56 protein-coding genes (2 of these 56 running past the window's edge) are annotated in these 57671 nt (G+C 33.0%); 28 read left to right on the top strand and 28 right to left on the bottom strand.

All coding sequences use genetic code 11. From position 1 onward, the window contains the following. Positions 1–221, bottom strand: partial view of a glyceraldehyde-3-phosphate dehydrogenase gene (locus C1H87_RS03635; protein WP_102754514.1) — the 5' portion only. The gene continues 1228 nt to the left of window position 1, outside the view; only the first 221 of its 1449 coding nucleotides appear in the window; its start codon is at positions 219–221; its stop codon lies beyond the left edge, outside the window. A 140-nt stretch (positions 222–361) separates the two neighbouring features. Next, positions 362–1774, bottom strand: coding sequence for a trypsin-like peptidase domain-containing protein (locus C1H87_RS03630; RefSeq protein ID WP_102754513.1), 1413 nt, complete (start codon positions 1772–1774; stop codon positions 362–364). 157 nt (positions 1775–1931) lie between these two features. On the opposite strand from C1H87_RS03630, the gene dapF reads away from it, so the two are divergent. The 5 genes from dapF to C1H87_RS03605 all read left to right on the top strand — a co-directional run bounded on the left by dapF (position 1932) and on the right by C1H87_RS03605 (position 5952). Continuing rightward, positions 1932–2705, top strand: a complete 774-nt coding sequence (gene dapF / locus C1H87_RS03625; protein WP_102754512.1) for a diaminopimelate epimerase — start codon at positions 1932–1934, stop codon at positions 2703–2705. Continuing rightward, positions 2702–3226 (top strand): GNAT family N-acetyltransferase, encoded by a 525-nt coding sequence (locus C1H87_RS03620; protein ID WP_102754511.1) that lies wholly within the window; start codon positions 2702–2704, stop codon positions 3224–3226. Before dapF ends, C1H87_RS03620 begins: the two co-directional genes overlap by 4 nt. Beyond that, positions 3227–4270: an endolytic transglycosylase MltG gene (mltG, locus tag C1H87_RS03615; protein WP_102754510.1), complete on the top strand. Its 1044-nt coding sequence runs from the start codon at positions 3227–3229 to the stop codon at positions 4268–4270. Beyond that, complete coding sequence (locus C1H87_RS03610) at positions 4270–5181, top strand: DUF2279 domain-containing protein (RefSeq protein ID WP_102754509.1); 912 nt, start codon at positions 4270–4272, stop codon at positions 5179–5181. The genes mltG and C1H87_RS03610 overlap by 1 nt, the downstream gene beginning before the upstream one ends. Positions 5182–5292: 111 nt before the next feature. Continuing rightward, on the top strand, positions 5293–5952 hold the full coding sequence (locus C1H87_RS03605; RefSeq protein ID WP_102758167.1) for a peptidoglycan-binding protein LysM: 660 nt from the start codon (positions 5293–5295) through the stop codon (positions 5950–5952). A 30-nt stretch (positions 5953–5982) separates the two neighbouring features. Here the strand turns inward: C1H87_RS03605 and C1H87_RS03600 are convergent, their stop codons facing one another. From C1H87_RS03600 to dnaA, 3 genes are read right to left on the bottom strand one after another with little or no spacing between them, the layout of a single operon-like run. Continuing rightward, entirely contained in the window at positions 5983–6699 is a 717-nt protein-coding gene (locus C1H87_RS03600; RefSeq protein WP_102754508.1) for an SAM-dependent methyltransferase, read from the bottom strand. Between the two features lie 12 nt (positions 6700–6711). After that, complete coding sequence (locus tag C1H87_RS03595) at positions 6712–7164, bottom strand: low molecular weight protein-tyrosine-phosphatase (protein WP_102754507.1); 453 nt, start codon at positions 7162–7164, stop codon at positions 6712–6714. A 12-nt stretch (positions 7165–7176) separates the two neighbouring features. Continuing rightward, complete coding sequence (gene dnaA, locus C1H87_RS03590) at positions 7177–8604, bottom strand: chromosomal replication initiator protein DnaA (RefSeq protein WP_102754506.1); 1428 nt, start codon at positions 8602–8604, stop codon at positions 7177–7179. A 188-nt stretch (positions 8605–8792) separates the two neighbouring features. Between dnaA and C1H87_RS03585 the strand changes: the two genes are divergently transcribed. Continuing rightward, the gene (locus tag C1H87_RS03585; protein WP_102754505.1) at positions 8793–9191 is read left to right on the top strand and encodes an acyl-CoA thioesterase; all 399 of its coding nucleotides are present in this window, start codon (positions 8793–8795) and stop codon (positions 9189–9191) included. Here C1H87_RS03585 and C1H87_RS03580 read toward each other — a convergent pair. From C1H87_RS03580 to C1H87_RS03565, 4 genes are all read right to left on the bottom strand, one after another. Next, positions 9188–9799 carry an IMPACT family protein gene (locus C1H87_RS03580; RefSeq protein ID WP_102754504.1) on the bottom strand — a complete coding sequence of 204 codons (612 nt, stop codon included), beginning with the start codon at positions 9797–9799 and terminating at the stop codon, positions 9188–9190. The genes C1H87_RS03585 and C1H87_RS03580 overlap by 4 nt on opposite strands. Before the next feature lie 516 nt (positions 9800–10315). Beyond that, a complete protein-coding gene (locus tag C1H87_RS03575; RefSeq protein ID WP_102754503.1) occupies positions 10316–10927 on the bottom strand; it encodes an HAD family hydrolase in 612 nt (203 codons plus the stop codon). Then, positions 10920–11924: a bifunctional diaminohydroxyphosphoribosylaminopyrimidine deaminase/5-amino-6-(5-phosphoribosylamino)uracil reductase RibD gene (gene ribD, locus C1H87_RS03570; protein ID WP_102754502.1), complete on the bottom strand. Its 1005-nt coding sequence runs from the start codon at positions 11922–11924 to the stop codon at positions 10920–10922. The genes C1H87_RS03575 and ribD overlap by 8 nt, the downstream gene beginning before the upstream one ends. Positions 11925–11928: 4 nt before the next feature. Then, on the bottom strand, positions 11929–12420 hold the full coding sequence (locus C1H87_RS03565; protein WP_233783327.1) for an LEA type 2 family protein: 492 nt from the start codon (positions 12418–12420) through the stop codon (positions 11929–11931). A gap of 21 nt (positions 12421–12441) precedes the next feature. On the opposite strand from C1H87_RS03565, the gene C1H87_RS03560 reads away from it, so the two are divergent. Beyond that, entirely contained in the window at positions 12442–12933 is a 492-nt protein-coding gene (locus C1H87_RS03560; RefSeq protein ID WP_102754501.1) for a GNAT family N-acetyltransferase, read from the top strand. Then, entirely contained in the window at positions 12930–13790 is an 861-nt protein-coding gene (prmC, locus tag C1H87_RS03555; protein WP_102754500.1) for a peptide chain release factor N(5)-glutamine methyltransferase, read from the top strand. Before C1H87_RS03560 ends, prmC begins: the two co-directional genes overlap by 4 nt. A 338-nt stretch (positions 13791–14128) precedes the next feature. Here prmC and C1H87_RS03550 read toward each other — a convergent pair whose 3' ends face one another. Beyond that, complete coding sequence (locus tag C1H87_RS03550; protein WP_102754499.1) at positions 14129–16591, bottom strand: beta-mannosidase; 2463 nt, start codon at positions 16589–16591, stop codon at positions 14129–14131. A 289-nt stretch (positions 16592–16880) separates the two neighbouring features. Here C1H87_RS03550 and ligA point away from each other — a divergent pair, with 289 nt between their 5' ends. Then, positions 16881–18878, top strand: coding sequence for an NAD-dependent DNA ligase LigA (ligA, locus tag C1H87_RS03545; RefSeq protein ID WP_102754498.1), 1998 nt, complete (start codon positions 16881–16883; stop codon positions 18876–18878). 108 nt (positions 18879–18986) lie between these two features. After that, on the top strand, positions 18987–19730 hold the full coding sequence (locus C1H87_RS03540; protein WP_102754497.1) for a hypothetical protein: 744 nt from the start codon (positions 18987–18989) through the stop codon (positions 19728–19730). 3 nt (positions 19731–19733) lie between these two features. Here C1H87_RS03540 and C1H87_RS03535 read toward each other — a convergent pair whose 3' ends face one another. Beyond that, entirely contained in the window at positions 19734–20117 is a 384-nt protein-coding gene (locus C1H87_RS03535; protein WP_102754496.1) for a DoxX family protein, read from the bottom strand. A gap of 181 nt (positions 20118–20298) precedes the next feature. Here C1H87_RS03535 and C1H87_RS03530 point away from each other — a divergent pair, with 181 nt between their 5' ends. Next, positions 20299–21054 carry a hypothetical protein gene (locus C1H87_RS03530; protein ID WP_102754495.1) on the top strand — a complete coding sequence of 252 codons (756 nt, stop codon included), beginning with the start codon at positions 20299–20301 and terminating at the stop codon, positions 21052–21054. Here the strand turns inward: C1H87_RS03530 and C1H87_RS03525 are convergent. Next, the gene (locus C1H87_RS03525) at positions 21051–21968 is read right to left on the bottom strand and encodes a bifunctional metallophosphatase/5'-nucleotidase (RefSeq protein WP_102754494.1); all 918 of its coding nucleotides are present in this window, start codon (positions 21966–21968) and stop codon (positions 21051–21053) included. The two genes, C1H87_RS03530 and C1H87_RS03525, sit on opposite strands and share 4 nt — an antisense overlap. 3 nt (positions 21969–21971) lie before the next feature. After that, on the bottom strand, positions 21972–22706 hold the full coding sequence (locus C1H87_RS03520; RefSeq protein WP_233783325.1) for a 5'-nucleotidase C-terminal domain-containing protein: 735 nt from the start codon (positions 22704–22706) through the stop codon (positions 21972–21974). An 82-nt stretch (positions 22707–22788) separates the two neighbouring features. On the opposite strand from C1H87_RS03520, the gene C1H87_RS03515 reads away from it, so the two are divergent. The 13 genes from C1H87_RS03515 to C1H87_RS03455 all read left to right on the top strand — a co-directional run bounded on the left by C1H87_RS03515 (position 22789) and on the right by C1H87_RS03455 (position 35253). Further along, on the top strand, positions 22789–23319 hold the full coding sequence (locus tag C1H87_RS03515) for a DUF6913 domain-containing protein (RefSeq protein WP_102754492.1): 531 nt from the start codon (positions 22789–22791) through the stop codon (positions 23317–23319). After that, the gene (gene dapA / locus C1H87_RS03510; RefSeq protein WP_102754491.1) at positions 23309–24187 is read left to right on the top strand and encodes a 4-hydroxy-tetrahydrodipicolinate synthase; all 879 of its coding nucleotides are present in this window, start codon (positions 23309–23311) and stop codon (positions 24185–24187) included. The genes C1H87_RS03515 and dapA overlap by 11 nt, the downstream gene beginning before the upstream one ends. A 204-nt stretch (positions 24188–24391) precedes the next feature. After that, entirely contained in the window at positions 24392–25237 is an 846-nt protein-coding gene (locus C1H87_RS03505) for an outer membrane protein assembly factor BamD (RefSeq protein ID WP_102754490.1), read from the top strand. 12 nt (positions 25238–25249) lie between these two features. Continuing rightward, entirely contained in the window at positions 25250–25576 is a 327-nt protein-coding gene (locus tag C1H87_RS03500; RefSeq protein WP_102754489.1) for a DNA-directed RNA polymerase subunit omega, read from the top strand. Positions 25577–25584: 8 nt separating this feature from the next. Continuing rightward, the gene (coaBC, locus tag C1H87_RS03495) at positions 25585–26796 is read left to right on the top strand and encodes a bifunctional phosphopantothenoylcysteine decarboxylase/phosphopantothenate--cysteine ligase CoaBC (RefSeq protein WP_102754488.1); all 1212 of its coding nucleotides are present in this window, start codon (positions 25585–25587) and stop codon (positions 26794–26796) included. Further along, a complete protein-coding gene (gene porD / locus C1H87_RS03490; protein ID WP_102754487.1) occupies positions 26789–27676 on the top strand; it encodes a type IX secretion system protein PorD in 888 nt (295 codons plus the stop codon). The genes coaBC and porD overlap by 8 nt, the downstream gene beginning before the upstream one ends. 67 nt (positions 27677–27743) lie before the next feature. Beyond that, positions 27744–29396 carry a DNA repair protein RecN gene (gene recN, locus C1H87_RS03485; protein ID WP_102754486.1) on the top strand — a complete coding sequence of 551 codons (1653 nt, stop codon included), beginning with the start codon at positions 27744–27746 and terminating at the stop codon, positions 29394–29396. Positions 29397–29456: 60 nt separating this feature from the next. Beyond that, positions 29457–30278 (top strand): enoyl-ACP reductase FabI, encoded by an 822-nt coding sequence (locus C1H87_RS03480; protein WP_102754485.1) that lies wholly within the window; start codon positions 29457–29459, stop codon positions 30276–30278. A gap of 64 nt (positions 30279–30342) precedes the next feature. Further along, positions 30343–31350 carry a glycosyltransferase gene (locus C1H87_RS03475; RefSeq protein ID WP_102754484.1) on the top strand — a complete coding sequence of 336 codons (1008 nt, stop codon included), beginning with the start codon at positions 30343–30345 and terminating at the stop codon, positions 31348–31350. A gap of 128 nt (positions 31351–31478) precedes the next feature. Next, positions 31479–32306, top strand: a complete 828-nt coding sequence (locus tag C1H87_RS03470; protein ID WP_233783323.1) for a CdaR family protein — start codon at positions 31479–31481, stop codon at positions 32304–32306. Further along, positions 32303–32887 carry a dephospho-CoA kinase gene (coaE, locus tag C1H87_RS03465; RefSeq protein ID WP_102754483.1) on the top strand — a complete coding sequence of 195 codons (585 nt, stop codon included), beginning with the start codon at positions 32303–32305 and terminating at the stop codon, positions 32885–32887. Before C1H87_RS03470 ends, coaE begins: the two co-directional genes overlap by 4 nt. Positions 32888–33003: 116 nt before the next feature. Beyond that, positions 33004–34545 carry a sensor histidine kinase gene (locus C1H87_RS03460; protein WP_102754482.1) on the top strand — a complete coding sequence of 514 codons (1542 nt, stop codon included), beginning with the start codon at positions 33004–33006 and terminating at the stop codon, positions 34543–34545. 3 nt (positions 34546–34548) lie between these two features. After that, positions 34549–35253 (top strand): response regulator transcription factor, encoded by a 705-nt coding sequence (locus C1H87_RS03455; protein ID WP_102754481.1) that lies wholly within the window; start codon positions 34549–34551, stop codon positions 35251–35253. A gap of 477 nt (positions 35254–35730) precedes the next feature. Here the strand turns inward: C1H87_RS03455 and C1H87_RS03450 are convergent, their stop codons facing one another. From C1H87_RS03450 to C1H87_RS03410, 9 genes are all read right to left on the bottom strand, one after another. After that, positions 35731–36084, bottom strand: a complete 354-nt coding sequence (locus C1H87_RS03450; protein ID WP_199769327.1) for a hypothetical protein — start codon at positions 36082–36084, stop codon at positions 35731–35733. Between the two features lie 27 nt (positions 36085–36111). Continuing rightward, complete coding sequence (locus C1H87_RS03445) at positions 36112–36582, bottom strand: YHS domain-containing (seleno)protein (RefSeq protein ID WP_102754479.1); 471 nt, start codon at positions 36580–36582, stop codon at positions 36112–36114. 76 nt (positions 36583–36658) lie between these two features. After that, on the bottom strand, positions 36659–37717 hold the full coding sequence (locus C1H87_RS03440; protein ID WP_102754478.1) for a helix-turn-helix domain-containing protein: 1059 nt from the start codon (positions 37715–37717) through the stop codon (positions 36659–36661). Positions 37718–37823: 106 nt separating this feature from the next. Continuing rightward, positions 37824–38342 carry a nuclear transport factor 2 family protein gene (locus tag C1H87_RS03435; protein ID WP_102754477.1) on the bottom strand — a complete coding sequence of 173 codons (519 nt, stop codon included), beginning with the start codon at positions 38340–38342 and terminating at the stop codon, positions 37824–37826. Between the two features lie 37 nt (positions 38343–38379). Next, positions 38380–39033, bottom strand: a complete 654-nt coding sequence (locus tag C1H87_RS03430; RefSeq protein ID WP_102754476.1) for an alpha/beta hydrolase — start codon at positions 39031–39033, stop codon at positions 38380–38382. A gap of 100 nt (positions 39034–39133) precedes the next feature. Next, a complete protein-coding gene (locus C1H87_RS03425; protein WP_102754475.1) occupies positions 39134–39466 on the bottom strand; it encodes a hypothetical protein in 333 nt (110 codons plus the stop codon). Continuing rightward, positions 39466–40725 (bottom strand): dihydroorotase, encoded by a 1260-nt coding sequence (locus C1H87_RS03420; RefSeq protein WP_102754474.1) that lies wholly within the window; start codon positions 40723–40725, stop codon positions 39466–39468. Before C1H87_RS03420 ends, C1H87_RS03425 begins: the two co-directional genes overlap by 1 nt. Beyond that, positions 40722–42650 (bottom strand): BatA domain-containing protein, encoded by a 1929-nt coding sequence (locus C1H87_RS03415; RefSeq protein WP_102754473.1) that lies wholly within the window; start codon positions 42648–42650, stop codon positions 40722–40724. The genes C1H87_RS03420 and C1H87_RS03415 overlap by 4 nt, the downstream gene beginning before the upstream one ends. A 193-nt stretch (positions 42651–42843) precedes the next feature. After that, positions 42844–43851 carry a glycosyltransferase family 2 protein gene (locus C1H87_RS03410; protein ID WP_102754472.1) on the bottom strand — a complete coding sequence of 336 codons (1008 nt, stop codon included), beginning with the start codon at positions 43849–43851 and terminating at the stop codon, positions 42844–42846. 98 nt (positions 43852–43949) lie between these two features. On the opposite strand from C1H87_RS03410, the gene C1H87_RS03405 reads away from it, so the two are divergent. Then, positions 43950–45842, top strand: a complete 1893-nt coding sequence (locus C1H87_RS03405; protein WP_102754471.1) for a M61 family metallopeptidase — start codon at positions 43950–43952, stop codon at positions 45840–45842. Positions 45843–46030: 188 nt separating this feature from the next. On the opposite strand, the gene C1H87_RS03400 is transcribed toward C1H87_RS03405, so the two are convergent. Further along, positions 46031–46795 carry a TIGR02757 family protein gene (locus C1H87_RS03400; protein ID WP_102754470.1) on the bottom strand — a complete coding sequence of 255 codons (765 nt, stop codon included), beginning with the start codon at positions 46793–46795 and terminating at the stop codon, positions 46031–46033. Positions 46796–47020: 225 nt separating this feature from the next. On the opposite strand from C1H87_RS03400, the gene C1H87_RS03395 reads away from it, so the two are divergent. Further along, positions 47021–47833 carry a hypothetical protein gene (locus C1H87_RS03395; protein WP_102754469.1) on the top strand — a complete coding sequence of 271 codons (813 nt, stop codon included), beginning with the start codon at positions 47021–47023 and terminating at the stop codon, positions 47831–47833. Between the two features lie 226 nt (positions 47834–48059). On the opposite strand, the gene C1H87_RS03390 is transcribed toward C1H87_RS03395, so the two are convergent. Further along, the gene (locus tag C1H87_RS03390; protein WP_102754468.1) at positions 48060–48722 is read right to left on the bottom strand and encodes an ABC transporter ATP-binding protein; all 663 of its coding nucleotides are present in this window, start codon (positions 48720–48722) and stop codon (positions 48060–48062) included. A gap of 67 nt (positions 48723–48789) precedes the next feature. Beyond that, complete coding sequence (locus tag C1H87_RS03385; RefSeq protein WP_102754467.1) at positions 48790–51294, bottom strand: DUF5916 domain-containing protein; 2505 nt, start codon at positions 51292–51294, stop codon at positions 48790–48792. Between the two features lie 177 nt (positions 51295–51471). Between C1H87_RS03385 and folE the strand changes: the two genes are divergently transcribed. After that, entirely contained in the window at positions 51472–52059 is a 588-nt protein-coding gene (gene folE / locus C1H87_RS03380) for a GTP cyclohydrolase I FolE (protein ID WP_102754466.1), read from the top strand. A 54-nt stretch (positions 52060–52113) separates the two neighbouring features. Then, positions 52114–52398, top strand: a complete 285-nt coding sequence (locus C1H87_RS03375; RefSeq protein WP_102754465.1) for a hypothetical protein — start codon at positions 52114–52116, stop codon at positions 52396–52398. A gap of 41 nt (positions 52399–52439) precedes the next feature. On the opposite strand, the gene C1H87_RS03370 is transcribed toward C1H87_RS03375, so the two are convergent. The 3 genes in view from C1H87_RS03370 to C1H87_RS03360 are tightly spaced (at most 2 nt apart) and all read right to left on the bottom strand, a layout consistent with a single transcriptional unit that may run on beyond the window. Further along, positions 52440–54533 (bottom strand): ATP-binding protein, encoded by a 2094-nt coding sequence (locus tag C1H87_RS03370; RefSeq protein ID WP_102754464.1) that lies wholly within the window; start codon positions 54531–54533, stop codon positions 52440–52442. Continuing rightward, entirely contained in the window at positions 54530–56593 is a 2064-nt protein-coding gene (locus C1H87_RS03365) for an ATP-binding protein (RefSeq protein ID WP_102754463.1), read from the bottom strand. The genes C1H87_RS03370 and C1H87_RS03365 overlap by 4 nt, the downstream gene beginning before the upstream one ends. Positions 56594–56595: 2 nt before the next feature. Continuing rightward, a protein-coding gene (locus tag C1H87_RS03360) for a tetratricopeptide repeat-containing sensor histidine kinase (RefSeq protein WP_158655110.1) crosses the window boundary here: on the bottom strand, positions 56596–57671 show its 3' portion. Its footprint extends 961 nt past the window's final position; the window shows 1076 of its 2037 coding nt (coding positions 962–2037); its start codon lies off the right edge, out of view; the stop codon is at positions 56596–56598.

The raw sequence follows: 57671 nt of genomic DNA, 5'->3' as shown, positions 1-57671 counted from the left end.
GAGTCGAAAATAGAGATGGGCTTTTGTACAAATTTACAAGCATATTCATGAAGGTTTAAAATCTGACTCACATTTCTATCGATGAGTTGATTTCTAAAAATGACTAACTCGATGGATTTGTCGTACCAAAGATCACTTATAATTTTAATAAATTCTACGGTAGCTCTTCGACGGTCTGCTTGAAAAGCTAACTCATTTTCATAAGCTTTGTTAAAAGACATTGTAAATAGTTTAGTTTAAGTTTAGTTTTGGCAAAAGTATCATATTTCAAACGTTTTCGTAGCGTATTTTAACAAAAAAATAACCCCACCAAAAATTTAAATTTTTGATGGGGTTTAATACTGGTTTTTGCAAGAGATGTTTATCTAAAAATAACCTCTTTTCTTTCTTTATGTGTATTGATGTATTCCAGTTTTTTAATGTATTCCTGAATATTATCTCCGTACTTTGCTTTAATCTTGGCTATATCTTCGATACTCTCAATTTTAATATCGTTTATTCCTGTGATAATATAACCTTTTGAAATGCCTAGGTTGGAATACAACCATTTGTTTTCGGTGTTTTTTACCATAACACCATAATCAATGCCATATTCTTCTTTAAAGGAATCTGATAAGTCCTGTAATTCCATTTTTATGAAGTTCACAGAAAAAGCATCAGTTTTTGAAAGTTTTACATTAAAGGTTCTAATTTCATCATCTCTAAGTACTTCAACTTGTACTTCATCGTTTGGACGTTTGGATTTAATATAACCTCTTAAGTCTTCAAATTTTGATATTTCTACATTATCCAACCTTCTAATAATGTCACCTTTTTCCAAGCCTCCTTCTTCTGCACCAGAATTCTTTATCACTTCACTCACATAAACACCTTTTGTATAGTTTACGCCAACTTCTTTGGCTATTTCACTGTTAAAAGTGCCTCCTTTTATACCCAACATACCATTCTGCACATTACCATATTCCATAATATCTTCAATAACCTTACGGGCAATATTACTTGGTACTGCAAACGAATATCCAATGTAAGATCCTGTTTGAGAAGAAATAGCTGTGTTAATGCCAATGAGCTCGCCATTTGTGTTTACAAGGGCTCCACCCGAATTTCCTGGGTTTACAGCTGCATCGGTTTGAATAAATGATTGTAAGCTTTTACCCTCTAAATCTCTGGCTTTAGCACTAATAATACCAGCGGTAACGGTAGAGGTTAAGTTAAAAGGATTGCCAACGGCGAGTACCCATTCGCCAATCTTAGCATCATCGGAGTTTCCGAATGTTACAAAAGGTAAATCTTCTTCTGCATCAATTTTTAAAAGCGCTATGTCTGTTTTCGGGTCTGCACCTATTAAATTGGCTTTATAAGTTGAATTTTTATTTAATGTTACCGATAACTCGTGCGCATTTTTTATTACATGATTGTTGGTTATAATGTATCCATCAGCATTTATTATAACACCAGAACCAGTTCCTAATTGCGCGCGTTGTGGACGTCTTCCCAAAAAGAAGTCTTCAAAAGTTAATTGGCCCGAGCTAAGTGTCACATTTTTTACGTGTACCACTGCATTTACGGTATTTTCGGCAGCCACGGTAAAATCGGGCGCCTCATTCAAGTTGTATAACTTGCTTGCAGTATTGGCTGTTGGTAGAAAAGCAGGAGTCGTTTCTGCAGGTGCAACAACAACTTTATTTTCTTTTTCTAAAAAGAGTTTATAAGCACCAAGGGTTAAAGCACCCCCTAATGCCGAAACTAGTACTAATGATAAAATCTTCTTCATAAATTTCTGTTTAATCTATTATATATCAAATTTGTTAACGATTAAAATTAAATATTTATTGAATCACCAACCTTATTTTAACGATTTTTAACGCCTATTTTAACGCCTGTTTAACAATCGAAAATACGCCATATTATTTATATCTTTGTGCTTTATTATGCAACAGACTTTTTATAAATATCAGGGTACAGGAAACGATTTTGTGATGATTGATAATCGTCAACAAGTTTTCGACAAAAATAATACCAAACTAGTGGCGTCATTGTGCGACAGACGTTTTGGCATAGGGGCAGACGGGCTTATTCTATTGGAAAACCATAATGATTTAGATTTTAAAATGGTTTATTATAATGCTGATGGAAATGAAAGCTCTATGTGTGGCAATGGCGGACGTTGCCTGGTAGCATTCGCTAAACAATTAGGGGTTATTGACAAAAAGGCCGTTTTTGAGGCTATAGATGGCCTGCATCATGCAACTATTGAAGGAAATATTGTTAAACTACAAATGGTAGATGTTGATACTGTTGAAAAGCACGAAAACCATGTTTTTTTAGATACTGGGTCGCCACATCATGTACAGTTTGAAGACAAGATAGAAGCATTTGATATAAAAACCGAAGGAGCTAAAATAAGGTATGGTTCACCATATAATGAAGCAGGTAGTAATGTGAATTTTGTTAAAAAGATAAACGACCAGACTTTTGCAGTTAGAACCTACGAGCGGGGAGTAGAAGATGAAACGTTATCTTGTGGTACAGGTGCTACTGCTGTGGCTTTGGCAATGCATGCTATAAATGAAGTGGGAGATAATCTTATAACACTACAAGTACCAGGAGGAGAATTACAGGTATCTTTTGATGTTGAGGATGGTTTATATAAAAATGTATGGTTAATTGGGCCTGCTAAATTTGTTTTTGAAGGCACGATATGATTACTTTAAAAGGCGAAAATATATACTTACGAGCATTAGAGCCTGAGGATCTGGAGTTTATTCACACGATTGAAAACGATGAAATGGTATGGGAAATTAGTAATACTATGACACCATATTCAAAATACTTGATAAAACAGTATTTAGAACAAGCTCATAAAGATATTTTTGAAGTTAAACAATTACGATTGGTTATTTCGAGTTATAAAGAAGAACCTTTGGGAATGATCGATTTATTCGATTTCGATTTTAAGAATGGCAGAGCAGGTGTTGGTATTTTGGTAAAAGAGACTAATAACAGAGGAAAAGGGTACGGTAAAGAAGCGCTTAAGCTCTTAACGGAGTATAGTTTCGTGCATTTGGGATTACACCAATTGTATTGTAATATTTCTGAAGAAAACGATGCCAGTATTAAGCTTTTTACAAATCAAGGTTTTAAAAGGATTGGACTTAAAAAAGATTGGATCCGAGTTAACGGTTCTTATAAAAATGAATATTTATTTCAGCTTATAAATAATTAAATGTATATAAAAAAGATACTTATAGCTATTGTGGCTATTGGATTAGTAGTTGCTGCTTTTTTTGCAAATTTTGTGTATAAAGCCATGCTTAAGCCAAACACAGCGTTTAACAACGAAACGGCTTATGTTTTTATACCTACTAAGGCAGCATACGAGGATGTAAGAAGTCAGTTAGAACCATTATTAGATGATATTGATTCTTTTGATGATTTAGCCGAACAAAAAAAGTATACTACAAATATTAAAGCAGGCAAGTTTCCTATAAAGAAAGGAATGAGCAATAATGACATTATTAACTCTATTCGTAGCAAGAATATACCGATTAAAGTCTCTTTTAATAATCAGGAGACTCTTGAAAAGCTTGCAGGTCGTATTGCCGGGCAGATTGAAGCAGATAGTATATCCTTGCTTAAGACCATGAAAGATTCTACCTTTTTAACTACGAATGGTTTTAAGGAAGCAACCGTTTTAGGGATGTATTTGCCTAATAGTTATGAGCTTTTTTGGAATACTTCGGCAGAAACGTTTAGGAGCCGAATGCTTAAGGAGTATAATAGGTTTTGGAACGATTCGCGAAAAAGTAAGGCAAAGGCAATAGATTTATCTCAAGATGAGGTTATAGCATTAGCTTCTATTGTTCATGAAGAATCCAAGCAGGCAGCAGAACAACCTAGAATAGCCGGTGTTTACTTAAATAGGTTGAAAATAGGTATGCCATTACAGGCAGATCCTACGCTTAAGTTTGCAGCTTATAAATTGCCAGAATATAAAAACACCATAATTAAACGTGTACTGAATGTTCATATGGAGATTGACTCTCCATACAATACCTATATGTATTCTGGATTACCACCTGGTTTAATTGCTATGCCGGATATATCTGCAATTGATGCCGTTTTGAATTACGAAAAGCACAAATACTTATATTTTGCTGCAGATGCTAAGCGTTTAGGGTTCCATAAGTTTGCCAAAACTTTGGCGCAACATAATGCAAACGCTAGAGCGTATCACCGCTATTTATCATCTCAAGGCATAACTAGGTAGTGGGACATTCTTTTGTAAAATATATTCTCTTTTTTACCTTATTATCATCACTTTCTTATTCGCAATCGGGGTTTGAAGCATTTTTAACGCCCAGTGATACACTTAATAAGCCCAGAAGAAATGCCGTTTTTATAACAGAAGCTTCTTTAGCTGGTTTAACTTTAGTTGGGTTAAATCAACTTTGGTATGCTGATTTCGATAGATCGAAGTTCCATACTGTTAATGATAATAACGATTGGCTTCAAATGGATAAAGCGGGTCATGTGTTTACATCATACCAAATGGGAAAGTTCGGTGCGCAATTATTAAATTGGAGTGGCGTAGATAAAAATGGTCAATTGCTCTATGGAGGAACTTTAGGTTTTGGATTTTTAACCGCTGTAGAAGTATTGGACGGTTATTCAAAAGAATGGGGATTTTCATGGGGAGATATTGCAGCCAATGCAGCAGGAACAGGTCTCTATATTGGGCAAGAATTATTGTGGAATGAGCAGAGAATTGCTTTAAAGTACTCTTTTCATCAAACAAAATATGCCAATCTTAGTCCAGATAAGCTTGGGGAAAACTTTTTGGAGCAAGTTTTAAAGGATTACAACGGACAGACCTATTGGTTAAGTATTAATTTACACTCTTTTTTTAAAGAAAGTAATATTCCTAAATGGTTAAATGTTGCTATTGGTTATGGAGCCGATGGTATGCTTGATGGCGGTAAAGTTATTGACAATCAAGTGTTAACAAATAATCAGAGGGTGCGACAATACTATTTAAGTTTTGATGTAAATTTGAATGCTATTAGGACAAAGTCAAGGTTTTTGAGATCTGTTTTTAGCGTTTTTGATATGGTAAAAATACCATTCCCTACATTAGAAATCAATAAAAATAAGTGTGCATTTCATCTATTCTACAACTAAAAAATGCATATAATCGATTAATTTTGAAATAATTAAAAAAAAGCCTAATTTTGCACGCTGAAATTTGAAGGGGTGTTTTGCTTATAAAACATGCTGAAAAAATTTAAAATTATGGTTAAGAATATTGCAAGTTTTGTTACTCTCACGCTTACAATATGTGTTATAATGTATGTGTCGTTTTCATCCAATGAAGCGGTAGATTTTAGTAAATATTCTACTAAGGGTATGGATTTAAACTACACTGTAAGTAATGATGAAGGTGGAAATGCCGATTTGCTGGCTTCTAATGAGTCCGAAATGTTATTCTCTCCTTACTTAGGTAAGTCGTTTGTTGGATTTAAAGAAGCGTTAGCTTTTAAGGAATCTGGAGGTAATTACTTTTCAGTAAATACATTTGGTTATTTAGGTAAATACCAATTTGGGAAAGAAACCTTAAGAATGATCGGAATTAGAAATGCTACTAAATTTTTAAAGGATCCAAGGCTTCAAGAGCGTGCTTTTGTGGCGAACGCAGAGCGTAATAAATGGATCTTAAGACGGGATATCAAGAATTTTGTTGGAAAACGAATTAATGGTATCATTATTACAGAGTCTGGTATTTTAGCTGCAGCTCACTTAGCAGGTCCAGGTAATGTAAAGAAATACTTAAGAAGTTACGGTTTAGATAATTTTGCAGATGGTTATGGAACTACTGTGCATCATTATATGAAACGTTTTTCGGGATACGATACTTCTTATGTAAAACCAAATAAAGAAGCAAAGGCTATTTAATCGTAACTGGTATTTTACAGTAACGAAAATCTAGCGCTTATGAATAATAAATATTGTAGGTCTCTTATGTAGGTCTACAATATTTTTTTTCCATGCACTTGCAACTTGCGTTTTTATAAATTCTGTGCTTAGCGTAATATCACATGCTACAGATATCTCGGTATTTTTCTCCAAGGTTTGGCACAGATCTTCCAGCATTTTATTGTTTCTATATGGTGTTTCAATAAACAATTGAGACTGATTGCGTTCGAAAGACAGACGCTCCAATCGCTTTATCTCACTTTTTCGTTCTCCTTTATCTATGGGTAAATAGCCATTAAACGCAAAGCTTTGCCCATTCATACCAGAGCTCATTATGGCCATTAAAATGGATGAAGGTCCTACTAAAGGCACTACTTTAATATTTTTTTGATGGGCTAATTTTACAATATCAGCTCCAGGGTCTGCAACACCAGGGCATCCGGCTTCAGACAAAAGCCCGACATCAGTACCATTTAAGCAAGGGGTTAAAAACTCTGGTAATTCACTTGCATCGGTAAACTTGTTTAAATGAAACATGTTTAAGGATGGTTGCGATTTGTTTGGAGTGATCTTTTTTATAAACCGTCTGGCGGTTTTTTCGTTTTCTACAATAAAAGTGTCCGTTTTTTCAATAACCTGTTTAACCGTAATAGGTAAAACTTCGAGCGGATCGTTATCTCCTAATGTTGTTGGGATTAAGTATAACTTTCCTTTAGCTGTATTCATAGCCTGATTTCTTTAAGATAAGGTTTTTGCAATCTGGTCGCAAGCCTCGTCTAGCATTTTATAAACATTTTCGAATCCATCATCGCCACCATAATATGGATCTGGAACATCGTAATTTTGATTTGGATAAATTTCGTTTAAAATAAATTTCACTTTGGCAGCATCTTCATCATTTCTTGCTAATGAAATCACATTGTTAAAGTTGGATTCGTCCATAACATAAATTAAATCGAACGAATCAAAATCTGAAGTTTTGAATTGACGTCCTCTTAAATTAGAAATATTCAATCCATATTTTCTGGCTACAGCTACAGATCGGCTGTCGGGCGAGCTTCCTATGTGGTAACTTGCAGTGCCGGCAGAATCTATTTCAAAAGAATCGTCTGAGAGTTTAGATCTTAAAATACCTTCGGCCAAGGGAGAACGACAAATGTTTCCCAGACATACCATCAGAATTTTAGTCATTTTTAAAGTGTTTTAAACGGAAAGTTTTTTAGTGATGTCCTCAACATATTTTCTAAACTGCTTATCTGTTGAAGATAAATTGTCTACTGTCTTACAAGCATGCAAAACAGTGGCGTGATCTCGTTTTCCTATTTGCGAACCAATACTTGCCAATGAAGCTTTGGTGAATTTTTTTGCAAAAAACATAGCCAGTTGACGTGCCTGAACAATATGACGCTTTCTTGTTTTAGATTGCAACGTATCGATATCCATTTGGAAGTAATCTGATACTACTTTTTGTATGTAATCTATCGAAACTTCACGTTTCGTATTCTTAACAAACTTCTCAACTATAATTCTCGCTAAGTCGATAGTGATTTCTTTTTTGTTGAAAGATGACTGAGCAATTAATGAAATGATAGCACCTTCTAATTCTCTAACATTAGTTTTAATGTTTTTCGCTACGTATTCAACAATCTCCTCTGGCATTTCAACACCATCGCGATACAACTTATTTTTAAGTATAGATACTCTGGTTTCGAAATCTGGTGTTTGTAATTCGGCAGAAAGTCCCCATTTAAAACGAGATAATAAGCGTTGTTCAATATCCTGCATATCAACAGGAGCCTTGTCACTAGTTAAAATAACTTGTTTGCCATTTTGATGCAGGTGGTTAAAGATGTGGAAGAAAACATCCTGAGTTCCTGTTTTTCCAGAGAAAAATTGAACATCATCAATAATTAATACATCTATTATTTGATAGAAATGAATAAAATCATTTCTATTATTTTTCTTAACAGCATCTATATATTGTTGCGTGAACTTTTCAGCAGAAATATATAAAACGGTTTTTTCTGGATATTTATCTTTTATATCAACACCAATAGCATGTGCTAGATGTGTTTTACCCAGACCAACACCTCCAAAAACCAAAAGCGGATTAAAGGATGTTCCACCAGGTTTAGCAGAAACAGCTAATCCGGCGCTACGCGCTAAACGATTTGAGTCGCCTTCCAAAAAGTTTTCGAAACTATAATTAGGATTTAGTTGAGATTCAATCTTAACATTTCTAATACCTGGAATAACAAATGGATTTCTTAATTCAGGGCTTTTATTGTTTAAAGGAATATCAACATCTTGAGATTTTACCGAGGTTCTGTTTGAACTTGGAATTTTTTCGGTAAAAGGCTGCTTGTTACCATACGTGTTTTCCATTTTAATAATGTAAACAAGTTTGGCTTTTTCACCTAATTCTTTTGTGAGAGATACTTTTAGGATTTTTACATAGTGTTCTTCAAGCCATTCGTAAAAGAATTTACTAGGAACTTGAACACTCAATGCGTTATCTGTAAGTTTAACTGCTTTTATAGGCTCAAACCAGGTTTTATATGCTTGCGGCTGAATGTTATCTTTTATGAATTCTAGACAATTATCCCATACCGATTGCGCAGTTATACTCATTAGTTTAGTTTAGTTGTTTTTTGTTAGTTTTAATAAAAGAGAAATTGTGTTTTCCCCGTCCCAATTTACTTACGGCAAATATGTGAACAAAATTCTTAAAAAAAAAATGATTCTCTATTGAATTTCTAGAATTTTTTCCCCATGTTTAAGCTCTCGCCGAAGCTACGAAAAAATATTTAATAATCCCTATGAAAATCGACGAAATACAAATAAGAGTGAGATACGGTGAAACTGACCAAATGGGAGTGGTGTATCATGGTAATTACGCATTATACCTTGAAATGGGAAGGATAGAATGGTTACGTAAACTAGGAATTTCTTATAAGCAAATGGAGGAAAACGGTATTATGTTACCTGTTGTTTCCTTAAATATAAATTATAAAAAACCAACTGGTTATGATGATGTAATTAATGTAAAAACTCAACTGAAAAAAAGTCCTACTGCTAAGATAGAATTTGAGTACGAAATCACTAACAGTCGGGGAGAAATTCTTACAAAAGCCAGTACCACTTTAGTGTTTATAGATATGAAAACAAACCGACCCATACGGGCACCCCAATATTTTTTAGATGCCTTAGAAAATTAAATTTTTTTAATGTCGATTTCGAATAAACGATCAAAAGTTTCGAAAACTAATGCAGCCTCGTTTTTTCTTACAGAAATGGTGATTTTACAATCCATTTCCAATATTTGATTGGTAATATTTAGGTTTTTCTCTTTAATAATACGCATGACCTTGTTCATGTTTATATAATCGCACGAAATAAGGTAATCTATATTTATAGTTTTTTCTAAAATATTGGCTTGCTCTAAAGCCATTTGTGCAGCAGTTTTGTAGGCGTTTATTAAACCTCCTACACCTAATTTTACGCCGCCAAAGTAGCGGACTACAACAATTAAAACATTGGTGACATTAAAAGATTGTATTTGCCCGTAAATTGGCATACCTGCAGAATTACTGGGCTCGCCGTCGTCATTAGCGCGATAAGATATGGTTTCTGTACCTAGCTGGTAGGCGTAGCACCAGTGCCTTGCAGAATGGTGTTTCTTTTTTAATGATTCTATGTGAATTTTTACATCATCTTCGTTTAAAACCGGAAATGCGTAACCATAAAACTTACTATTTCTGTCCTTAAAGAGTATTTCTTCAGAAGCTTTTAGGATGGTTTTATAAGTATCTTTTGTAGAATTCATTTAGACAAAAATAGTAAAGTATTGCTTTTTACAATTATATATCGAAGAAGGTTTTAAACATATAGATAAGTATGATGTTTTCTGTAATTGCAAAGCCTGTCTGTTGGTAGCTATGGTGTACCCACATCTTTTTCATCAAGCCACGAATTACACAGATTTACACGAATAAAACCTCAATATAGTGGATAGCCCTATATACTCTTCACAATCACGAATCAGACTTTCAGTCTGTTTTTACAATCCAAACCCGATTTAATTCTATTATATTCCTGCACTTTAATTTATCAATAAGTAAACATATATTACTTATTTGTAAATAATCTATGTTTAGAACCATCTGTGATAATTCGTGAAATTACTGTCTATCTTTTTAGAATTATTATTTAAGCAACCATATTTGTGGGTAGATCGTAGCTGTTGGTAGGAAGGGAGCATAACCTGTTTAATATTGGTTTTAATTGAAAAGATTATACGTTATTTTGTTTCTAGCAATTATGAAATGCTTTTTAGGTTGTATTAAAACAAGTCTTTTTTTACGGTAAATAAGTTTGTGATGTCGTCCGTTTTAGGGATGATATTCCAAGCATTAATACCTAGTTCTTTTGCGGTGTTAGTATTGTCTGTATTATCGTCAATAAAGAGGCATTCGTTTGCATTTAGTTTATTTTCGTTCAACACAAATTCATAAATATCACGATTTGGTTTTCGTAAATGAATTTCATGAGATAAATAGAATACATCAAAGCAATTTTTAAAAGCTTCATAAAAAGGGACATGTTTTTTTATCCAATCAATATGAAGTTCATTTGTATTGCTTAGCAATATAAGCTTGTATTTTGAATCTGATTTAAGCTGTTTTAAAAAATCTAAACGATTCTCAGGAAAATCTTTTAGCATAAAATTCCAAATGTCTATTATTTCATCATTTGAGAGTTTTGGAAAGTTTTCGGTATAAAACTCAAGAAATTCATTAGTTGAAATGAGTCCTTGTTCATAAAAATCATTAAAAGCAATCATTTCCTCTGGAAACGATTCAATTTTAAAAGCTTTAAGCGCATTTTGTATATGGCCTTCGATGTCTAAATTGATGAATACATTTCCGAAATCGAAAATAATAGTTTTAATCATTTTTATAAAATTTGAGGGTGTCTGTCATGATTTTTTCTTCAGAAACTAATTTGCCTACAAATTTAGGGGCGTTTACGCCTTCATTAAATTTAGCCTGACCGATAAAGATTCTTGCTTCGTCCCAAAGATTTTCATCTATAAATGTTTGTATCGTTTTTTGTCCGCCTTCAATAATTATAGAGTTAATGTCTTCCTTATAAAGAGCATCACATATTTGCTGAGCCACAGGTTTGTGGTAATCGATCGTGTTTTCGCTTATAGTAATTGTTTTGGCTTCCTCGTTGAAAACAGAATATGTTACTGGGAGTTTTAGGTCTTTGTCCAAAACAATTCGAATGGGATGGTTGCCTTTCCAGTCTCTTACAGTTAAACTAGGGTTGTCTTGTAAAACGGTATTGGTTCCTACTAAAATGGCTTGTTCTTCCGAGCGCCATTTATGGACTAATTGCCTTGATGTTGTAGAGGAAATCCAAACTGGTTTTTGTTCATCCTTACTTTTTGGAGCTATAAAGCCATCGCTAGTTTCTGCCCATTTTAAAATAATATAAGGCCGTTTTTTATTATGGAATGTGAAAAATCGTTTATGGTGCGCTTTGCATTCAGTTTCTAAAACGCCAACAGTAACATTGCAACCGGCTTCCTGGAGCTTTTTTATGCCTTTACCGGCTACCATGGCGTTGTCGTCTATACAGCCAATAACAACGTTGGGTATTTTGTGCTTGATGATAAGGTCGCTGCAGGGCGGTGTTTTTCCGTAATGTGAGCAGGGTTCCAGAGTAACATAAATAGTAGCTTCTTTTAGTAAAGCTTTGTTTGTAACGGCATTTATAGCGTTAACTTCTGCATGATTGCCACCATAAGGACTGGTGTAGCCTTCGCTTATAATTTTGTCTTTATATACAATAACACTGCCAACCATAGGATTTGGTCTTGTGGTTCCCAAACCGTTTTTTGCAATTTCGATACAACGTTTTATGTATGTTTCGTGTTTAGTCAACGTGTTATAATTTAATTTTCACGGTTTCGATCTTGTCAATATTATAAGTATATGAAAAGCCTAAAGCCTTATATATAATGTCGCCTTTATATTGCACTTTTATTTTTTGGTTGAGTAGACTCCCAAGTAATCCGCCGAGATTTTTGTTGCTAAAAATTCTATCAGTAGGGATACTTGCCTTAAGCGGAATTGAAAATTCTTTTTTTGCGGGTACTTTAAAGCTTTTGGTCGATACTGTTGCCATTTCGTTATCGTTAACCAATACTTTTATTTCGTCTGTTTTTAATTCGCCGCCAATATCATTTGGATTTTTAAAGAAAGCTTCGGCGGTAAATGTGATGTGTTTTGATGTGGATTCTAGAATCTTAACGTTTTCAATATGCGAAAACTCTGGTTTTTCACTAACTTTGCAGCCCGTGAACGCTAGCAATATTGTTGATAAAATAATAATATTCCTTATTCTGATTTTTTTAGATTTAAGTATCTTCACTAACATAAAAAAACATGCCTTTTTAAAGTGAGTAAAGATACTATAGTTATACGAGAAATTCAGCCTGAAGATAATGAACAATTAGAGCAGGTTATAAGAAATTGTTTTTATGAGTTTAAAATACCTTTGGAGGGTACGGCGTATTCTGATGAGGAGACCCCTAGAATGTTTGAGTCTTATCAAAATAGTAAAGATGTTTATTATGTTGTTGACAGCAATGGAACGATTTTAGGCGGTGGAGGTGTTAAGCCTTTAAAAGATTTTGAAGCCGATGTCTGTGAAATTCAAAAAATGTATTTTTCTCCAGAGGTAAGAGGTAAGGGTTATGGTAAATTATTATTCGAAAAGTGTTTACAATCTGCTAAAACGTTAGGTTATAAACAGTGTTATTTAGAATCTGCCCCGCAACTTAAAGCGGCTATTCATATTTATGAAAGCTATGGGTTTAAGCATATAGAAGGTGCTTTGGGAAATACCGGACATTATTCGTGTGGTGTTTGGATGATTAAAGATTTATGATTTTAAAAGAAATTCAGGGGGTATTCCATAAGGAATTGGATCTTATTTATGGGAAAGAGGAGACAGATAGCTTCTTTTTTCTGTTAATAGAGGCGTATTATGGCTTAACCAGAATGCAATTGGCTTTGCAGCCTGGTTATAAAGCTGGCAAAACGGATACTATTTTAGAAGCTTTGGAATTGTTGAAAGAAGAACAGCCCATTCAATATATTTTAGGGAGTACTGATTTTTATGGTTTGTCCTTTAAGGTTAATAATCATGTATTGATTCCCAGACCGGAAACGGAAGAGCTTGTAGATTGGATTGTTTCCAGGCAAAAAAAAGAAAAACAACAACAGCTAAATATATTGGATATTGGTACGGGAAGCGGGTGCATCGCTATTTCCTTGGCTAAGAGCTTGCCAAATGCAAAGGTATATGCTTTAGATGTTAGCAAAGAAGCACTTAAAGTGGCAAAAACAAATGCAGAATTGAATGATGTTGAGGTTGCTTTTGTTGAATCGGATATTCTAGATAAAGAGCTTGTTGATGCAGGTTTTAAGAACTTGAAATTTGATGTTATTGTATCTAACCCACCTTATATTAGAGAGCGAGAAAAGAAAATGATGAGGCCTAATGTTGTAAACAACGAACCGCATTTGGCATTGTTTGTAAAGGACGAAAACCCTCTGAAGTTTTATGAGGCTATTACGTATTTTGCGTTGGATAATTTAAAGGAAAACGGATTGTTGTTTTTTGAAATCAACGAGTATTTAGGCCGCAATATGATTCGGTTGCTTAAGGACAATGGCTTTAACAATATACAATTAAAGCAAGATATTTTTAAGAAAGATAGAATGATAAAGGCTTTTGTTTGATTAGTGAAACTCTATTTTGAAAACTTGCAGAGCAAAGCATTCTAAGCCACGAATGCACAAATAATATCAAATTGAGCGTCTTCTGTTTTTTTTGTTTACTATACTCGTAATACAAACGAATCTTTTAGTTTGATAAGTCATAGTGCTTGCTTGCAAGAACTCATGAAAAGTAGACACTAATTTCACTAATTTCACGAATTTACACGAATTATACTTTCAGCCTGTACTTAAATTCAGGTCGATTTAATTCTATCATATCTTCGTAAACAACAATCATTCGTGTAAATTCGTGAAATTAGTGTCCAACTTTTTAAATTTCCTGTTAAGCTTATTCTTTTTTATTCAATAAAATGATTTAATGTTTTTATATCAAGGTCATCAATTGATTGCGATTCTGTTTTAAATGTCACCACTTTAGTTTCATGAGGTAGAAGATCAAAAAAGTTATCATTAAAAAACCCTTTTTCGTTAGTAAATAAGAATACATCTTTTTGTAAAACTTTAGAAGATAATTCTATACTGAAACCAGATTCGGTTTTGATTACCTTTTTGTCAATATCACCTTGTAATAGCCTTAAATCCTTAGGTTTCGTTAAATAGTATATGGAAGACGATTCGTTAAAATTGGCAACTAGAGCGGTTTTAGTAATATCTATATCTTTTAACGGAAGATTATAGAATTTTTCACTAGTGTTGGCTTTGGCTGTAATAGTTAAGCTATCAGACCAGACGGTGTTGCCACTAAAATCTATTAGTTTTAGGTCTAATTTGCCTTGAATCTCTTTAAGCTTGTCGTTTATTACAAAAGTTTTAATGGTATCATTTTTTAGTCTTGAAGAAATTAAAACATCTTCGAAAGACTTTTTGGTTCTGTAGTGTAATGCTTTCCAGTTTCCGAAGTTGTCTAAGCTTGACCAGGAAGCAACCGGCCAGCAATCGTTTAGTTGCCAGTACAAGGTTCCCATATTATAAGGCATGGCTCTTCGCTGGGCTTCAAATCCTTTGGTCATTCCGTAAGCTTGCAGCACTTGACTCATGTAAACATAATCCTCGTCGTTTGTAGGTATGGGGAAATCTCGTTCCATGTATTCTTTAATCAGCTTAAAGCCTCTAGGGTGTTTTTGGTGTGTGGCAAAAGCATCAGAACTTATATCTATACTGTCTTTTTGTGTAGCATATTTAATGGCTTCATAGCTAGGAAATGATTGAAAACCAAATTCGCTCATAAATCGAGGCACATTATCTTCGAGATGCTCGAAAGGGTAAGCATTATGCCAAATCCACCAATCGTGGGCATCACCTTCTTTTAAGAATTTAGGATGGCTCCGTCCGTGAAGTGGAGAGCTTGCCCAATATGGCGTTTTATCTGAAAACTGATTGACTGCACTTGGTAGTATATCATCAAAAACTTTTAGGTAATTACTCCAAATTTCTTCTTTTTCAGACTCGGACCTGTCTTCTTGCCAACCCCAATTATGCCAAGCTTCATCATTTTCGTTATTACCGCACCAAAGTGCTATAGATGCATGGTTGCGCAATCGAATAATATTGTCTATGGCTTCTTGCTTTACGTTGTTTAAAAAGTCTTTGTCGCCGGGATACATGGCACAAGCAAACATAAAATCCTGCCAAACCAGAACCCCTTTTTCATCGCATAAATCGTAAAAAATATCATTTTCATAAATGCCGCCTCCCCAAATGCGAAGCATGTTCATATTGGCTTCAGTAACAGAGTTTAGTAACGTATTATAATGTGCGTCCGTTACTTGGTTCTGAAAACTGTTTTGTGGGATGTAATTGGCACCCTTCATAAACACAGGAACATCGTTTAGTTTAAAATAGAACGATTGCCCGATACTGTCTTTTTCTGCAATTAAATCAATAGTTCTCAGTCCTTTTTTTAGCGAGTAAGCATCTAATATCTTCCCCTTGTTTCTTAATACAAATTTTAGATCGTATAAGTAGGGTTCACCCAGGTTGTGTGTCCACCAGCGTTTTGGGTTATTGATTTCGAACGTAAATACCGATGTGTCTTGTGTATTGTAGGTTTTATTTAATTTGTTATTTACATAAATATCAATTAATAGGTTTTCTTCGGCTTCATATTTATACTCGATGTTAGCGGTAAGTGAGGCTATGGAGTCATTTAAATGGTTTTGTTGTACAAATACATCTTTAATTTTTAAGTCATTCCAGGCTTTTAGATATATAGGACGCCATATTCCGGATGTGTTGAAAATGGGCCCCCAGTCCCAGCCATATTGAAATTGTGCCTTTCTTGTAAAAATTCTATTTCCAGCTGGGAGTTCATATGGTAGTTTAGCTTTTTCCTTATTTTCTGATGTTGTGGTGTTTTCAAAAACTATTTTTAAATGGTTTTCTAGTTTTAAAAAAGGTTTAACGTTTACTTCCCACTTTCTAAAAGCGTTATTCGTATTAAGTATTAGGCTGTCGTTTACATAGACTGAAGCGTAGGTGTCTAATCCTTCAAAATGTAAATCCAGATGTTTTTTTTGAAGTGTTTTTTCGTCTAAAGTGAATGTTGTTTTGTATTCCCAATCTTTTTCAGAAATCCATTGTAGTTTAAATTCATTGTCCTTAACAAAAGGATCTTCTATAAGTTTATGGCTAAATAAATCTGAATGAGCATCTCCAGGAACTTTGGCATTTAACCAGGTTGTGTCTGTGGTATTTTTGAAACTCCAATTTTCGTGTAGAGTGATTTTTTTGGGAATATCTTCTTTGGGTTGACAATTAAACATAATAATAGATAATACTATATAAAAATAAGGGTATTTCATTTTAAACGATTTAGTGTAAAAGTTGCATATAAAACTATGTCTTTAAAAAGGGGAGGTATAAAAGTAATTAATCAAAACTTGAAACATTTGTTGCATTTTGCTGTTCAAGTTTTATAATTAAGGTGAAGAGTCTTTATTTTGTTGTCTGTTTAATTTTTAATCTAACTATTTTTAGATTTTAAGGGGCTAATATGCTTGATAAGTAACCAATAAAAACTATCTTAGGCGATGATTTTTTGATATACATTTTGGTATGTTGAAAATATTAAAGTTAGAATGATCTTTATAAATGAACAATAAGGAATTAATTGAGGCTCTAAGAGAGGAGTTACGTGAGCATAATTATAACTACTACGTATTAGACAATGCTACCATCTCTGATTACGAATTCGATATAAAACTTAAAGAGCTTCAGGAACTTGAAGCAAAATACCCAGAATATTTTGATGCTAATTCACCAACACAGCGTGTAGGAGGAACTGTTACCAAGAACTTTGAAACGATACAGCATGAGTATCGTATGTATTCTTTAGACAACTCCTATTCAAAAGAGGATTTGGAGGATTGGGAAACACGAATTAAAAAACTGGTAGATGGCGATATTCAATATATTTGTGAATTAAAGTATGATGGCGCCTCTATTAGTTTAACTTATGAGAATGGTAACTTGGTAAAAGCGGTTACCCGCGGCGATGGGTTTCAGGGAGACAATGTTACGGCAAACATTAAGACCATAAAATCTGTACCGTTGCAGTTAAAAGGTAGTGACTATCCTGCTAAATTTGATATTAGAGGCGAAATTATATTGCCTTTCGATGGTTTTAATAAAATGAATGAGGAACGTATTGAAGTAGGAGAGGAACCTTATAGAAATCCCAGAAATACGGCTTCGGGAAGTTTAAAGCTACAAGATAGTGCTGAAGTTGCCAAACGACCGTTAGAATGTTTTCTATATAATATAACAGGTACAAACTTAAATATTAAGACACAACAAGAGAGTTTAGAAAAAGCAAGGGCATGGGGTTTTAAAGTACCTGATGCAGCAAAACTTGTTAATTCTATTGATGAGGTTTTGGAATTTGTGGATTATTGGAATATGAATCGCCATGATTTACCCTATGAAACAGATGGTGTTGTTATAAAAGTAAACGATTTATTTCAGCAAGAAGAGTTGGGGTATACGGCAAAAGCACCAAGGTGGGCTATGGCTTATAAGTTTAAGGCAGAGCAAGCTTCAACAAGATTAAACAGCATTACATATCAGGTGGGACGTACAGGAGCTATTACACCTGTTGCTAACCTCGAACCTGTTGAATTGGCAGGAACAACCGTAAAACGTGCGTCACTGCATAATGCCGATCAAATAGAGAAGTTGGATGTAAGAGTAGGAGATGAGGTGTATGTGGAAAAGGGAGGAGAGATTATTCCAAAAATTCTTGGGGTTGATTTAAGTAAACGAAATGAATTATCGGAACCAACTCAATACATTACCCATTGTCCGGAGTGCGAAACAGAACTTGTAAGACAAGAAGGGGAAGCTCAGCATTATTGTCCGAATTACAATGGCTGTAAGCCACAAATTATTGGTAGAATCCAGCATTTTATATCTAGAAAAGCCATGGATATTGATGGCCTAGGAGGTGAAACTGTGGCGCTTTTGGTAACGGAGGGCTTAATTTCTAATTATTCAGATTTATATGAATTAACTAAAGAAGAAGTGATTCCTTTAGAACGCATGGCAGAAAAGAGTGCCGATAATTTAATTCAAGGTATAGAGCTGTCTAAGAACATTCCTTTTGAGCGTGTTCTGTTTGCCTTAGGTATCAGGTATGTAGGGGAAACGGTTGCTAAAAAATTGGCAAAGCATTATAAGAGTATTGATGCTATTGCAGATGCAACACAGGAAGACTTGGTAAATGTCGACGAGATTGGAGTTAAAATAGCAGAAAGTGTAAGTATATTTTTTAATTCGGAAATAAATTTGCATATAATTAATAGGTTAAAGAAATTTGGAGTTCAATTAGAGCTGTCTGCCGAACAATTAATCGGTCAAACTAATATATTAGATGGTGATGTGGTTGTAGTGTCTGGCGTTTTTGAAACCGTGTCTAGAAATGAGCTTAAAAAACTCATTGAAGATAATGGCGGAAAAGTTAGCAGTTCTATCTCATCTAAAACAAGTTATATAGTTGCAGGAAGCAATATGGGGCCCAGTAAAAAGGAGAAAGCTGCCAAGCTGGAAATCCCTTTGTTAAGCGAACTTGAATTCCTACAAAAAATACAATAACAAGCACAAATCATCGATAAAACGTAATTTTTTATCGATAAAATGTAAATTTTTAGTGGTTAGTTGTAAAAAATATTTATATTTGTGCATTAACTTAAAGTAGCTGTTATGTACAAGTCGAAAGTCTTGGGTGGTTTTGTCTTATTGGTATATGTGTTGTTCGCCTTTTTCGAATTTAGAGGAGACGATACTTTAGCTCATAGTTTAGATTATGTAATCACACCATTAATAGCTATCACTTATTTAATTTTTGCTCAAAAGAAGAATGTATTTTTTGTTCTGTTTATTTTATGCTATTCTGTTTCAGACTTAATAGGACTAATAATTAGTCATATTCCAGAACCGTACATTAAGCAATATGAGTTATATCAAGTAGATTATTTTGTAGGGAATTTATTATTTATACTCGCTTACTTATTCCTATTTATAAAAATTAGCAAATCGCTTAGCTTTTTTTATGTACTTAGAAATTTTAAGATACACTTAATTGTTTTAACTGTATTAAATATTTATCTGGTATATGTGTTGCAATTAATATTGAGTCCTAATCTGGAAAAGTTTGATGAATATTTTCTTGAAATGACTTATAATATTGTAATGCTTTTATTGCTATCGTCAGCACTGTTAAATTATTTCTATAGAGATAATAAAAAATCTTTGTATTTATTTATTGGTGCTTTATGTATTGTATTTTCCGAAGTCATGCAAGTAGCATACTTCTATATTACGGAAAGAAGCTTGCTTAATTTTATTTCTACAACACTAACACTTACTGCCTTTTACTTTTTTTACCAACAATCGCAATTGTTAAATGAGTTAAGTGAAGAAGAAAAGTATATGGTGATAGAGTAAATTCTATGATACCGTTTTTATAAAAGGAATATCTTTTTTATAAATATATAGGATTGCAGCAGAAAGAACAAACGTAACTATAGCTGTAGCGAATAGCAACCCTTCATCGTTATTTACTTCAATTCCAAGTTGTGTTAAATGCATAAAGATAGCCCCTCCAATGACTCCTAAGGTAAGTGTGGCTCCCATCCATATGGTTTTTGGAATAAGTAAAAAAGTACCAGCAATAAGCTCTAAAACACCAATGCCTATTCTACCGTAAGGCTCTAATCCAACTTGACTAAAAATATGCACGCTATCTGGGTGAGCTGTAAACTTAAATCGCAATGTTTGTATTAAAATAAAGGCAACAATAACTCTTAGGGCAAGTGGAAAATACTTTTTCATTTTGTGTGGGTTTTTGTTAACTAAAAAATTAGACGCATTTTTTGTAAATACTTATCAGTTGCTCATTCAATTTTATAGACAAACGGATAATTTTTAACCGAAAATCGATAAAAAGCATGTTTTTATCGTTGAAATAGAAATATATTTTTATATTTGGAATAACCTACTAACTGTCAAAATCATGAAAAATTGGTTTAACCTAACTTTTAATAAGGTATTCGTTTGTACTTTATTAGTATTAATAGCCCTGAGTTTTTTTGTTGCATTTTCACAAAATACTTTATTATTAAAATCGGCCATGGGATTGTATATTCCCGCATTTTTAACATTCTATTTTTTAAAGTATAGATCCTTGGGAGTCATGTTTATTTCCTTTTTAATATTTTCTTTCCTTGGAGATCTGTCTTTAACATTCTTTTCGGGAGAAACCTTTGTTAAAGTTTCGAGTATACTTTACTTTTTAAGCTATTTGTATTTGATCGCTATTGTAGCGCCAAAGTTCAAACTGTTTGAAGTTAATAAACTAATAGGAGTATATTTATTAGGCGTTTTCTTAATAAATGTATTCTTTTTGTATACGCTATATAGCATATTAAAAGTGGTTATTCCAGACAATACGGAAGTACTTTTGTTTGGTTTAAAAAACCTATCTATAATTGTATTGGCTTTTATCGCTTTTGGTGTTTATTTAAATACAGAGACAAAGCCGTCTATAATATTTTTGATAGCTGTAATGTTAATAGCCTTTTCTTCAATTTTAAACTATGTTAATCTTTACTACTTATATCATTGGAGTTTCGAAATGTTGCATAGAGCACTTTATGTAACTGGACTCTTTTTTGTGTTCAGATATATTATGGCAGAGAATAAATATAGAATACCCCAAAATACAAGGGCAAAAGAAAAAACGTTTTCTTCTAAAAATATTTTGGTTTAAACTATTATCGAAGTGCCTTTGGCTGAAACATTTTTATTGGAATCGAAGTAAAAATCAATTTTACCCAGGTTGATACCATAACAACCCACTTGGTTAACAAGCATGTTTTTACCTACTACATTTTTAACAATGGTAGGTTTAGATAAAAATGTATGTGTATGGCCGCCAATAATTAAATCGATATCCTTTGTGGCTTTTGCCAATTTTAAATCACTAATCTTTTTGCTATTATTTTTGTAGTTGTATCCTAAATGCGATAAGCAAATGATTAAGTCGCAGTGTTCTTCGGTCTTTAAAATTCTGGACATGTCCTGAGAAATCTCAATCGGGTCTAAGTATTTGGTTTCTTTATACATGGAAGGATCAACCAAACCACCTAACTCAATTCCAAGTCCAAAGACTCCTATTTTAAGTCCATCTTTTTTGAATACTTTATATGGCTTTGTATGCGTATCCATAATAGTATTAGAGAAATCGTAATTAGCAGAAACAAATTGGAATGTGGCATGATCCAGCTGTGCAAATAAGCCGTCAATACCATTATCGAAATCATGATTGCCTATAGTAGCAGCATCGTATTTTAATTTGCTCATTAGTTTAAATTCCAATTCGCCTCCATAGTAATTAAAATAAGGGGTGCCCTGAAAAATATCGCCAGCATCCAACAAAAGTGTATTCGGGTTTTCTTTTCTAACAGCTTCAATTAAACTAGCTCGTCTGGCAACGCCGCCTTTGTTCGCATTTCTACCGTCTTCAGGTCCAAAAGCATCAATATGGCTATGCACATCGTTAGTGTGTAGTATCGTAATTCTTTTTGTAGCAGCCGAGGTTGTAAAAGATTGTAAGCCTAAACCACCTAATGTAACAAGCGTAGTTCCTGCAGACGCTTGTTGTATAAAATCTCTACGTTTCATTTTTTATTTTATTTGAATAAACCTGTCGTCAATTACAGGGCTAATAGTATCTGCCTTTTTAAAATTATCAATTAAAGCATTTCTAATTTTGTAGTTTAAAACATAAAGGCTGTCGTTTGTTTTAAAAAAAGTCATACTATCACCACCATTATATAAGTAGTCGTTGGTGGCAACATAATATACTTTATCAGGTTCAATCGCCTTACCTTTTATTTTTGCTTCAACGATGTCGTAATCCTTATTTATGACTAATTTTAGCTTAGATATAGGGTGTGCTCTCCTTTTTCTACTTAAATACTGCGTTAAATTATTTACTTGGTTGCCTTTTAGGGCCACTACAACAATACTGTTTTCAAAAGGCATTAATTCGAAAGCCGTTCTTTTTGTTATATTTCCTTTAGATAGAATAGACCGGATACCACCATGGTTAAGAAGTACCATATCAATGTCTTTACCAGTTCTGCTTTTAAAAATAGGATTGGCTTCATTGTATACAGCATCTGCCATAAAATTGCCAATAGCCGTATTAAAGTCGCCATCAGATTTAGAATAAGTATCTGCAGAATAAGCTAAAACGCTGTCTAGATCTTTTTGAATGTTATCTCTAAATGGCTTAATATAGGCTTCAATTTCTGAGTCAGCGGGTAAAGAATCTGTGATTTGAATTTGCTTTCCTTCAATTTTAGTTAGCTCTAATTTAGACTGTTTGCAACTAAAAAGACTAAAAAAATATAACAAAAAAAATAAATGTGTTAACCTCATATATTAAACGGATATTTTGAGTGTACTTTTGCTACCTTTGTGCAAAGTATAAAGATAAATGATTTTAAAGGGTTTTAAAGAAAAATCTATTGAAAAGCACTTAAACAAATTGTTATCAGAACGACAAGTAAATGTTACTGATAAGCAGATAGAAAGCTTAGGTGTTATTTTGAATATTGATGAGATTGATGATTTTGAACTATTTAGAAAATTCGCCAATTTTTTAAAAATTCGCGATAACAAATTAAAAATCATCGCTTTCTCCAAAAACGATAAAGGGATGCTAACCTCCTGGGATGTTTGTTTTAATCCTAAAGACTTTGGTTGGAATGGTGCTATTAAAAATGCAGAATTACAGTTGTTTTTAGAAACAAAGTACGATGCGTTAATTAGCTACTATGAAGAAGATGTTTTAGAGCTAAAGTTAATTACTGCCATGTCTAAAGCCCAATTTAAAATTGGTATTGTACAGGACGATGAACGTATAAACGACCTTATCATTAAAACGAAACTAAAAGATTTTGACTTATTTAAAGAAGAGACAATAAAATACTTAACCATATTAAATAAAATTAAGAATGAACAGTAGGTTTTTAGGAACTGGAGTTGCTTTGGTCACCCCTTTTAAATCAGATTTAAGTGTAGACCATAATGCTTTGGCAAATATTGTTAATTTCAATATTGACAATGGCATAGAATACCTTGTAATTTGTGGTACAACAGGAGAAAGCGTAACGCTTACTAAGCAAGAAAAAAAGGAGGTAATAAAAACCATTTCCGATACTAATAATGGTCGTTTGCCTATGGTTTTAGGCATAGGAGGTAGCAATACCGCAGCGATTATTGAAGAAATAAAAACAACAGATTTAAGTAACATAGATGCCATTTTATCTGTGTCTCCATATTATAGTAAACCAACCCAAGAAGGGATTTATCAACATTTTAAGGCTATTTCGGAAGCATCGCCGGTAGACGTTATTTTGTATAATGTTCCAGGCAGAACATCAAAAAATATTGAGCCGGAAACTACTATAAGATTAGCGAACGATTTTGAAAATATTATAGCCGTTAAAGAGGCAGGGAACAATGTATCTCAATATTTAGAGTTAATAAAGAACAAACCAGAGGAGTTTTTGATTATTTCGGGTGATGATGATTTAGCTTTAGGAATAACTTTAGCAGGAGGTGCTGGAGTGATTTCTGTTATAGGTCAAGCATTCCCTAAGGATTTTTCAGAAATGATACGTTTAGGTTTGAAAGGAGATGCAAAAGAATCGTATAAGCTGCATTATAAACTAATGGATGTTATTGGTTATATTTTTGAAGAAAACAATCCTGCTGGAATAAAAGCTGTTTACGAAGCGCTAAATTTATGTCAAGATACAGTTAGATTACCTTTAGTACCAGCATCTGGTGAATTAAAGGAAAAGATTGGAGATTTTGTAAATGCGTTTTAGGATTGTTAAATAATACTTAAACCTTACAATTATAAGCTTTAAGCAACTATTTTAGCTTCAAAATAATATTTTTAAAATCCATATTAATAACTTAATTTTGCATTCTGTTTGAAAAAACAAGAAATACGCATATTTAAGATTTCGATATTGTTCGGAATTTTAAATAAATAGTGTACTGTTTTTTAAAACGGAGAAAAACAATAGATGAAGAAGCTTTTTTACATATTAATAATAGTTGCTGTTTTTAGCAGTTGTAGCGAATATCAAAGAACATTAAAATCTGAAAGTATAGCTACAAAGTTTAAAGTAGGAGAAGAACTGTATAACGAAGGTAAGTATACTAAGGCTAACAGGCTTTTTGCACAGATAGTACCTAAGTATAGAGGTAAGCCACAAGCAGAAAAACTAATGTTTTTGTACTCAAATTCATTTTACAAAATGAAAGATTACTATGTTGCGGGTTATCAATTTGAGCGTTTTACATCCAGCTATCCAAAAAGTGAAAAGTTAGAAGAAGCTTCTTTTTTAAGCGCAAAAAGCTATTATATGTTATCTCCTGTTTATAGTAAAGATCAAACGGAGACCAAAGAAGCAATAGAGAAACTTCAATCGTTTATAAATTTATTTCCAGAATCTGAACATCTTCCCGAGGCTAATAAATTAGTTAAGGAATTAGATTTCAAACTGGAAAAGAAAGCATTTAGCATTGCAAAGCAATATGGAGATATAGCTCCAGGATATTCCAAAGATTTTAATGCTGCAATAAAATCGTTTGATAATTTTCTTTTCGAATTCCCTGGGTCTGTATTGCGTGAAGACGCTTTGTTTTACAGACTGGATTCTGCCTATCAATTGGCTATGAATAGTAGGGAATATAAAAAGAATGTTGATGGCGTTATAGAACATTTAAGAAAAAACCGTCTTGAAACGGCGAAAGAATATTATACAGGCTTTAAAAAATCATATACAGACTCTAAGTACAAAGAGGAAGCTCATGCTATGGGTGAAAGCTTAGAAGAGGAACTAAAAAAATACAGCACAAAAAGTTAAATATCAATGACAATGGATTTAAAAAAAACCAATGCTCCAGTTAATACGGTAACGTACGACAGAAATCAAATTGACGAGCCAACAGAGAACATCTACGAGTCAATTTCTATCATTGCCAGACGTGCAGAGCAAATTAACACAGAGATTAAAAAAGAACTTATTGATAAGTTGGAAGAATTCGCAACTTACAACGATAGTCTTGAAGAAATCTTTGAAAACAAAGAGCAAATTGAGGTTTCTAAATTTTATGAAAAATTACCAAAACCTCATGCGTTAGCTGTTCAAGAATGGCTAACAGATAAAATTTACTTTAGAAATACTGACGCAGATCAGGAATAATTTTTAAAATGTCAATATTAAGCGGCAAAAATATACTATTAGGCATCAGTGCTGGTATTGCCGCTTATAAAACTGCTTCATTAGTAAGGTTATTTATAAAAGCAGGCGCCAACGTAAAAGTTGTTATGACGCCTTCTTCCAAAGAATTTATAACACCCTTAACCTTATCAACACTCTCAAAACATCCGGTATATTCATCTTTTACAAATGAAGACGATGATAATGCTGTATGGAATAGCCATGTAGATCTCGGGCTATGGGCAGATATTTTTATAATTGCCCCAGCAACGGCCAATACACTTTCTAAAATGGTAAATGGTGCTAGCGATAATTTGTTGTTAGCAACATATTTATCGGCGAAATGCCCTGTGTATTTTGCTCCTGCCATGGATTTAGATATGTATAAACACCCAAGTACTGCCAAGTCTTTTAATGCTTTAAAAGATTTTGGAAATATCATGATACCAGCCACAAGTGGTGAATTGGCTAGTGGTTTGGTAGGAGAAGGTAGAATGGCAGAACCAGAAGATATTGTTGCTTTTATTGAAAATGATATTTTAGACAAGCTACCTTTAAAAGGAAAAAAAGTACTAATAACAGCAGGGCCAACTTACGAAGCTATAGACCCCGTTCGTTTTATAGGAAACCATTCCAGTGGTAAAATGGGGTTCGAAATAGCCAAAGCAGCAGCAAATCTTGGTGCCGAGGTTGTTTTAGTTACCGGGCCAACACATCAAAAGGTTTCGCATGCTCTAATACAGGTCGTTCCCGTTATTAGTGCACAAGATATGTACGAATCTGTGCATACTTATTTTCAAGATGTAGATATAGCAATACTTTCGGCAGCTGTAGCCGATTTTACACCAAAAGAAGTTGCCTCTCAAAAAATAAAAAAGAAGGAACCAACGTTAACATTAGAGTTAGAAAAAACAAAAGATATTTTAGCATCCTTAGGAGCTATTAAAACAAATCAGTTTTTAGTTGGGTTTGCATTAGAGACGAACGATGAGCTTGAAAATGCAAAAGGAAAATTAAAAAGTAAAAATTTAAATTTAATTGTTTTAAATTCGTTAAATGATAAAGGGGCTGGTTTTAAAAGTGATACTAACAAAGTTACTTTTATTGATGATAAAGAAACCATTACAGCCTTTGAACTGAAATCGAAAACAGCGGTTGCTAAAGATTTGATAAATAAAATTATAGAACAGATACATGCGTAACATTCTAGTTGTTTTAATACTTTGTTTGGGAATTAAAGGGTTTTCTCAAGAGCTAAATTGCGATGTTGTTGTAAACGCACAGCAAACGGGTAACGAAAATTTCCCGATTTTTAAAACTTTGGAAAAGCAGCTAAATGAGTTTGTTAATAATACCAAATGGACAAAAAAGACATTTAAGTCGCAAGAACGTATAGATTGCAGCATGATTATAAATGTTAGCGATTATAGCGGCGAGGCATTTCAAGCAACCCTTCAAGTGCAATCATCACGACCTATTTTTGGCTCATCCTTTAGTACGCCAATCTATAATTTTAACGATAAGGATTTTAATTTTAGATATTTAGAATTCCAGAATTTAATTTTCAATCCTAACCAGTTCGAATCTAATTTAGTATCTATGTTAGCATTCCATATTTATATGGTTTTAGCTTTAGATGCAGATTCATTCTCCAGAAAAGGCGGTGAGGTATATTATAAACAGGCACAGACCATTGCAAATTATTCGCAACAAGGTAGTTTTAAAGGCTGGAAATTAGAGGACGGCTTACAAAGCAGATTTGCGCTTATAGATAATGTGCTGTCTGCAACTTTTAAAGAATATAGAGATGTTTTATATGCTTACCATAGGGAAGGTTTGGATATGATGAGTGAGAATACAAAAACAGGAAAGCAGAATGTTGCAAATTCTTTGCAGCAATTTAAAGCTATGAACAGCCGTAGACCTAACTCTTTTTTACTACGTACTTTTTTTGATGCCAAAGCAGACGAGATTGAACAAATCTTTAGCGAAGGGCCTAATGTAAATATAGCGAGTGTAAAAGAAACACTTCAAAAAGTAGCGCCAATGCATAATAGCAAATGGCAAAAGATTAAGTTTTAAGTTGCTCAATATTTAAAAGGCTTTCACTATATTTATTTCCCGAAATTAAACACTGAATAATAGCACATTGTTAACATCACTCTCAATAAAAAATTACGCTTTAATAGATACGCTTCATGTTAATTTTAATGATGGCTTTTCTATAATTACAGGAGAAACAGGAGCGGGTAAATCTATATTGCTTGGCGGGTTGTCGTTAATTCTTGGAAAACGAGCAGATTTAAGTAGCTTGAAAGATACCACACGTAAATGTATTATAGAAGCAGCATTTGATATTTCAGACTATAAATTAAAATCACTTTTTAAAGCTGAAGATTTCGATTACGAATCACAGACTATTATTCGTAGAGAGATATTGCCTTCTGGAAAATCAAGAGCATTTGTAAACGATTCTCCTGTTAATTTAAGCAGTTTACAGTTGTTGGGTGAGCGTTTAATAGATATTCACTCACAACATCAAACCTTGGAACTTACCAGCAATGAATTTCAGTTTCAAGTCATCGATGCCCTAGCAAATAACGACAAGAACCTACAAGGGTATAAGGAGGAATTAAAGGTATATAAAGGCCTTCAAAAAGAATTAAAGGAGCTTTTAACGTTTCAGGCAGAAGCCATTAAAGAACACGATTATAATTCGTTTTTGTTAAATGAATTGGTTGAAGCTAACCTCATTGATGGCGAGTTAGAAACTTTAGAAGAAGAATACGAAACCCTTAATAATGTAGAGGGGATAAAAGAAAAATTAGACGAAGCCCATCACTTATTAAATGAAGAAGAAGTTGGGGTCTTGTCTACATTAACGACATTAAAAAACACATTTCAGAAACTATCTGGGCTATCCTCTAAATATGAAGACTTATTTAATAGAGTTAATAGTAGTTTGATAGAAATGGACGATGTGTTTAACGAGGTTAACACGCTGAAAGATGGCTTGGAAGTAGATCCTGCCAGATTGGAAACTGTTGATGCGAAACTAAAAATAATTCATAATTTGCTGCAAAAACATGTAGCAAGTAATGTTTCAGAATTAATTAAGATAAAAAACGACTTAGAAGAAAAGGTATCGATAACGGAAAACTTAGATGATACTATCCAGAAAAAACAGTTGGAAATTGAGGCTAAAACGGCCGAGCTGGATGCTATATCTAAAACAATCCATGAAAATCGAACAGAAGCCATTCCAAAGTTAAAAAAGCAATTAGAAAATATTTTAGCTGGTTTGGGTATGCCAAATGCTCAATTTAAAATAGAGACTATTTATAGCGATACTTTTTTTACTAACGGAAAAGATGAATTATCGTTTCTGTTTTCTGCGAATAAAGGCGGGAACTTTAATGAGCTGAAAAAAGCCGCTTCTGGTGGAGAGCTATCCAGAATTATGTTAGCCATAAAGTCGGTTTTATCAAAATACATAAAGTTGCCTACTATTATGTTTGATGAAATTGATACTGGGGTTTCTGGAGAAATATCAAATAAAATGGGGGACATCATGTTGCAAATGAGCAAAACAATGCAGGTTTTCTCAATTACACATTTACCACAAATAGCAGCAAAAGGACACTCGCATTTTAAAGTTTATAAAGAAGATATAGATAATACTACACAAACTAATCTTGTAAAATTAGATCATGATGAGCGCGTTGTCGAGATTGCTCAAATGTTGGGGGGTATAGAAATGTCTTCATCTGCAATAGCACATGCTAAAGAATTGTTGAATTAATTAGTATCTTTGTGCGCTGTTTGGAAAATCTAAGAACTAAAATATAAACCAAAAAAAAGTATGTCATATAATTTATTAAAAGGGAAAAAAGGGATCATTTTTGGAGCATTAGACTCTAATTCGATTGCTTGGAAAACTGCTGAGCGTGTGCATGAGGAAGGGGGAACATTTGTGTTAACAAATGCTCCGGTAGCAATGCGTATGGGGCAAATAAATGCATTAGCAGAAAAAACAGGTTCTCAAATAATTCCTGCAGATGCAACTTCTGAAGAAGACCTACAAAATCTGGTTGAAAAATCAATGGAGATTCTTGGGGGTAAAATAGACTTTGTATTGCATTCTATAGGAATGTCTATTAATGTTAGAAAAGGAAATCATTATACATCACAGAATTATGCATGGACGCAAAAAGGAACCGATGTTTCTGCTATGTCTTTTCATAAAGTTATGCAAACACTATATAAAGCTGATGCCATGAACGAATGGGGGAGTATTGTAGCATTAACTTATATGGCAGCGCAACGTGTTTTTCCAGATTATAACGATATGGCCGATAATAAAGCATATTTAGAAAGTATTGCCCGTAGTTTTGGGTATTTCTTTGGAAGAGATAAAAACGTACGTGTAAATACAATTTCTCAATCGCCTACACCAACTACAGCAGGCAATGGTGTTAAAGGGTTTGATGGCTTTATAGCTTATGCCGATAAAATGTCGCCATTAGGAAACGCCACAGCCTTAGATTGTGCTAATTATACCGTGTCTTTATTTAGCGATTTAACCAAACGTGTAACGCTACAAAACCTGTTTCACGATGGAGGCTATAGTAACATGGGGGTTAGTGATGCTGTTATGGAGGCTTTTATGAAAGAACAAAACTAAAAAGTATTTTAATATTGAAAACAAGCCACCTGTAAAACGGTGGCTTTTTTGTTACATTTGTTTTATGCAATTACAGTTTTCTTTTATAATTCCTGTTTATAATCGTCCGGACGAAACACAGGAACTTTTACAGAGTTTTGAGCATTTACAAGGAGAAACACCTTTTGAGGTTGTTATAGTAGAAGATGGCTCAACCATATCATCTAAGGAGGTGGTTGATGCTTATAAGGATAAACTAGACATCTCTTATTTTTTTAAAGAAAATTCAGGACCAGGAGATTCAAGAAATTTTGGAATGCAACATGCAAAAGGAAATTATTTTATCATTTTAGATTCCGATTGCATTTTACCAAAAAACTACCTTACTGAAGTCGTAAAAAGCCTAAAAACGCATTATGTTGATTGCTTTGGAGGGCCCGATGCAGCACACAGTTCGTTTACAAATCTTCAAAAAGCCATTAACTTTTCAATGACCTCGTTTATTACTACCGGTGGCATTAGGGGCAATAAAAAAAGTGTAGATGCATTTCAGCCCAGAAGTTTTAATATGGGTCTCTCAAAAGAAGCTTTTATAGCTTCAAAGGGATTTGGAAGAATTCACCCGGGAGAAGACCCCGATTTGTCCATCAGACTCTGGAACTTAGGATATAAAACCAAATTAATTCCAGAGGCTTTTGTATATCACAAACGCCGAATTTCCTGGAGTAAGTTTTATAAGCAAGTACATAAGTTTGGATTGGTACGTCCGATTCTTAATAAATGGCATCCATCTACAAAAAAGTTAACCTATTGGTTTCCTTCTATTTTTTGTTTAGGATTTATAATTTCGATTTTGCTCATTTTTTTTAATTTTAAATGGGGTTTGGCAGGGTATGTGTTGTATTTTTCCCTAGCATTATTGTTAGCTTTAATAAACACAAAAAGCTTGAGTGTCTCTCTGCTTTCCATAGTAGCTATCGTCATTCAGTTTTTTGGATACGGTTACGGGTTTTTAAAGTCAACATTTGCAGTTTCAGTACTTAATAAAGAACCAGAAAATTATTTTCCTGGATTATTTTTTAAATCGAAATGATAAAAAAGTTAAAGTCTAAAATACTCGCTTCAATAAAAAATAAAAGAATCAATGTATTTTTTGTTTTTTTATTGTTTTCGTTTATAATCCTGATATTTTCCAAGCTATCAAAAGAATATACAAACACTATGGCTTTTGATATCGAAAAGGTTAATATACCAGATGAGAATGTGATTTTGAATGATTCTATGGCCTTGAATATCACGCTAAAAACACATGGGTTTAAATGGCTTAAGTATTACGTTTCCAAACCAAAAATTAGGGTAGATTTTAGTAAGGATGTCGATAAAAAGAAGCATGCTTTTTTATGGAATAAATCTAAAGCCTATTTAAACAACACCCAGTTTGACGAGCAGGTAGAATTACTTAATATTTCTCCCAATCAACTAGCCTTCAAGTACGATGTAAATCTGGTTAAAAAAGTACCGGTTAAATTAAACGCTACGATTAGTTTTGAACCTGGGTATGATGTTGCAGATAAGTTGATTTCAGAACCTGATTCTGTAACAGTTATCGGGCCTAACACTTTGGTATCCCAAATAGGGTATTTAGAAACAGAAGAAGTTATTTTTAATGATGTGAAAACGAGTTTTGAAGAAGCTACTAACCTGATGTTACCCGAAAATACTGCCGATTTGAAGTTTTCTGCCAATAGCGTTACCATAAAAGCTCATGTAGAAAAATTTACAGAAGGTACACTTAAAATACCGGTAAACATTATAAATACACCAAAGGGCGCCAAGATAAAGTACTTTCCAAAAGAAGTGAATGTCTCTTATTATGTTAGTTTAAGCAATTTTAATACGATTACAAATAAAGACTTTAAAGTTGTTTGCGATTATGAAAAAACAGTGGGAGATCAATCCCTTTTAGTACCGGAATTAGTAGCGTTTCCCACTACTGCAAAAAACGTTAAGATTAATCAGAAACGTATAGAATTTATAATTACAAAATGATTATTGTAGGACTTACAGGAGGTATAGGAAGCGGAAAAACAACTGTCGCAAAACAGTTTGAAGCATTGGGTGTACCCGTTTATATAGCAGATCTAGAGGCTAAGAACCTAATGAACAAGTCCAAGACTATTAAAAGAGAGCTTGTTGAGTTATTTGGAAAAAAAGCTTATATTAAAGGGGAACTTAACAAACAATTTATTGCAGATATTATCTTTAACGATAAGTCCTATTTGCAAAAAATGAATAGCATTGTTCACCCAAGAGTCGCTAAGCATTTTGAAAAATGGATGTTAAGACAAGATACACCATATGTAATAAAAGAAGTAGCCATTTTGTTTGAAAACAATGGCTATAAAACATGCGATTACATTATTACAGTTACAGCTCCCAAAGAATTACGAATAGAACGTCTTTTAATGCGTGATGACACAACAAAAGCCAAGATTGAAGCTATCATGAAAAATCAGTGGACAGATGATGAAAAAACAAAGCTTTCTCATTACGTAGTTGATAATGTTGATCTTAGTACTACTCTGAGTAAAGTGGTTGATATTCATGAAGACATCCTTAAAAGAATTTGAAAAAGAAGAGGTTTTAACATTTTTGTTAATGTAAGGTTAAAAGGGAAGTGTCATAAATGTTAATATGTTAATTTTGAATGGTGAGCAAAAGAATTTTTATCCTATTAATAATACTAATGAGCTTATCGCTTATTGGCATTATTTCTATTCAGGCGTATTATATAAATAACTCTGTAGAGAACGAAAAAGAACGATTCAAATTTATTGTTAAAGGGGCGCTAAGTTACGTTTCTAATACAATAGAAGATAATGAGGAGATGCAGTATTTTTCGAAATTCATGAATTTGGATAAGGAGAAAAAGAAAGATGAAGATGCAGTTTCTCAGTTGTTAATTTATCAGAAAAATAACAGCACAAAAGAAATGCTTATCTATAGTAGTAATATCATTGAAGAGGATTATAAATTGTCTTCATCGCTCCTTGACATTGGTTTAGATATAGATAGTATAGGTCTTAAGAATATAATAGGTAGCTCAAGTACAGAGCTTTACACCAATTTTGATGTGTCTGAAAAGGATATTTTACAGAATCCTATTTCAAAAATTGTTAGAAGTGGAAGCATAGATGAAGCACAGAGATTAAGTTGGAGAAGGAGTTTTAAGGAAATTTCGAAAAGAACTCCAGTGCATAAAAGAGTTTCCGAAGAGAAAATTAATGAGTTGTTATCTGATAAGCTTAGAAAGAATGGTGTTGATATAGATTTTGAATTTGCTATTTACGATAACGATTTGGCTACAAAAATTAGCAGTGAGGGTTTTGAGAAAAATATAAAGTCTACTTACAGTGTACCTATATTTTATGATGAAAACAATAAAAGCCTCTATAAGCTTTTGGTTAATTTTCCAGATGATAGAAAGTATATTTTATCATCAATTATGGGGATGATATTATTGTCAATAATTTTTACATCTATTATAATAGTTGCCTATTCAAGTGCCTTATATCAACTTTTAAAGCAGCGAAAGATATCTGAAATAAAAACGGATTTTATCAATAATATGACGCATGAGTTTAAGACGCCAATTGCAACTATAAATTTAGCTTTAGATGCAATTAGAAATCCTAAGGTTATTGATGATAAAGAGAGGGTAGTGCGTTATCTTTCCATGATAAAGGATGAGAATAAACGAATGCATGCTCAGGTTGAAAATGTACTAAGAATATCTAAACTTGAGAAAAACGAGCTTAATATTAGTAAAGATAGAGTAAATTTACATGAGCTGATAGATGATGCCATTACACATGTAAAGCTTTTGGTTGAAGACAGAGAAGGTTATATCAAAACATTTTTTGAAGCAGATAAAGCCTCGATTTTAGCTAACGAAACCCACTTTACCAATGTTATTGTTAATGTTTTGGATAATGCTATAAAGTATTCTCCAGATGCGCCAAAAATAGAGGTATATACAGAAAATGTAGGTACTAATATTTTATTAAAAGTTAAAGACCATGGAAGTGGTATGAGTAAAGCAGCAGCAAAAAGGGTCTTTGAAAAGTTTTATAGAGAACATACAGGAAATATCCATAACGTTAAAGGCCATGGTTTAGGCTTGGCTTATGTTAAGCGTATAGTAGATGACCACCAAGGTTATGTATCTGTAGAAAGTGAAAAAGAAAAAGGAAGCACATTCACTATAAAGCTTCCACTAATATCATAAATTATGGAAGAACAAAAAAAGAGAATTTTATTAGTAGAAGACGACCCCAACTTCGGAACTGTTCTTAAGGATTATCTCATGATGAATGATTATGAGGTAACTCATGCTAAAAATGGCATGGAAGGATTCGAGAAGTTTAAAAAAGACGATTTCGATTTATGTATTCTGGATGTAATGATGCCTTACAAGGACGGATTTACATTAGCTAAAGAAATAAGGGATAAAAATACAGATGTTCCAATTATATTCTTAACCGCTAAAACAATGAAAGAGGATGTTTTAAGAGGTTATAAGGTTGGTGCAGACGATTATTTAAACAAGCCTTTCGATAGTGAAGTGTTGCTAATGAAAATTAAAGCTATAATACAGCGTAAAGCAACCGAAACGATTTCTGATAGTAAACAATTCGAGTTTAAAATAGGAAGCTTTGATTTGAATTCTAAGTTACGCTTCTTACGTTTTAATGGAGGCGAACCAGTGAAGTTATCGCCTAAAGAAAATGAATTGTTACGCTTATTAGCGTTGCATGAAAACGACTTAATGCCAAGAGAGTTGGCTCTTACCAAGATATGGAGAGACGATAATTATTTTACGTCTCGTAGTATGGATGTATATATCGCAAAATTGCGTAAATATTTAAAGCTTGATGAAAAAGTTGAAATACTAAACATTCATGGAGAAGGGTTTAGACTCGTAGTGAATTCTTAATAAGTTTTTCCTTTATATTATAAAAAATCCAGCTTAAAGCTGGATTTTTTGTTTGTGTTTCATTAAATCTTTTAAGGATCATGACTAAAAGTTGTGTTTGGTCAAAATATGCTTTTAATTATCTATATCTTTTTTGCATTGACCAAAAAAGAAACAAAAAAGTCTAGCCTTAGATTCTCGGCGGTCAAATTAGTTTTCGATGTCTAAAAGAAATGAACTCGCACGATGATCATTTCTCACTTGCCAATCTTATTACCTTATCTATTGGCCTGACTCTTTGTTTTCTTCGGGCTTGTGCTCAAACAGCATTTCTTTTTTAACGACATCTTCAAACATTTGACGCTCGCCTACAAATCATAGGGCATTTTGCTCTGATCCATGTTTTGTCTAGTTCATAAAACAAACTGTAACTCATCATTCACAAGCCTTTTTAATAATAGTTCAAATTTACACACAACTTTTGTTCTTGATGCTCTTTTAAGCTATAGCTTCAGGTTTATGTAAACTAACTACAGTAAGTACAGCAATACCATTTACCCAATAGAAGTAGGCGTCTATTCCTTCAAATGAAAAAATAAAAGGAGCTATTATAAATACTATTGCGACTAAAAAATCAACGATTAAATGAATTTTATACGGAATGACTTTAACCATTCCTAAATGATGATCTGTTAATATCGTTAGAATAAGCGCAGCAATTCCAGTAGCAACCGAAAGTTGTAAGGCTACAGGGTTTGAAGTTCCTAAACCTAATATAAAAGGTAAAGCTATAAGTGCTAGTGCCACAGGGTAATCTAAAAACGCGTGGATTCTTTTGGTTACGAATTTCATGACTATAAGTTTTTAATTATTATTAAATTAATTGTGGGTCTTACTTAGCTTCTCCCAATTTTTATCAGCTACACTTTCTAACTTATTATGATTATTTTCTGCTAACCACAATTGTTTTGCATCTAATTCTACATTATTCAAGAACAAGTAGTACTTGCCGTTTTTAACTATGAATTTTGTTGGATCTACTCTAAATTTTGCCCCAGCATAGGTTCCAAAAGCACAGAAACCACCATATTGCGGTAAGTATTTTTTTGGAGATTTATCAAAAGTTGCTTTTTGTTCCGCATTAGTAAAATAGTACACAACTTTGTTGTGTTCAGATTTATAGCTTTTATTTCCTCTTTGGGCTAAGTTTAAATCTAAATATGATACAGGACTATAACCTGTAAGAGCTATATTGCTATTGTCAATATTATTGCTCATTTTATTTTGAGCGAATAAAGTTGCAGTGAATAAAATTGTAAATAGTACAATTGATGTTTTAAATGTTTTCATTTTCTTTTTTTTATTAGTGAATAATTACACTGCAAAGATGAAAACTAACTAAGGCTTAAATGCTACAAAAAAAAGACTAAGAATTGTACTTTTTTAATTTGAAATCTGTTGGAGTTGTTCCTGAATAATGTTTGAAAAATCTTGAGAAATGGTTAGGCTCTTCAAAGCCTAGTTGCCTTGAAATAGAAGTTATGGATTGCCCTTCGATAATCATCAATTTAGCAGTATTAATTAATTCCAGCCGAATTAATTGACCTAAAGAAGTGTTCATTTTAGATTGTACTTTTTTAGATAATGATTTTATAGAAAGGTTCATTTTGTCTGCATAAAATCCAAGCGATCTTTCTTGTGTATGATGTTTACGAAGTAACTCCATAATATCTTGAGAAAACAAGTCTCGGTTTTCGAAATCAAAATTTTCTCTAAATTGTTTTGGTGTCTGTCCGGTGGAGGTTTTAAATACACGGTTAAAGTATGCATCGTCTTTGAATCCTAATTCGTATGAAATCTCCTGAATATTCTTGTTGGTAAAAGCAACTTCTTTTAAGCTTTCATTAAGTCTTTTAGAGTTCATTAAATTTTTAACAGATAACCCAATTTTATTTCTAATTAAAGCTTGAGCGTTATATCCGCGTTCATTTATAAGACTTACTAAATCATGGCTTGATAGGTTATTAGAAAATGCTTCATCTATAACATCCTTAACATCAAAAATAACCTGATACTCTTCTTTATTTGCTTTAAATGGGTTTTGCCAATACCATTGTTTGGATGATATATCAATAATATCGGCAGAGTTATTTGTTAAAACAGATTCAGATAAAAAGGTATTACAGCTTTCACATTCTAATAAATCTATATAGCCTAAAGAAATAAGGTGCTTAAACAATACACGTACCTCATTGCTATAGAATTTCTTCTGATTTAAGAATTCTATTTTTCTTACTGTGAAATTATCCGAAAGAAATTTTATGTACTGACCTTTCTCTAAAAATATAGCCTTGTCTTCCCAATCGGAATAGTTTTTAAAATCAACCTGAATACTGCCGGAACCAGAAAGAATATGAATAAGCGTATAACTTTCTATTAAGTATACTTTATTGATTTCTGGAGAGAATTTTTCAACTTTATGCATGCCGATTTTTAATATATACTAAATATATCAGTTTTGCGCATCAAGTCCAAATAAGCTTTTAAAAGCTATTATTCTTTAGCGATTTTAGTTGATAGAAATACGATGCTTAATAACTGGAGAATTCATCTAACGGAAAAGCTTCGTTATATGATGCTTCATTAATTGATTTATTCTCAGTAGAGTCGTAATCAATCAATATTTTCCAACGGTTATCCTTCTTTTTTAGAATAACATGAAACTTACCGTAATATGATTTTTGACTTTCAGTATCAGGGTTTATGGTAAATTTATAGATACCCCGTTCAGAAGACATACCGTCTTTGGAAATCCGTTCTAAAAACCTAAAGGAAATGGTTTGTTTTATAGATGAGTCTGTCCAACGACTCTTATAAGTGCCCAAATAGGCATCTTTCCTTTTAATAGATTTGTAATCACCACCATTAACTCGAATTAAATCGTCACTATGTAAACTTTCAAATAATTGATAGTCTAAAGTTTCGAAAGATTTAGTGAAATTACTCCAAATTTGGGTGTTAATTTCCCTTAATTCATTAATGTTTTGAGCCGTAACTTTATTGCATAAAATAATAAGTAGGCATACAATACAAGTAGATAATCGTTTCATTTTTTGTCTTTTTAGGACAAGAAAGGTACGAAAAATATTATATATTACTAATTAACCAGTTTTTAAATTCAAAAAAGTTTTGTGGAGCTACGCCGTGACCTACAGGGAATTCGGCGTATTGATGCTTTATATTTAGGCCATTTAAAAACGGTACAGTTTGCCTTGCCCACTCAACGGGAATAACTTGATCTACGCTTCCATGAGAACAATAAAAGTTTAGGTGTGAATAGTCTTTAGTTTTATCCTGAGGGAGTATTTCTTTATTTACATAGCCGCTTAAGGCTATAATGTTTTTTACTTTTTCAGGATAGGTTAAAGCTACAGCATAACTTAAAATACTCCCTTGACTAAAACCTAAAAGCGATACATTGTTTTCGTCTACTGGGTAAGCCTTGATAGCCTCATCGATGAATTTCGAAATGAGATCGCGAGATTCTTTAGCTTGCTCATTATCGTTCCATTTGCCTTTTTCGGCATCGAAGTTAATGGCATACCAGGCATTTCCATAGGGTTGCATGGCATAAGGAGCTCTTACAGAAATAATGAAAAGCTCTTCGGGTAATTCACTTGCAAACGAAAACAAATCATTTTCATCGCTACCATAGCCATGCATCATAATTAATAACGGTGCATTTTCGGTTAGGGTAGATTTACGAATTATATGATGTAATGAAAGTGTATTGTTAAGCATTTGTTGAATTTTTAAGGTTTAACCCGGTTAACTTTATTTTCCCTTTTGAAGCATGGGATTGGGAATTTTATTTTTTTAGTATTTAATACCTTATAGCTGCCTATTTACCAAGGTTAGCGAATATTTTTTGGTATAAATTACCAACTAAAGGAACAGCTTGCGCTTTTTTCCCTAGGGCACTTCCAAAGCCATAAATAAAAAGTACGGCAAAAAACAGATAAAACCCTAAGGATATAGTCCAGCTGTCAAAACTTCCAATAATATAACCAAGTGCAAAAAATGTTAGCCATAAACCAAGAGCCTGTCTTATGTGGAAACTTGCAAATTCGCTTTTATTTTCATTATTTAAATAGAAGGCAATTATAGTTCCGAATATAGTTAGGTAACTGATTACGGCATTATTTCTACCAGCTTCAATATCTTGCTCTGTCATTATATATTATTTAACGAAATTTTGTTGTTAGCGGCAATTCCATAAACTTTTCCTTTTAAAGCTTCATGTTCAAAAATGGTGTTTTTAGATTTTGAAACGATGTCGTTTTTAGAAAAGGAATATTTAGTATCTGGGTTAAAAAGTGTAATGTTTAACATATTGCCAATATTAATAGGGGTTTGCTCTAAGGCAAATCGTGTTTTTCCCTTGGTTAAAATGTCTATGGTCTTTTTTGTGGTAAAAATAGTTTGTAAAGCTCCAAAAGCGCTTTCCAGTCCTATCGTTCCGTATTCGGCATGATCGAATTCTATCTTCTTTTGTTCAATATCTATAGGATTATGGTCACTCGTCACCATATCGATGGTACCATCTTTAACACCTTCAATTAAAGCATCTACATCTTCTTGAGTACGAAGCGGTGGTAAAACTTTAAAGTGTGTGTTAAAATCTGTTAGCGCAGCATCTGTAAAGTACAAATTATGAATGGCCACACTACAGCTAACATCTAGTTTTTTCTTTTTAGCTTCTCGTATAAGTGCAACAGAAGTTGCTGTAGAAATGGTAGGAATATGTAATTTTCCACCAGTATATTCCAATAAAAATAAATCGCGAGCTACTTGTAATTCTTCTGCCAAGGCAGGATTTCCTTTTAAGCCAAGTTTGGTGCTTGTTATGTGCTCATTCATAACACCATTTCCTGAAATTTTGCTTTCTTGCGGAAACGAACAAACTAATCCATCAAAATTACTTGCATACTGCAGGGCAATTTTCATAAGATTAGGGTTAGAAATAGGCTTTTTGTAATCGTAATAAGCTTTGGCACCAGCCGTGTTCATATCGTAAAGCTCTGCCAAATCCTCACCTTTGCTACCTATGGTTAATGATCCGATAGGCAATAGTGTTACTACATTATTATTGGATTTGGCATTCACAAAGGTAATATCGGAATTAGAATCTAAAACCGGATTCGTGTTGGCATTTAAAGCTACAGCAGTATAACCAGAAGCAGCGGCGGTTTTAAGTCCGTTTTTTATGGTTTCACGCTCTTCGAAACCAGGTTCGCCAAAACACACACTACTATCAAACCAACCTTGCGAAATATGCAAGTTGTCTAACTTAATTTCTTGATAATTATTAGTGTTTTTAATGGTGTTGGCAATCTTCGAAATCACGCCATTTTCAATTAATAAATCTTGAGTTTTGTTATGGAACTCGCTTTTTGGATCTATTATAGTGGCAGATTTTATAAGTATGTTCATTTAAAATATTTTAAGATGACCATTTCGATAATCAGTAACGCTAGTGCAAAAATAACAAACCATTTCCATAAGGCGTTAACTTTTGTATCACTTTTTATGGTGTTGAAAATTTCTGTAATTGAATCGTTAACCGTTATATTATCTGAAGGGGAAAGCGTTCTATAAGTTAGATTACTTTCATCTCGATTATAATTATAACTGATGTTTTTAATGCTTTCGTTTTTATTCTTTATGGTATAAATATTTGCAACGGATGGATTTTTAGAAGTACTTATTACTACTTTATTGTTAAAATATTGTTGCCTTGGTATTATGTTAACCTCATTGTTAACCAACGATAATATGTCGTCTTGTTGCAATTGCGTATCTACATCAAAAGTGTTTTCGTATCCTATAGTATAATACAGCTTTGGCGTTTTTAGACTATACTTTCCTATATTATAAAGTGTAGGTACAATTAACGGTGAACTTATAAAACTTGAGTTTTTACTATTTAGAGCTGCTGTAAATATAAAAGCATTACTGTTTTGATATAAAAACGGCTTGCCATCTTCAAATTTTAATGCCGTTGAACTATTTGACGAAACATTATAAAAACTCGATACTTTTGGGTATTGAAAATTACTTACTTGTTTTTCAAATACGCCATTATTATACAAGGGGTGAGCATAATTAATGGTAGTAATACGTTTTTCAGTTAACGATAAATTATTAAAATTGGAGCGATAATGACTTAGTAATTGATTATAGGATTGTTCGTTAATACGTTTTGAAGGTATCACGATTAACGCTCCGCCTTGTTTAGTAAACTGTTTTAATGCAGCGACTAAGGCATTGGGAATAGCATCCAGTTCATTTAAAACGATGAGGTGCTGTTGATCTATAATATTATAATTTAACTGATTCTCTAAAGTTGCGAGGTAGTTAAATTCATTATTGGTATAAATGCGTTTTAAAAAGGAATCATCATTTGTTGTTCCATTTATAGAGAGCACATTAGCTTTAGATTCGTTACCAATATTAAAGTATAGGCTATTATCGAATTGCAGATTAACATCATCAATTATAATTTTTCCGTTAATAGCTTCATTTGCGGGAAGCGAAAATGTGGTTTCTGCACGATCTGTAACCGCAACCGAAGTTTTTGCAATCAAATTATCATTGCTAAATAACGAAATGGGGAGGTTTTCAATAGGACTCCCGCTATTTTTTATAAGTGCTTTTAACTCTATAGTACTTGCAGTTCTTTTAGAAATGTAAACACTATCAATAGTTGCGTTATTGGTACTTATTGGCTGTAATTTAACCAAATGAAGATTCGTAAGTGAGTCTGTTTTTGGGGTGAAATTAGATGCGTCTTGTTGAAAATCGGAAATAAAAACAAGATTTTTTAAAGAGTTTTTTCGCTTATTAATTATGGTGTTACTTTTTAATAAAGCAGCTTCAGACGTCAGCTTATCTGATGAGTACCCTAATTGCAATAAATCGTTTTTAATAGCTTTTATAGTGGTGTTTTTATAAACATTATCATTAGTTAGTAACGAGATATTCTCATTTTCGGGAACGTTGCTTATAATATCTTGAACAGCACGTTTTAAAAGTTCACCCTGTGGTCCTTTAGCTTGTAAACTAAATGAATTATCTAAATAAATAACTGTTTCTTTTTTGGTCTTAAAGGCATTGGACTTAGAGGAAAAAGGTTGGGCAAATGCAAATACAATGGCAGCAAGAATTAAAAGCCTTGTACAAAGAACCAACCATTTTTTTATTTGTGAACTTTTACGGGTTTGCAGTATCGCTTCCTTTAAAAATGCCACATTGGTAAAAGGAACTCTTTGAAATTTGCGTAATTGAAATAAGTGAACAATTATAGGGATAAGTAATAAAAATAAAGCGTAAAGAAGCTCTGGGTGTTTAAACTGCATTCATTTTTAGATTTGTCAAAACTACATATTTTTTTTCGTTTTCGAGTTATTGGATAAAACGAAAAAAATTCTATTTAGTTTCCTTTGTTCAATAATTTACTTGGATTAAAACGAGCTTACATTAATTCATGAAAGTATTTCGTTAACGAAATATAGAAAATGATAATGAATATACGTATAAGTATTGTAGAAATTAACAGAAGAAAACGTAATCGAAAATATTTTTCATGTTAAGAGCATCCATATATTTTTTAATCACTATTTGAGCTCCTTTATTGGCAACAGTAATAATACTTTGAGGATTCTCAATAGTTTCCAAAGCACTAAAAGGTTTTAATACTTTACCATAGATGTCTCTTCCTATTTTATTGGGGTTATCGCAAATCCATTCAAAAGGGACGGCTTTTTTAATAAGCGTTTTAGCGACTACTTTTCCTTTGTTACCGGCACCCCAAATAACGAGGGTTTTATTAGGATTGTAATCCAATTCCAAAAAGTAACGCAGTTTAATATCTATAAAATGATTCTCTGCATAATGCACGTGTGTTCTTGAGGTTCGCGAGCTATAATCCCTCCAATCATGAATAACAGCATCACAGGGAATACATGTATATTGGTGCTTATAAAACCTAAAGGCTAAATCGTAATCTTCGGGATATCTGTTTGGGTTAAAAGCATTGCATGCCATTAAATCACTTCTGTGAACCATCCATGAAGGTGAGGGGATAACACATTCCTTATAAATTTCGGAATAATTAGTTCCTGTTTTTGTTAGATCGTTAAGCCATAGTTCGTAGTTTTTAAAACCTTCTTTTATGCCTTCCTTAGAAAAGTAATTTACCAAACCAATGGCAACGTGCTGTTTTCCGTGTGCCGATAAATTGTTTACCAATACCTCTAATTTATTAGTACGCATAATATCGTCGCTATCCATTCTTGTAATAAGAGTGCCTTTACTATGTTTAAAAGCTAATCGTAAGGCATCAATTATACCAGTACCTTTATTTTTTAAAAGCGTTATTCTACTATCCTTTTTTGCAAAACCTTCAACGATATCAAAACTGGAATCGGTGGACGAATCGTCAACTATAAGCAACTCCCAATTTGTATAAGTCTGATTTAAAATAGATACCAAACAATCTTCTAAGTACGCTTCGGTATTTTTAAAAGGAATGAGTATACTAACTAAGGAATTTTGCATTGAGCGAATATAATTTATCTTTTTAACATATCCTTAAGAAAAGAGCCCGTAACATAATGGTAATTTGTGCGTCGTTAAAAGAAATAAACTAAATTTAGATGAATACTAAGACATTTGCCGCGTTATTTGCGGGTATTTTACTAGCTAGTTGTAGTTCAACTAAGAATGCAAAGAACGATTTGGCCGTAAGCTTGCCAATAGAAACAGCAATAAACTTAACAGGTATAGAAAACGATAAAGCGCCGGTAACAATTAATCCGGGACGTTTTACTGTGGAAACCGTAACGTATCGTTTGCCAAAAGTGGTACAGGGTACTTATTCTGTGAGTGATTTTGGTAAGTATATTGATGGTTTTAAAGCGATTGATTATAAAGGAAATGAGCTGCCTGTAAATAAAGTAGATACTAACACATGGTCTATTAGTAATGCAAAGGAGTTGGATAAAATTACTTATTTAGTTAATGATACTTATGATATTGAAGTGAATGGAGGTATAGGAAAAGAAGCTCCTTTTTCGCCTTCTGGGACTAATATCGAACCTAATAACTACGTGTTAAATTTACATGGCTTTATTGGTTACTTCGATTCTTTAAAAAAGAATCAATATAAACTAGACGTTACGGCTCCGGCAGATTTTGTTCGTACTTCTGCACTGCAAAATGTAGGTTCTAAGACTAGCGAAGATGGAAAAAGCGTCACTACAAGTTATTTTGCTACAAGGTATTTCGATATTACCGATAACCCTATGATGTATGGAAACTTAGATGTTGAAGAGTTTAAGGTAGGTGATATTAAAATTGTACTAAGTGTATATTCGCCTAACAAAGTGCATTCTGCTAAGTCTTTAAAAGAGACGATATTTAAAATGATGGAGGCACAAAAAGCATATTTGGGTGATATAAATGCGACACCGCGTTACGATATTTATTTGTATTTATCTGAAGGTAAGGAAGATTCACCAAAAGGATTTGGTGCATTAGAGCATCATACTTCAACAGTAGTAGTGATGCCAGAATCGATGCCTAAAGAGGCTTTAGATGAGAGTATGACGGATGTGGTATCTCATGAATTTTTTCATATCGTTACGCCTTTAAGTGTACATTCTGAAGATGTTCATTATTTTGATTATCACAATCCAACGTTCTCTAAGCATTTGTGGATGTATGAGGGGGTAACGGAGTATTTTGCGACGTTATTTCAAGTAGATCAAGGACTTGTTTCCGAATCTGATTTTTACAATAGAATTATGGATAAAATTCAGCGGTCTAAGCAAATGAACGATGCCATGAGTTTTACTATAATGAGCGAGAATGTTTTAAAGGATCCTTATAAGGATGAATATTTAAACGTATACCAAAAAGGAGCATTAATTGGGATGTGTATTGATATTTTAATGCGTGAAGAAAGCAATGGCGAAAGAGGCATTTTATCTTTAATGAAAGAGCTATCGAATAAATATGGAAAGAATAAACCATTTGAAGATGATAAGCTTATAGACGAAATTGTGGCTATGACATATCCTTCTTTACGAGGATTTTTCGATACTCATGTTGTTGGAGATACGCCAATAGATTATAACAAGTTTTTCGAAAAAGTAGGCTTAGAAATAGGAGAGGGGAAATTGGAAGCTAACTATATATTAATGAATGGAGTGCCTATTGTGAGTGGCGATCCGCAGAAAGGAACCATATTCTTTACAGATATGGCATTAAAAAATAGTTTTTGGGAAGAACAAGGTGTTAAAGCTAATGATGTTATAAAGTCTGTTGATGGTGAAGCCTTAACTATGCAAAATGCTAATGATGTTTTACAACAAGTTTTTATGTGGCAACCAGGACGAGACATCGAGGTAACTTTAGATAGAGCAGGAGAGGAAGTTGTTATTAAAACAACTACGACACAAGGTTATGTTACAGGTAAAGCTATAGTTGAAAAAGCAGATGCTACAGATGCTCAAAAGACTTTGCGTGAAGCTTGGTTAAAAGGATAATTTAGTATTATAAATAACGTTTATAAAGAGACTGTCTCAAATTTTGAGATAGTCTCTTTTTTTTGTGGAAAATTCAATTAAATTTTTGAAGTACTTCCCTAATGTTTGTAAATAAGTAAATTTAGGTTTATTAATTTGTAAATATTGTTTTAAAAAATATGGTGTAGTGTATTTTAATTCAGTAAAGATTAAAACCCCTCAAAAACACCCAACCCAAAAAGAGCAAAATCATATTTAACCGGATCGTCGGCATCTAATTCCCTTAGGGCGGTATCTAATTCCAATAAGGCTTTTGCGTCGTTCTGTTTACGTTGTAATAGCCCTAATTTTCTTGCTACATTTCCGGAATGTACATCTAAAGGACAAGATAGTTGAGAAGGCGACAGGCTTTTCCAAATGCCAAAATCTACTCCGGCATTATCATTTCTCACCATCCATCGTAAAAACATATTAATCCGTTTTGCCGCGGAATTCTTTACAGGATCGCTAATGTGCTTTTGTGTTCGTTGTAAATGATCTATTTCAAAGAATATCGATTTAAACTTCGAAATAGATACTTGCAAAGACTTAGCCTCTACATGTTTTGAAAAAACTGACTCTAATCCTCCATGGTTTTTATAAATATGCTTTAAGGATTTTATAAATTGAATACAGTCGTCTCCATTAAAAGTTCTATGAACAAAGGGAGCTAGCTTTTCCAAATCAATTTCAGAGTGGTTTATAACAAAATCGAAAGGAGCACCGTCTAGGAAACCCATTAAACGTTTGGCATTATTAATAATACTTTTTCTATTTCCCCAGGCAATAGTAGCAGTTAAAAATCCCGAAATTTCAATATCCTCTTTTTTACTAAACTGGTGCGGGATTTGAATAGGATCGCTTTCTATAAACTTTGGGTTGTTATATTGGATGACTTTTGCGTTAAGAAAGTCTAGGAGATCGGTTTTGTTCAAGTTTACTTTTTAATGTAAAAGTAAGGATTCTCAATAAACTTAAAGCAGAGCTGGTAGTTTAAGAAGAAGTAGGGCTAAAACGCTAATTTACAAGTGTCTTTTCATAATTTTTAAATTAAAATATCGATAAACGGCGTAAAAATTGGTTGAAAATACTATTTTTTAACATCTGAATGAACTAAAATTGAAATTTATAACGTTATTAGTCCAAATAAATAATGTATTATGAGAAAAATTATAATCCCAGTTCTTGCATTACTTTTACTAAGTAGCTGTCAAGAAGATGACGTAAAACCAAATGTAGATGCCATATCTGCTACAGAAGCTTTAACCGAATATGTTACAGTAAATAAGGTTTTTCAAGACGTAGGTAATAATGGAGGCGATGCTCTTTTGAGTGCTGAAAGTTCAGCAACTTCAAAATCAAGCAAAATCCAAACAGACGAAGGTCCTATAATTACTATAGAACCGTTGGATTTTACAACATTTCCTAAAACGACAACCATCGATTATCAATCGGGAGTATTATGTAAAGATGGTATAACCCGCAAAGGGATCGTTACTATTGTTTCAACCAATTGGTATGGTGAGACTGGTAGTGAGCATACCACGACCTTTACGGATTATTATCATGAAGATTTCAAGGTTGAAGGAATACATAAAGTGAAAAATTTAGGAAAAAATCAAGACGATAATTCAACTTACAGTGTAACCATTGAAAATGGAAAAATTACCACTAAAGCAGGTGCGACCATTAATTATACTGAAAACTCTACTAGAACATGGATTGCTGGTTCTGATACGCCTTTAAACATTTGGGATGATGAATATATGCTTGAGGGAACGCAAACAGGTGTAAGTTCTAAAGATGTTGAATACACATTAACAGTAGAAAAACCATTACATTTTGTGTTATTGCCAAGAGGTATAAAATCTGGTATTCTTAATCTTGATATTGGTGGATTAAAGGATGTTAAATTGAATTATGAAGATTCTACAATTACAATATTGGGTAAATCTTATCCTTTTGGTGATTAATCAATTGTAAAGTATTTTAAATGTTTTGCGTTGGGTCTACCTTTTTGTGGACAAGATTTCCGTTAAAATGATTATTCTCATACCTATGTCATAACTAAGGTATGTTTCGGTGAAGTGGAAATTTAAATAACGTATTACGTTATTAAGGATTTATTGAATCTAGTATTCAATAGATCCTTTTTCTTTTATAGGTAGGGGGTAGTAGTACGTAACCGAAATAATGTTGTTAAACCGTAATGTTTCCATCTACCATAACCAGTTTTCTATCTGCTAGATTAGCCAGTTCTTTATTATGGGTAACAATTACGAAGGTTTGTCCAAATTCATCACGTAACTTAAAAAACAGGCTGTGTAGTGTTTCGGCAGATTCACTATCTAAATTACCAGAAGGTTCATCAGCAAAAATTAAATCAGGGTTGTTTATTAAAGCTCTTGCAACAGCAACACGTTGTTGTTCTCCTCCAGATAATTCGTTTGGTTTATGATCGTGTCGATGCGACAAACCTAAAAAATCTAATAGCTCGATAGCTCGTTTTTCGGCATCAACTTTTCTAGTACCTTTTATATATGCAGGCAAGCATACATTTTCTAAAGCTGTAAATTCGGGAAGTAGTTGATGAAACTGAAATATAAAACCAATATGCTCGTTTCTAAACCTAGCTAATGCTCTGTCTTTTAGGGATTTTATACTGGTGTCGTTTATCTTCAATTCAAAATCTTCATTCGAAGAAGCTGTGTCTAAAGTCCCCAGTATTTGTAATAAAGTTGTTTTTCCGGCTCCAGATGCTCCAACTATAGAAACAACTTCGCCTTTTTTAATATGAATGTCTACACCTTTTAAAACGTGTAAGTCATCATAATATTTATGAATATTCTTTGCTTGAATCATTTTTAACAATTGGAACGCTGAAAATAATACTTTATAGGCTTATGAGCAACGTTTAGGCGCTACTTTTCTATTTTAAAACGCTTTTTAACTCATTATAGTCTATGAAATAGATAAAACGGAGCGAAAAAGTGTGATCTATAGGTTGATCGAACAGCGTATCTAGACTTTTAAAATACCGATCTTTAGAAGCGGTATCTTCATTAAACAACTGGTTTCTGTAAAGTGCTATAATCTGACTACCAGGAGCAAATTGCCATGAGTAACGTAAGTCTAAATTCCAGGTGCTAAAATTAATATTGGGGTCGAAATCTATATTTTCTATATTAAAACCAGAAGCAGTTGTTAATTTTCCATTGTCTAAAAGGGTAAATAGATCATAATCATAGTCTACTGTAGTCCAATAGTTTCTAAAAGTAAGTGTAAGGGCATTTAGAGGATTGAAGTTATAACTGGCAGATAAACTATTTTCAATTTCTAACTGATCGCGCTGGCCATAAATAATATCTCCAGAATCGTTAGTATCTACCCAGCCTCTACCGCCTTTGTTTCTATCGTATTCATACTCATAACTTATTCGGAGTTTATCATTTAAACGCACCGTAGGTTCTAATTCAAACCAACGCCCGAACAAATCTCTCTCTTTATCAAGTAAAGTAGCAGCGCCTAAATTGGCTTCTATAGAGAATACTTTATTCTTATTTGTTTCAACCCATACTGTATTTGTTACAAGATTTTTATAGGTGAAAAATCGGTTGTTTTCAGTGTCTCTTGGATCAAAATAATCGTGTTGCTTACCTATGCGTGTATGAAAATTGGTGCCAAACCACATTAGTTTTTTGTTTTGGGCAGAAATCCTTAAACGAATTCTGTTTCCGGTATATCTTCCGGGGTTAAGAAGATTACTGTATTTAGCGGTTAAACGAATCCTTAAATTATTTAATTTTTCTGTTGGCTCAAAAATACGATACGATACCTCGCCATAAAGGTTGTTATAATTATTTCTTAACTGTAGCCCTAAATCGTTAATGTCAAATTTTCTATCAGCGAGTTCATGCCCTATGTTATAACGGTAATTGCCACTTACTTTACCAAATTCAATTTTACTACTATATCCCGTTTTAGCACCTTCTTCTAAGTTAAGGAGACTCATTTTAACTTCGCCATTGTAATTGTATTTGTTATTCTTATCAATAATGTTGAATAAGGCACCGGTTACATTGGCATCTCTAAATTTGCCATCGCGGGTTACATTGGTGTTAATTAAACTTACTGAAGAGTTTTTTCTAAATTGTTGGTCTACAACTAAAATGTTGTAATTCGCTAAAGATTCTGTTACTCTATCTCTATAGGTAATAATACTATCTGTTATGTTTTGAGATACAGGATTACGTATATAATCGGTTCTTTTAATTTTAGCCTGGGTTTTTTCGGTAATGGCATTAAAAAAACCAATTCCTAAACCTTTTTTAGTACGTCCGGAAAATTTAAGCGCGTTTAGCGTTTTTACCTGATCTGGGTTGTTTACTATGTCTTCTTTTGTATTATCGTTGTCTATTAATTCGTCTTCTAAATCTTCATAATCTACAGGAGCATTACCAATACGTCTAGAAAAAAACATATCGCCTTTGTTGAACAAGTCGACCCCTTCTTTAAAAAATTGTCGTTGCTCAGAAAACGTCTGCTCAAAAGGACCTAGGTTTAAACTTCTGTTATCGAAAGCAGCCTGACTAAAATCGGGTATGAGGGTAGCGTCTAAAGTAAAATTTTCTGTGATACCGTATTTTACATCAAGCCCTACATTAAAATTATTATCTGTTTCACCTTCTGTAGATTCGGATATTACCGAAACAAAAGGATAGAAACTTAACCGTGTAGGCGGTTTAATATTCTTTATACCTTTAAGCTCCCCATGATAAATACCACTATAGCCCTTTGTTCTATCTATAGGATTCCAGGAGTATTGCGAGTTGTCTAAACGAAAACGCCTGTGAAACTGTATGCCCCAAGTTTGCACTTCGTCGTTAGAAAATCGTAGCGCTCTGTATGGGATTTTCATTTCTACAATCCAGCCATCTTCAACAATCTTTACAGCACTATCCCAAACCGCATTCCAGCCAAAGTCTTCTTGGTCCGGTATGTTTGGAGATGCCAAGGCATCTGCTTGTGTTCCAGAGCTAAAAACAAAAAATTCTATGTCGTTTTGGGCATCGTTGTTTGGGTTTAATATCACACCGAAAAAATCTGATTGTCCGAAGTTATCACGGCTCGTAAGCTGCTTTTGAATGTCTTCGGGGTTATCTTTAAGGTAAGCACCTACATAAATAGCATTATCGTCGTATGCCATTTTCACAATGTTTTTTTGATGAGGTTTTTCTACAACTCCCATTTCTGGTCGAAATTGAGTGAAATCTGTGGCGGCATCAGTCGCGTTTATCCACACAGAATCATCTAAAACACCATCAATTTTAGGTGCTTTTTGTGTTTTTAAAATGTTTAAGGTTTTTTTGTTTTGTGCATTAATTTGAATAATGGTAAAGCTCAAAAAAACAATTAAGATAGGTACGTATTTCATTGGGTTGCTAGTCGATTGATGCAAAACAAAGATTGGCTGGATGCATTTTTGTTATACTTTGCTTAACAAAATTACTTTTGTGAACTTTTAATTTTACTAATTAAAAGTTAAAATTTGCTTAACTTTAGACTTACGAAAAGAATGAAATACTGAATTTAAGAATTTTATAAAACGCATATGCCATATAAGAAGTTTGAAGAGTATAATATACAGGTAACGGATGATGTTAAGGATAGGTATAAAAAAATCATTGAAGATTTAGGGGAAGATACAGAGCGCGATGGGTTGTTAAAGACTCCAGAACGTGCAGCTAAAGCCATGCAGTTTTTAACTCAAGGGTATCATCAAGATCCTGTAGAAATTCTTAAAAGCGCCATGTTTAAGGAATCTTATAATGAAATGGTTATCGTTAAGGATATTGAGCTGTACTCGCTTTGCGAACATCATATCCTACCATTTTTTGGAAAAGTGCATATTGCCTATATCCCTAACGGACAAATTGTCGGGTTGAGTAAGTTACCCAGAATTGTAGATGTTTTTGCAAGACGCTTGCAGGTGCAGGAACGCTTAACCGAACAAATTTTAGATTGTATAAACGATACATTAAGACCACAAGGTGCGGCTGTTGTTGTAGAGGCTTCGCATATGTGCATGATGATGCGCGGTGTACAAAAGCAAAATTCTATTACAACGACCTCGGGTTTTAGGGGACAATTTGAAAAAATTGAAACTAGAAATGAGTTTTTAAAACTCATAGGAAAATAGTTAACAGGGGTTTGGTATATTTCTTGCATATCCTATTGTATTAAATATTACTTAATGAATAAATACAAAAAATTAGCACTTGGGATTGTTTTTGATGCTATTGGATATACTTCTTTTATAATTCCTGGTATAGGTGAATTTTCAGATGTCGTTTGGGCACCCGTTTCAGGTTGGATAATGACAAAGCTATATAAAGGAAAACCAGGGAAAATAGCTGGTGTTATAACCTTTGTAGAAGAGGCTTTACCTGGTTTAGATGTTATACCAACGTTTACGCTTATGTGGTTGTATACCTATGTTTTTAATGCTAAAAAAGAAAGCGTTATAGAGAAAACTTAAACCAAAGGCAAATGTATTTCTAATTAAAAATCACCTATATATTACAAGTAGGTTTGATAAAAAGGAAGCTTAACTGTTAAGGTTGTGCCTTCTTTACTCTTTGAGTTAATTTTAAGTTCTCCTTTAATTTTTGATGCCCGGGATTTTATATTCAACAAACCAATACCATTGTTTTTTTTATTAATATTAAAGCCAATACCATTATCTATAATGTCTAGATATAGCTTATTTGAGTTTAATAAGAAATTAATGGTTATAGTGGTTGCTTTAGCATGTTTAACAATATTTTGAATGGCTTCCTGAATAATCCTGTATAGATTGACTTTTACATAGTCATCTATATTTTCCCATAAAATATTAGGATTATGGCTTAAGTTATATTGAAATGCATGAAGGTTACTTTGATAATCGACATAGTTTTTCATAATCGTAATAAAGTCTTTTTCAGCATCTAGTTTTGTGTTTTTCAGTTCATGGGACAGGTCTCTTATTTCTTTTTCAATAGTTCTAATTTCCTCAATGTAAATATTGAATTTTTCTTTATTCTTTTCTTTGTTTTTTTCATCTATAACTAAAAACTCCAGTCCCAATCTGGAGCCCAAAAGCTTGTTTAAAATACCATCATGGAGCTCTTCTGAGATATGATGGCGTTCCAGAAGCCGACCTTCCTCGATCTTGGCTTGCTGCCTGAGCATTAGCGTGTAGATTTCCTCGTTGGCCTTTTGTTGCTCACCTTCAAATCGTAATACTCTATTCTTGGTAATTTGGATCCTTATAATTAGTATTAGAGCAAAGACCAAAATGATTATCAGGCCAATAATAATAATTAAAATGTTTTGGGAGGTCAAGCGTTTTGTTTCGTCAATATAGGTATCGGTTTCGTATTGAATTCTGGCGAATTTGTTTCTTGATGTGCGTTCAACATCGAGTAGACTATCGTTAAGTTTTATGTGTTCGTATAGGTGCTTTTTACTGTTTTCTCCTTTTTCAATTTTGGAGAGCAACATTAAAGCTCTGGACACCTCATGATGGTTCCTAATTTGTTTACCAAGAGTATATGACTTTTTAGATAGTATATGTGCGGAATCCTTTTTATTTATGGCATATAAAAATTCAGCCAAGTCGTTGCCCGAAACGACTATTTTATATAAATCATTTAGGCTATCGCTAATTTTATACGCTCTTCTAAAAAGCGAATTAATGTGCTTTGTTTCTTTACTTTTAGATGTAAATAAGGTGTAAGCTTTATTATTAATTAAAGTAACATATGTTCCGGGATCTTTTTTGGACAAGTCTTTGTCTTTTAGTAATTCGTCGTGAATTGACAATGCCTTTTTATAATCCTTTTTTAGTCTATATACCTCTGCTAAATTGAGTTTAGTATATAAGTAATTCATGTATTTGTTTACACCGTTATAACCTTTATAATCGTAATCGTAGTTGTCGGATAGTTTGTTATTGATTTCTAGAGCCTTATTAAAGTATTCAATGGCTTCATCGTATAGCTTGGAGGCTTTAGAGTTAAGGCCAATTTGGTGATAATAGCTAATTAACCCATCCAGAATTCCATCATCTTCTGGAAGTAATTTTAATAAATTGATAGCTTTTATAAGGTTGGCATTGCTGTTAACAAAATCTTGTTCATTTTTTTGTAAGTGAGATATATAGCTTAATGATAGGCTTTGGTATTCATAATCTTTGAGTTTTCTATAAAGCTTCAAAGCCGTATTGCTATATATGTAGCAACTATCAATATTTAACTCGGGACCGATGTAGCTCCATGCTAGGTTTCGATAGGTGTGAGCCATTATTGTAGAGTCGTTAAGCTTTCTTGCTAGTTTTAAGTTTTTATGGCTGATAGCTCGAATCATTTCTATATTATCCATAATCATGTAAATGCCTACAAGTGCTCTATTGGATAATAAAATAGTAGAATCTACCTTTGTTTTATAAGATAATCGACTTGCTTCTTTTGCGTATTTAAGCCTGCTATTTAAATTAATAGATTCGTTTTTACATAGTTTTCGTAATCTATGGATGCTATCTAAGGCTCTATCAAAACTATTGTTTTGAGCTTGTAAATTGATAAAGACAAAAAGGCATAATATGTAGGTGTGATATTTGTTCAGTTTCATTTTTGATTAACGGGAAGTTTAATTATTAATGACGTACCTTTTTTGGTTTCGGAGCTAATCTTGAGTTTTCCTTTGAGTTTTGATACTCTAGATTTTATATTCAACAATCCAATACCTTTACTTTGTTTATTGGAATTAAACCCAGTGCCATCATCTATAATATCCAGTTGTAATTCACCATGGTTTAGAGAGAAATTTATGGTTATGGTTGTTGCTTTGGCATGTTTAACAATATTTTGAATGGCTTCCTGAATAATTCTGTATAGATTGACTTTTACATGATCGTTGATGTTTTCCCATGCAATATTTGGGGTATGGTTAAAGTTATATTGAAATACATGAAGGTTACTTTGATAATCGACATAGTTTTTCAGAATCGTAATAAAGTCTTTTTCGGCATCTAGTTTTGTGTTTTTCAGTTCATGGGACAGGTCTCTTATTTCTTTTTCAATAGTTCTAATTTCATCAATGTAAACGTTGAACTTTCCTTTGTTTTTTTGATCTATGACTAAAAACTCCAATCCCAACCTGGAGCCCAAAAGCTTGTTTAAAATACCATCATGGAGCTCTTCTGAGATATGGTGTCGTTCCATAAGCCGCCCTTCCTCAATCTTGGCTTGCTGCCTGAGCATTAGCGTGTAGATTTCCTCATTGGCCTTTTGTTGCTCACCTTCAAATCGCAATACTTTGTTCTTGGTAATTTGAACCCTTATGATTAGTATTAGTGCAAAGACCAAAATGATTATCAGGCCAATAATAGTAATTAAAATGTTCTGGGAGGTCAGGCGTTTGGTTTCTTCAATATAGGTGTCTGTTTCGTATTGAATTCTGGCGAATTTGTTTCTCGATGTGCGTTCTACGTTGATCAGACTATCGTTAAGTTTTATATGTTCGTATAAGTATTTTTTGCCTGCTTCTCCTTTTTCAATTTTGGAAAGCATTAATAAAGCCCTAGAAAGTTCGTGATAGTTTTTGATCTGTTTGCCAACGGTATATGATCTTTTAGAAAGAATATGAGCGGAATCTTTTTTGTTGATGGCATAGTAAAATTCGGCCATGTCATTTCCACCGGAGGCAATTTCATATAAAGCATTCAAGCTATTACTAATTTTGTAAGCTTTATTAAATAGGGATTTAATGAGTTTTGTCTTGTTTCTTTTAGCAAGAAATAATACATATGCTTTGTTGTTAATTATGGCAACATATGAAAGAAGGTCTTTTTTTATTAAGTCTTTGTTTTCAAGTAATTCATTATATATAGATAAGGCATTTTTGTAATCTTTTTTTTTCTTATATACTTCGGCTAAGTTGATCTTACTGTATAAATAGTTTTCATATTTGTTTATATTGCTATTGTCTTCGTAATTATATTCATTGGGTAGTTTATTATTAATTTCTAAGGCTTTGTTAAAATAATCAATTGCTTTTTTATATAATTTTTGATGGCTTAAAGTTAGACCGATTTGGTTGTATACGTTAGATAATTTATCGAAGGCAAATTGATCTTTCGGAAGTGTTTGTAAAAAAGATGCAGCTTCAATCAAATTGATTTCGCTGCTTAGATAATCCCGATGGTCATCTTGTATATTGGCAAGGTTTAGTAATGTGGATATAGTTAAATCGGTATGATTTAGTTTTTTAGAAATTTTTAATGCCTTATTATAATAAAAATATGAACTATCCTTGTATATTCCAGATAAAATATATCCATAACCAAGATAACAACAACCAAAAGCATAAGCTAACGAGTCGTTTACTTTTTGCGCTAATTTTAAATTTTCTTGCCCAAGTTTTATTGCAAGTTCGTATTCGTTTTTTAATAAGTAAACATGGACTATTCTTTCATTTGATAGGAGAATAGTCGAATCTATTTTAGTCTCATAAGACAAATCTCTTGCTTGCTTCGCGTACCTAAGTCTAGTATCTAATTTTATATTATCATTTTTAGTCAGTTTTCTTAATCTTTGGATGCTATCTAGTGTATTATCAAAACTATTGTTTTGAGCCTGTAAATTGATAAAGACAAAAAGGCATAATATGTAGGTGTGGTATTTGCTCAATTTTATTTTTGATTAACAGGAAGTCTAATTATTAATAACGTACCTTTTTTGGTTTCGGAGCTAATCTTAAGTTTTCCTTTGAGTTTTGATACTCTAGATTTTATATTCAACAATCCAATACCTTTACTTTCTTTATTGGAATTAAACCCAGTGCCATCATCTATAATATCCAGTTGTATTTCATTACGGTCTAGAGAGAAATTTATGGTTATGGTTGTTGCTTTGGCATGTTTAACAATATTTTGAATGGCTTCCTGAATAATTCTGTATAGATTGACTTTTACATGATCATTGATGCTTTCCCATAAAATATTTGCGGCATGGTTAAATTTATATTGAAATGTATGAAGGTTACTTTGATAATCGACATAGTTTTTCAGAATCGTAATAAAGTCTTTCTCGGCATCTAGTTTGGTGTTTTTCAGTTCATGGGACAGATCTCTTATTTCTTTTTCAATAGTTCTAATTTCCTCAATGTAAATGTTGAATTTTTCTTTATTCTTTTCTTTGTTTTTTTCATCTATAACTAAAAACTCCAGTCCCAATCTGGAGCCCAAAAGCTTGTTTAAAATACCATCATGGAGCTCTTCTGAGATATGATGGCGTTCCAGAAGCCGACCTTCCTCGATCTTGGCTTGCTGCCTGAGCATTAGCGTGTAGATTTCCTCGTTGGCCTTTTGTTGCTCACCTTCAAATCGTAATACTCTATTCTTGGTAATTTGGATCCTTATAATTAGTATTAGAGCAAAAACCAAAATGATTATCAGGCCAATAATAGTAATTAAAATGTTCTGGGAGGTCAGGCGTTTTGTTTCGTCAATATAGGTGTCTGTTTCGTATTGAATTCTTGCGAACTTGTTTCGTATTGTTCTTTCATTCTTTTGAATACTGTCGTTGAGTTTAATATATGCATCATAATGTTTTACAGCGATACTGTCATCTTCAATTTTAGATAGAATTAATAAGGACTTTAATAAATCATCATTGTAGTACTTTTGAGAAATATTTTTTGCTTTATAGGCATAATATCGGGCAGAATCTTTTCTGTGGTTATCGTAATAATATTCTGCTAAATGTT

The sequence above is a fragment of the Flavivirga eckloniae genome (assembly GCF_002886045.1).
GTDB classification, from domain to species: Bacteria; Bacteroidota; Bacteroidia; order Flavobacteriales; family Flavobacteriaceae; genus Flavivirga; species Flavivirga eckloniae.
Note: the sequence above shows the minus strand (reverse complement) of the source record. Positions and strands in the feature narration are given on the sequence as shown.

Coding starts and splice junctions, on each gene's coding strand:
- C1H87_RS03630 (WP_102754513.1), bottom strand. CDS start 1,774: ATGAAGAAGATTTTATCATTAGTACTAGTTTCGGCATTAGGGGGTGCT.
- dapF (WP_102754512.1), top strand. CDS start 1,932: ATGCAACAGACTTTTTATAAATATCAGGGTACAGGAAACGATTTTGTG.
- C1H87_RS03620 (WP_102754511.1), top strand. CDS start 2,702: ATGATTACTTTAAAAGGCGAAAATATATACTTACGAGCATTAGAGCCT.
- mltG (WP_102754510.1), top strand. CDS start 3,227: ATGTATATAAAAAAGATACTTATAGCTATTGTGGCTATTGGATTAGTA.
- C1H87_RS03605 (WP_102758167.1), top strand. CDS start 5,293: ATGGTTAAGAATATTGCAAGTTTTGTTACTCTCACGCTTACAATATGT.
- C1H87_RS03600 (WP_102754508.1), bottom strand. CDS start 6,699: ATGAATACAGCTAAAGGAAAGTTATACTTAATCCCAACAACATTAGGA.
- C1H87_RS03595 (WP_102754507.1), bottom strand. CDS start 7,164: ATGACTAAAATTCTGATGGTATGTCTGGGAAACATTTGTCGTTCTCCC.
- dnaA (WP_102754506.1), bottom strand. CDS start 8,604: ATGAGTATAACTGCGCAATCGGTATGGGATAATTGTCTAGAATTCATA.
- C1H87_RS03585 (WP_102754505.1), top strand. CDS start 8,793: ATGAAAATCGACGAAATACAAATAAGAGTGAGATACGGTGAAACTGAC.
- C1H87_RS03580 (WP_102754504.1), bottom strand. CDS start 9,799: ATGAATTCTACAAAAGATACTTATAAAACCATCCTAAAAGCTTCTGAA.
- C1H87_RS03575 (WP_102754503.1), bottom strand. CDS start 10,927: ATGATTAAAACTATTATTTTCGATTTCGGAAATGTATTCATCAATTTA.
- C1H87_RS03565 (WP_233783327.1), bottom strand. CDS start 12,420: ATGTTAGTGAAGATACTTAAATCTAAAAAAATCAGAATAAGGAATATT.
- prmC (WP_102754500.1), top strand. CDS start 12,930: ATGATTTTAAAAGAAATTCAGGGGGTATTCCATAAGGAATTGGATCTT.
- C1H87_RS03550 (WP_102754499.1), bottom strand. CDS start 16,591: ATGAAATACCCTTATTTTTATATAGTATTATCTATTATTATGTTTAAT.
- ligA (WP_102754498.1), top strand. CDS start 16,881: ATGAACAATAAGGAATTAATTGAGGCTCTAAGAGAGGAGTTACGTGAG.
- C1H87_RS03540 (WP_102754497.1), top strand. CDS start 18,987: ATGTACAAGTCGAAAGTCTTGGGTGGTTTTGTCTTATTGGTATATGTG.
- C1H87_RS03535 (WP_102754496.1), bottom strand. CDS start 20,117: ATGAAAAAGTATTTTCCACTTGCCCTAAGAGTTATTGTTGCCTTTATT.
- C1H87_RS03530 (WP_102754495.1), top strand. CDS start 20,299: ATGAAAAATTGGTTTAACCTAACTTTTAATAAGGTATTCGTTTGTACT.
- C1H87_RS03525 (WP_102754494.1), bottom strand. CDS start 21,968: ATGAAACGTAGAGATTTTATACAACAAGCGTCTGCAGGAACTACGCTT.
- C1H87_RS03515 (WP_102754492.1), top strand. CDS start 22,789: ATGATTTTAAAGGGTTTTAAAGAAAAATCTATTGAAAAGCACTTAAAC.
- dapA (WP_102754491.1), top strand. CDS start 23,309: ATGAACAGTAGGTTTTTAGGAACTGGAGTTGCTTTGGTCACCCCTTTT.
- C1H87_RS03505 (WP_102754490.1), top strand. CDS start 24,392: ATGAAGAAGCTTTTTTACATATTAATAATAGTTGCTGTTTTTAGCAGT.
- C1H87_RS03500 (WP_102754489.1), top strand. CDS start 25,250: ATGGATTTAAAAAAAACCAATGCTCCAGTTAATACGGTAACGTACGAC.
- coaBC (WP_102754488.1), top strand. CDS start 25,585: ATGTCAATATTAAGCGGCAAAAATATACTATTAGGCATCAGTGCTGGT.
- porD (WP_102754487.1), top strand. CDS start 26,789: ATGCGTAACATTCTAGTTGTTTTAATACTTTGTTTGGGAATTAAAGGG.
- C1H87_RS03480 (WP_102754485.1), top strand. CDS start 29,457: ATGTCATATAATTTATTAAAAGGGAAAAAAGGGATCATTTTTGGAGCA.
- C1H87_RS03475 (WP_102754484.1), top strand. CDS start 30,343: ATGCAATTACAGTTTTCTTTTATAATTCCTGTTTATAATCGTCCGGAC.
- C1H87_RS03470 (WP_233783323.1), top strand. CDS start 31,479: ATGGCTTTTGATATCGAAAAGGTTAATATACCAGATGAGAATGTGATT.
- coaE (WP_102754483.1), top strand. CDS start 32,303: ATGATTATTGTAGGACTTACAGGAGGTATAGGAAGCGGAAAAACAACT.
- C1H87_RS03460 (WP_102754482.1), top strand. CDS start 33,004: ATGAGCTTATCGCTTATTGGCATTATTTCTATTCAGGCGTATTATATA.
- C1H87_RS03455 (WP_102754481.1), top strand. CDS start 34,549: ATGGAAGAACAAAAAAAGAGAATTTTATTAGTAGAAGACGACCCCAAC.
- C1H87_RS03450 (WP_199769327.1), bottom strand. CDS start 36,084: ATGAAATTCGTAACCAAAAGAATCCACGCGTTTTTAGATTACCCTGTG.
- C1H87_RS03445 (WP_102754479.1), bottom strand. CDS start 36,582: ATGAAAACATTTAAAACATCAATTGTACTATTTACAATTTTATTCACT.
- C1H87_RS03440 (WP_102754478.1), bottom strand. CDS start 37,717: ATGCATAAAGTTGAAAAATTCTCTCCAGAAATCAATAAAGTATACTTA.
- C1H87_RS03435 (WP_102754477.1), bottom strand. CDS start 38,342: ATGAAACGATTATCTACTTGTATTGTATGCCTACTTATTATTTTATGC.
- C1H87_RS03430 (WP_102754476.1), bottom strand. CDS start 39,033: ATGCTTAACAATACACTTTCATTACATCATATAATTCGTAAATCTACC.
- C1H87_RS03425 (WP_102754475.1), bottom strand. CDS start 39,466: ATGACAGAGCAAGATATTGAAGCTGGTAGAAATAATGCCGTAATCAGT.
- C1H87_RS03420 (WP_102754474.1), bottom strand. CDS start 40,725: ATGAACATACTTATAAAATCTGCCACTATAATAGATCCAAAAAGCGAG.
- C1H87_RS03415 (WP_102754473.1), bottom strand. CDS start 42,650: ATGCAGTTTAAACACCCAGAGCTTCTTTACGCTTTATTTTTATTACTT.
- C1H87_RS03410 (WP_102754472.1), bottom strand. CDS start 43,851: ATGCAAAATTCCTTAGTTAGTATACTCATTCCTTTTAAAAATACCGAA.
- C1H87_RS03405 (WP_102754471.1), top strand. CDS start 43,950: ATGAATACTAAGACATTTGCCGCGTTATTTGCGGGTATTTTACTAGCT.
- C1H87_RS03395 (WP_102754469.1), top strand. CDS start 47,021: ATGAGAAAAATTATAATCCCAGTTCTTGCATTACTTTTACTAAGTAGC.
- C1H87_RS03390 (WP_102754468.1), bottom strand. CDS start 48,722: ATGATTCAAGCAAAGAATATTCATAAATATTATGATGACTTACACGTT.
- C1H87_RS03385 (WP_102754467.1), bottom strand. CDS start 51,294: ATGAAATACGTACCTATCTTAATTGTTTTTTTGAGCTTTACCATTATT.
- folE (WP_102754466.1), top strand. CDS start 51,472: ATGCCATATAAGAAGTTTGAAGAGTATAATATACAGGTAACGGATGAT.
- C1H87_RS03375 (WP_102754465.1), top strand. CDS start 52,114: ATGAATAAATACAAAAAATTAGCACTTGGGATTGTTTTTGATGCTATT.
- C1H87_RS03370 (WP_102754464.1), bottom strand. CDS start 54,533: ATGAAACTGAACAAATATCACACCTACATATTATGCCTTTTTGTCTTT.